This window comes from Leptolyngbya sp. PCC 6406, assembly GCF_000332095.2.
In the GTDB taxonomy this organism is placed as follows: Bacteria; Cyanobacteriota; Cyanobacteriia; order Phormidesmidales; family Phormidesmidaceae; genus PCC-6406.
Genome location: NZ_KI913949.1, coordinates 3702876 through 3760546, shown reverse-complemented (window position 1 = coordinate 3760546; position 57671 = coordinate 3702876). Strand labels below are relative to the sequence as shown.

Here is a 57671-nt window from a genome sequence, read left to right as displayed (position 1 = left end):
CAGAAATTTTCGTCCGCCCCACCGAGGGCCAGGTGGACGATCTGCTGGGGGAAATCCGCGATCGCGCTGCCCGCAATGAGCGGGTGTTGGTCACGACGTTGACTAAGCGCATGGCGGAGGATTTGACCGAATACTTTCAAGAACACGGAGTCCGGGTGCGCTATCTGCACTCGGAGATCCACTCCATTGAACGGATTGAGATCCTGCAAGACCTGCGGGACGGCAGCTTTGATGTTTTGATCGGCGTCAACCTGCTACGGGAGGGGTTGGATCTGCCAGAGGTGTCCCTGGTGGCAATTCTGGATGCGGACAAGGAGGGCTTCCTGCGGGCGGAGCGATCGCTGATTCAGACCATTGGTCGCGCTGCCCGCCACGTCCAGGGCAAGGCCATCCTCTACGGCGACAAGCTCACCGATAGCATGGCTAGGGCCATTAGTGAAACCGAACGTCGCCGCACCCTCCAGCAAGCCCATAACGAGCAGCACGGCATTACGCCCCAATTCACGATTCGCCCCCGCAGCAATGCCATTCTGTCTTTCCTAGAGGTGTCTCGCCGTCTGAATGTGCAGGAGTTGGAGACGGTTTATGACCACAAGGCGGATCTGTCCCTAGAGGATATTCCTGAGCTGATTGGGCAATTGGAAAAACAGATGAAGGCAGCGGCCAAAAACCTGGAGTTTGAAGAGGCGGGCAAATACCGCGATCGCATTAAAGTCCTCCGGGACCAACTCCTAGGCAAGCGATCGCCAGTGACGGACTAATGCCCGTTGAACTAATGCCCATTGATAGGGATAACGGTGGAGGGTGGGCATTGACGGAAGTCAGCCCCTATCCTATAGACAATGGCATCCTAGGAGATCGATCCATGGCTGGTTTTGGTGATTTGGTGCAAAAGGCATTTTATTTGGGCGTCGGTATCGCCTCCTATGCGGGAGAGAAGGCAGGGGACACCGTCAAAGATGCCCGCGTCCAGGCCCAAAAGATTTTGGACGAACTGGTGGCCCGTGGGGAAATGACGGCGGAAGAGGCCCAGAAGGTCATTAACGATATGATGCAGCGGGCTCAGGAGCAGGTTTCTCCCGCAGCGTCTACCACAACGGCCTCCGAGCCCCGGCGCATTGAGATTCTAGAAGACGAAGAGCCAACAGAGATGACGGCAGAAGAGCAACAGGCGGAAGCCCTACGCCAGCAAGTCGCGGCCCTGCGAGAACAATTAGAAGCCCTAAAGCAACAGCAATCATGAGCACCCCAGAGGATTGGGTTCGAGAGGTCAGTGAATTTCTCCAGGTGAGCACCCGCATTACGGAATCATGGCTGACCCAAACCCTGGATACCACCCTAAAGGCGGCGGATGCGATCGCAGATGAAATCGAACAGCGCGTTGGTCCGACCCTAGAGGACTGGGCGACGGACTTACACAAAGCCATAGAGCCCTTAGAGACTCAGTTGGATGCCGAGGCGGAGCGGATGGCGGCGGAGATCACCGAGGTGATGACCCCCATTGTCACCCCCCTAGTTGCCAGTCTAGAAGTCTGGTTCGAGGCGCTCTCGACCCCCATTAACAACACCGTCGATCCCTGGGTGAATGAGCATCCTGCCTGCATCGGTTGCCGCCATTACTACGGCCAAGCCCACGGGGGGCACCTGCTGATCTGCGCCATGCATCCCTATGGTCCCGAGGATGAAAAGTGCTCAGACTGGGAGTCGGTCTGGCCTCCCCAACCGTAACGTCCGACCTTCTAACTGACCCCGAGGGGAAAGAAAAGGCGGAGATAGAGATGGATCAGGGTTTCTCCCCAGAACAGGGCTACTAGGGCTGCCACTGACAGAAAGGGGCCAAAGGGAATCGGATCTCGACGACTGAGGAGACCTAGCGCGATCGCACCCCCCCCAAAAAATGCCCCCAGGGCACAGGCCAAAAATCCGCTAAGGACCATGCCTTGCCATCCCAACCACGCCCCCAGCAGTGCCGCCAGCTTGCCATCGCCGCCCCCCATAGCGGGTTGCCCCAGGAGGATGGCCCCGAAAAAAACCAAACCGTCAAAGATCCAGATCCCCAGAACGGCCCCCACAATGCCCCCCATCAGCGCCTCAGCAGTGGTTCCCCAGCCCTCGTTGAGGGGATGCAGCAGGATGACTTGCGCGATTAAACCCACCCCTAGGCCCGACTGGGTAAGACTGTTGGGCAGTGTGAAGGTGTCTAAGTCGATAAAGGCTAGGGCCAGCAGCCAACTGATCAGCAGCCATGCCGCTAGGGTCTCTAGACTGAGGCCAAACTGAAGAAAGGCAGTGAGGAATAGTCCGCCCGTGAGGGCTTCGACAAGGGGATAACGAACTGAGATCGCAGTTCGACAATACCGACAACGGCCCCGCAGCCACAACCAGCCTAGGATAGGCACATTGTCATGGGCCTGAAGGCGGTGGTGACATTTGGGACAGTGAGAGGGGGGATGGAGTAGGGATAGGCCCGCTGGAATTCGGTACACCACCACATTCAGGAAGCTGCCGACCGCCGCCCCCACCCAAAACATCAAAAATGGAAACACCCAAGCTGCCACAGCCTACTCAGTCATAGGGGATTTGCATAGAAATAAAGTCCCATCCGTAGGGGCAATCCCTTGTGGTTGCCCGGTGGATGATATTGGTCTGGTGGTGAAGTGTTATGTCATGGTACGAATTGCCCGTCCCTGAGGGAATGCCGGAAGGATTAGTGAATATCAGGCTCGATCTGGTGCAGAGGGATAAAGCACTCACTGGGAAGCAGTACCGGGCGACCACCAAAGATCAGTTTGCCGCGCCGGGTTTTACGCCCAATCGCGACCCCAATCGGGCGGTGAATGTCGTCAGGATGGACTTCGTAATAGGCTCGATAAATATGCCGCGCTGCCTTAAGCAGAGCCGGATCAAAGATGTGGGCCATGCCAATGGGGTCAGGCCGGGGGGGCAGCGGGGCAGGGGGAAGTGGCTGATGATAGCTGTGCACGACTTAAGAACCCCTATTTCAATAAATATGGCAAAACTGTAATCGATTTTTCCCATCCTAGGGGTCCATGCCCCTAACCTAATGCCTTGAGTAGCGCCTCCCCCATGGCTTTGCACCCCACTGGGGTCATGCCTTCCGCCATAATATCCCCAGTTCGGTATCCCTGATCTAATACCAATAGTACTGCTGTTTCAATGCGATCGGCAGCCTCTGGCTGATTCAAACCATAGCGCAACATCATGGCAGCGCTGAGCACCTGGGCCAGAGGATTCGCCTTATCTTGTCCCGCAATATCCGGGGCAGAGCCGTGGACGGGTTCAAAGACCCCTGGCCCATCGGCCCCCAAACTAGCGGAGGGCAACATGCCGATGCTGCCTGTGAGCATGGCGGCGGCATCGGAGAGGATATCGCCAAACAGATTTCCCGTAACGATGGTGTCAAACTGTTTGGGCCACCGCACCAACTGCATGGCGGCATTGTCTACATAGAGATGGGATAGTTCCACGTCAGGATAATCCGGGGCCAAGGCAGTAATGCGATCGCGCCATAATTGCGACACCTCCAGTACATTTGCCTTGTCCACAGAGCAGAGCCGCCCACCCCGCTTTTGGGCGGTTTCAAAGGCGACCCGGCCAATGCGATCAATTTCGCTAGTCGTGTAGGCCATGGTATTCACCCCCCGCTGCTCCCCAGTTTCAGCGGTAAAAATCCCCTTGGGCTCACCAAAGTAGATACCCCCCGTCAGTTCCCGCACCACCATAATGTCAACGCCTTCCACTACCTCCCGCTTCAGAGAAGAGGCATCAATGAGCTGAGGCAAAATCGTAGCCGGACGCAGGTTAGCAAACAGCCCCAGCCCAGCCCGCAGACCCAGTAGACCCGTCTCAGGGCGCAGATGGCGAGGTAGGGTATCCCACTTGTAGCCACCGATGGCCGCCAGCAGCACCGCATCGCTCTGGCGGCAGGCGGCTAGGGTGGCCTCCGGTAGGGGACTGCCGGTTTCATCAATAGCCACCCCCCCCATCGGGGCCGACTGAAACTCGAACTGAAGGTCCAGTTGGCTGCCCACCAGCTTCAGCACCTCTACGGCCACCGCCATGATTTCAGGGCCAATGCCGTCACCAGGCAACAGGGTAATACGAAAGGATTGGGTCATGGGTATACAGAGATCACCACCGCTAGGCGGCGCACAAGAGACAAAAGACACATCGTATTATCCTACCCAGCGACCCCACCGCCAATATAGCCGTCCCGGCTGTCCAGGGTCAGGCATCTTGCCTGACCCACAAGAATTGCACATTATAAGGATCCGGATTCCTGAGATAAGTCGGTAAGCATCAGTGGATGATGGGATGATGCGGTTTCCAATGCAAGACGCTTCCTCGGGGTTATGAAAATTGGCATTGTGGGTTTGGGGTTGATTGGCGGCTCCCTAGGGCTGGATCTGCGTCGCCAAGGACATCAGGTGTATGGTGTGGCGCGGCGGGCGGATACCTGTGCGGCGGCGGTGATGGGGGGCATGGTGGATGGAGCGACGACGGATCTAGCCAGTCTGGCGGCGGTGGAGATAGTTCTAATCTGTACTCCCATTGCCGCGATCGCACCTACGGTCCAGGCGCTTGCCCCCCACCTCGCTGCCGACACTATCATCACCGACGTGGGCTCTGTCAAAGGGGCGGTGGTGCAGGCGGTGAGTCCCCTGTGGCCCCGATTTGTCGGGGGGCATCCCATGGCGGGTAAGGCGGAGGCGGGGCTGGCGGCGGCAGAAGCCGACCTCTTTCGCCAACGACCCTACGGCATCACCCCCCTAGAGACAACGGATCCAGATGCGATCGCAACCGTTCACGCCCTAGCAGAATCCCTCGGAGCCCAGGTCTTTATCTGTACCCCAGAGGCCCACGATCGTGCTGTGGCTTGGATTTCCCACCTGCCCGTCATGGTCAGCAGTAGCCTGATCCAAGCCTGTCTCCAGGAATCCGACACCCCCGTGCGGGAGTTGGCCCAGCACCTGGCCAGCTCTGGCTTTCGCGATACTAGTCGCGTGGGGGGCGGCAACCCCGAACTGGGGCTGATGATGGCCCGCTATAACCGAGCAGAAATTCTGAGATCGCTCCGCTTCTATCAGAAGCAATTAGCCACTCTGACGGATCTCATCGAACAAGAGCAGTGGGAGACATTAACCACCCTATTGCGGGCCAGCCATGAGGCCCGACCAGGGTTTGTCGAAACAGACCCTAAAGCGTGACGGGGGACTCCACATAGACCGTGGGGTCTTGGGTGGTGAACTGGATGCCGTAGCTGTCCAGACGTTGGGCGATACTTTCGTTCGCTAGCACTAAGAGCCGCTTCCGCAAATCCATGGAATTGTCGCTGGACCCGAGAATGAAAAAGGTCACCCGCGCCCGCCGCATTCCCTGACCCCGAGCCCCATTTTCGTCCCCCGCTGGGGTGAAGACAATACTGGTGCTACCGGGATCAACGCCAAACACAGAATCGGTGCATTGGTTCACCACCTGCCGCACTAGGGCGGCATCTTCGTCTGCTAGGGCGCGGGTAAAGTCTAGATAGAGCATCACCATCACCTTCTTGGCGCGGCTGACATTCTCGATCTCCATGGTCACCAAGTTGGAGTTGGGCAGAATAATCAGAGTGCTTTTAGCGGCGGTGCGAACTTTGGTGGAGCGCAAACCGATGGATTCCACCCGGCCCAATTGGCCGTTGCTCAAGCGAATGTACTCGCCGGGAATAAAGGGTCGATCCAGATACAGCACGATGGTGCTGAGCAATTGCTCCAAAATCTTTTGGGCAGCAAATGCGATCGCAAGTCCCCCCACCCCCAGGCTAGCGAAGAGGCCAAATAGGTTGAACTGCTGACTCTGGGCGTAGATCAACACCGCAATTAAACCAATAACACTATTGGCAATAGTTTCAAACACTAGCAGCAGTTCATCCACCTCCAGACCCATCCGTTTGATCAGGTCTACCCCATAAATGCGGACCCCTTGGCGAAACAGGCGGGAGACTAACCAGGCGATGCCCACAATAACTGCCAAGTCTATCAGGGGAGTCAGGAGGTCATAGATATTAGGATGATCTTCCTCTAGCCAGCCCAGGGCGAGGGCCATCAGGAGCAAGGTGCCGACGGTGCGTAACGTACCTCGGATCGGCTCCATCATTTGGTCGTAGACCACCACCACCGGAGTGGGAAAAAACCGCCGTACCGTAAACCTGACCACATTGGGGGTCCAGCGCCCTACGATTAAGGCCAAGAGCAGCAGCACCAAAAAAATGACCAGGGTAGGAGTCTGCGCGATCGCGCCTAACCCCTCCACCTCCCACAGCCTTTTCAGTCTATCCAGCATGCCCTATCTACTCCGTTTTCCCTGACGTGCCCATACCCCGGTCCTCATCCAAAGCCAGATCTAGGGGCTGTGAACAATCAAAGCCAGATTTCTTGTTATGGGTCGGCTACAGCCCCTAGCTTGATTCCGTCGGTCGGGCGTGGTCATGCTTACCCTACAAGGGTTTCCCCGTTAATGGTCCACACGCCCTGGTTTGAATCCAAGCGGGATCAGCGCTACACCGTATCCAAAGCCTGAGCCAAACTGAATCCAAGCGGGATCAGTGTTACACCGTGATCGGCGAGTCTATATATATCGTGGGCTCCTCAATATCAAAGGAGATACCGTAGCTCTTAAGGCGTTTGGTCATCTTTTGATTCGCCACATCCAGCAACTGCCGCCGAATTTCCATGGAGCCACCACTGGCCCCCAGAATAAAGAGGGTGGTCTGCACCTGGGTTAGTCTGCCCCCGTCCAGTGCCCGAAAGGCAATAGCCGTACTGCGATCGTCGATGCCAAAAATATCGCGGGTGCTGTCTTGAATGACCTGGCGAATCAGGGCGCGCTCCTCTTCTCCCACGGTGCGGTACAGGTTGAGATGGACAATTGCCATCACCTTACTGGCCCCAGAGAAATTTTCCACCGTGGATTGAATAATCAAGCTATTGGGCACGACCGCTAGGGTTCCTTTCCCCGAAGTTCGGATCTTGGTGGATCGCAAACCAATAGCCTCCACCCGGCCAAAGGTACCATCCGGTAGCCCCACATAGTCATCCACCTTAAAGGGCTGATCTACATAGATCACTACGCCCCCCAAAAGTTGCTCCAAGACCTTTTGGGCCGAGAATGCGATCGCAATTCCCCCCACCCCCAGACTGGCCACAATGCCAAAAATATTGATGGCGTGGGTCTGACCAAACAGCACAATTAGGATTACGACAATGCCAAAGTTGGCCAAAAAACGCCCAATGAGCAACAGTTCACTATTGGTCTTGCGCCCCCCTTGGAGTGCCGCATCGATTAGATAGGTGTCGAAATAAGTATGGAAGCAGCGGACCAGAAACAGCCCCAGCACCCCCGTCAGCGTCAAGGTAACTAGAAATTCAAAGCGATTAAACCAGGGCACATACCAAATACCCTGGAGCAAAATCAGTCCGCCCAGATCCACCAGCAGCAGCGCCCCCAGCATCACCAGCAGCGATCGCTGGGGTTGAATCACCCGACCGTAGAAGCCAGAGGCATCCTCTGGACGCAGCCATTGCAACCCCCAGCGAATTAGCAAAGGGACGCCCTGACCAAAGATGAGGGCCATGCCCCCCGCTACCCCCGCCAAAATCAGCCAAAACAGGGTCGGACTTTCAACCGCCAGCCCCAAATAGGAATCCCACATACCGCCACAAGATTCTAAAAAGTGCCCACAGTGTATCGAACCCACCCAAAGCCCGCCTCCCTCAAAGGGCAAGAGTTTGAGGCCGCCATCCTATTCAAATTTGAACAAATTTGTTCAAAACCGTATGGGCGATGGTCTTTGATCGGCCTTGGGTGATCTCACCCCCATTGACAGAACAGCCCCAGTTCTAATCTGCCCCTTGCACCTGGTTGAGAGAGGCGCGAGGTTGGGCACCCTGGATTCGAGTGATCCGAATCTTTAACCTGATGTTCCCTGCCGCCTAATCCCTATGTAACAGCCTATTGCTATTGCCATGAAACGCCTACTTCGCTTGATCTATGCTCCCTTGAAGCATTCTCGCTCCCCCCTGAAGGCACTCATCCTTTTTGGCATGGCACTGGTAGCCACCATCGCTATCGCCAGTTGCACCGCTAATAATCAGCCCAAACTATTGAAGGTTGGCCTCAATACCTGGCCGGGATTTGATATCGCCCTCTACGGACAGACCTCCGAGATCTTTGCCAACCGGGGACTAGACGTGGAGTTCGTTCGCTTTGATGTAGCCCAAGACACCGTGCGGGCGCTGCTACGGGGCTCTCTCGACCTAGCCTTTGTCTCCCTGTGGGATGCGATGCAGGCCGATCCCGGCGAGGAAAACCCCGCCTACATCATGGTCACCAATGTGTCCTACGGGTCCGATGGTGTGGTGGCCCAGCCCAATATTGATACCGTGGCCGATCTCAAGGGCAAAACCGTGGCCGCCAAGTTGGGCAGCGTTAACCATCTGATTTTTCTAGAAGCCCTAGCGGCCCATCAGGTAGACCCCTTGGAGGTGAACATTGCCGACATCACTAATGAGGAGGCAGAGGCCGAAATGTTAGCGGGCAGCCTGGATGCCGCCGTCCTTTGGGAGCCCATGCTGGGGCAGACTGCCACCGCCATTGACGGCAAAGTCCTCTTCACCACGGCAGATGTGGATAGCCATGTGGTAGATGGGTTGATTGCCCGCTCCAGCTACCTAGAGACCAATGCGGCAGAAGTCGAGGCATTCATCCTGTCCTGGTTTGACATTATGCAGGCGGTAGATGAGACACCGGAAGAGGTCTTCCAGGCGGTAGGAGAGCAGTTGGGACAAGCTCCAGAGGATTTCGCCGCCGACTATGGGGGGCTAAAAAAAGGCGACATCGCTATGCATGAACGGATGTTTCTGGGCCAAGATCGGCTGGCAGCCGTCCAAGCAGAAATTGTTCGCTTCCTGGAGCAGGATCCCCGCCATGGCCGAGTGATTCGTGAAGACCTAGAGATCAACCCCAAACCCGTGGAAAACGCGATTCAAGCCTGGAAACAATGACGGATGCAAACCCGAAAAAACGTCACTGGAGCCTCTCCCAACAGCTTCTCCTAGGATTTGGCAGCTCAATCATCACTGTGGGGTTGGTCACCCTGGGAGTGAACTACCGATTGATCCGCCAAAACCTCGATACCCAGGTGCGGGTGCGGGCGATGGCCATTACTGAAACCCTGGAATTTTCAGCGGAAAGTCTGATCCAAGGCGAAAATATTACCGCCTTGAATCGGATGGTGCAGAACTATTCCACCCTGCCAGCGGTGGTTGAAATTTTCCTGCTCAACCCCCAGGGACAGACCCTGGCCCAAGGCCCCAACACCACCGCCCAGGATAGCTTTCTAGATCGCTATCCCCACCTTATCCCTCAGGTGGAAGCAGCTATGGCCAGCGGCACGACGTTGCAAGTGCCGATCACCATCAATGGCCGCCCCGCTCTTGTCACCCTGCTGCCCTTCAGCAGCACCATGTTTGGCAGCACGGGCGGTCGAGGAGCTGCGATCGCAGTCCTCGATCTGAACCAATTGCAGCAAGATGCCCAACGCACCTTCACCCATTCCACCCTCACCCTGCTGCTGGGAGCCACAGCCATCCTCATGCTGATGGGGATGCTGGTGCGACGATTAGTACTGCAACCCATTGAAGACCTGAAGAAAGCAGTGGAAGCCAGTAAGGAAACCGGCACCTTTACCATGCCCGCCGCCCTGAGCAGCCACGAAATTCACTTTTTAGGACGGTCCTTCGACAAGGTTTTTCGCCAGCTTGAAGCCTACAACCAGCTCCAAATAGAAATCGCCCACCGCCAAAAAGTTGAGGCCGGACTACGGGAAAGTGAAACTCGCGAACGCAGTAAATCTAAGGCCCTAGAGCAGGCGCTGCAAGAGATGCAGCACATGCAAATGCATATGGTGCAGAGCGAGAAAATGTCGAGCCTAGGCCAACTGGTGGCGGGGGTAGCCCACGAAATCAATAACCCGGTGAATTTCATCTACGGCAACCTCAGCCACGCCGATGAATACATCCAGGATCTCCTCACCCTGATCCGCCTGTACCAAACTCACTACCCCGACCCCGACCCCGTCATTCAAGACGAGATCGATAACATAGACCTAGAGTTTCTCCAGACAGACTTGCCCAAATTGCTGCAATCTATGCAGGTGGGAGCCAGCCGCATTCGCGACATCGTCAAGTCCCTGCGGGTGTTTTCCCGCATGGATGAGTCCGAGGTGAAAGAGGTAGATCTCCACGAGGGTATCGACAGCACCCTGATGATCTTGCAAAATCGCCTCAAGGCCCGCCCCGAACATCCCGCCATCCAAGTCGTGCGCGACTATGGCCAAATTCCCCCAGTAGAATGTTCCGCTGGACAATTAAATCAGGTGTTTATGAATCTCCTCTGCAATGCCATTGATGCCCTAGAGGAAACCATGGCCACCGCTCCCGTAGCAGCCCAAAATGGTCAGCCTTCCGCCCCACCCACCATCACTATTCGGACCGAACCCGTAGATGGCCAACGGGTCCGTATTCAAGTCCAGGATAATGGCTCTGGCATCCCGAAAAATATTCGCAATCGCTTGTTTGACCCCTTCTTTACCACCAAACCCGTCGGACGGGGTACAGGTATGGGGCTCTCCATCAGCCAAGAAATCGTTGTTGGCAAACACGGCGGCCAACTAACCTGTGACTCCATCCAGGGCCAAGGTGCCACGTTCGGAATTACAATTCCACTGCGGTTTAAGGGAAAACAGACTGGAGACTAATATTCTTTAGCGAGGAAACCTTTACAGGGTCAGCATAACTACGCCTGCCCTACGAAAGAAAGCTAGGCGCTGTAATCGGCCCATAACCAAGAATCTGGCTTTGATGGTCCACAGCCCCTAAATCTTGGCGCGAATAGTGAAAGAATAATCGCCGCCCGGTTCCAGTTGATAATCAAAGCGTTCTAAAAACCGTCCCAGAGGTTCACGAATCAGGGCGCGACCCAGAGAAGGTTCGATGCTGAGTTGGCCCTTGGGAAACTGCCATTGAAACTGCCACGCATATTCACTAGCCCGCACCTCCCCCACCAAACGCCCTTGGTGCCAGGACTGGTAAGTGATACGGACATAGGCAGTAGTCTCGGGTAGCGATCGCTTGGGTGTCACGGGGCTGGGTAGCTTATGGGCTGGCAGTCGTCCCCGCTCTAGGGCAGCGTCGCGAGAGAAGACTTCCTGTTAGCTACCATAACGGCCCAGGTTCCTGGGGTCTACCCATAGTTCAGAACTTCTAGACATCCAGCACCCACCCAGAAGTGGAGCAACCCCCAAAAACCAAGACAGCCTACCCACGCTGAAAGCAATAGAAACAGGGGTATGACTAGTACTGCTTGGCAGAAATAGGCTTACGATTCTGCCGCACCAGCCCAACATTTTCTGGTCCCTTCTCCCCGCGGGAGAGGGCTAGGGTGAGGGGCCGAGGTGTGCCACGATGGAACGGCCAGGGTATTTCCGTTGCCCAGTACTAGGCAGAAATTTCCGCCATCTCAATGACCTGACCGTCATAGTCCTTTACCAGAAAATTAAGGGGTTGCTCCCGGCGGATTTTATGGCGAATCCCCCGTGTTTGCACCCGCATTAGCAATTGTTCTAGACAATCATGATCAAAACAAACATGGCGATCGCGATTGCCGTGGCCCCGACTGGCCCCACCCACAATGTGGAGTTGGGTGTTCTTTTTAAGCTGATACCAGAGACCATCCGGACTGTTGTAGGGAGTCCCCTGCCCACCAAAATTACTTGCAGCTAGCATTGGATCTAACCCAGCAGTCCCCAGCGTTTGCTCATAGTTGTAGTAATAGTGCAGAGGCACATCCGCCGCCGGAAGCCGCAACATCCCCTCATAAAAGCGGCGGGCCAGTTCCAGATCAGACACCATCACCGTATGGACCTTAGGTGCGCTGCTCAGGAACATCCACATAGCCCCGGCATAGGCCACCAGCAGCATCACCATGATGCCCTGGGTGGAAAAGACATCCACTGGCAACCCTAGCCAGCTTAATATCGGGGACGGACTCCCCTGCCATAGGTCCACAATGGTGCTCATAGACAGATCACTTGACTCAGTCGGTTGAGAAAAATAGATTGCAAGAAGTATATAGTCAGTATCCCCGCTTCCTTAACTAGTGTATCAAGGGGAACGAGGTGCCATGAGCCTGGATCGTCTTTGCCCTCAGGGATAGCCCCAAATTGGGACAACTCCACTGGATTTTGTAAAAAAATCGGTTTTCTTCAAAAATCTGTGGTTATAGTATGAGCAACTTTGATGGCTGTTGCGTCCCATTGTCCTAGATTCCAGTGCAAATCCCCAGCTTCCCTGAATGTAGTCACGAGCTTGTGCAGCAGTTAGCGCCCCTGAGCGATCGCGAACTGCTCCAGCGCTTCAAGGCCGAGCCCACCTCTGGCCGATATTTTACGGCTATCTTCTGCCGCTACAGTCCCATTGTCTATAGTCTGATTCGCCATTCTGCCCGGTCTCCAGTGCAGGCAGACTATCTCTTTGCCCTCACTTGGCGACACATCTTGAATGAACTGGGGGGCCTTGATCTCCCCGCCGAAGATGCCACGCCCCAACGGTCTCTCTCCCTCCAGAGTTGGCTGATCAACGTCACCGCCCTCTGTATTAATCAGGCCATACTGCCAGAGGTGGAGGAAATCCACTACGCCCTAGAGGAAGCTTCTCCCCCCCTCTGGTGCTATGTAGAGCGGGCACTGGACAGCATGGAACCCGTGGAGCGCTTGATTTTGGTAATGGCCCGCACCTTCCACTGGAGCGATACCCGCATCGCGGCCTACCTGCAAGCAGAGGGAGAACGCATTTCCCCCTCTGAAGTCGCTAACCGCCTGCGGGTGGCCTGTCGTCACTTGGAACAAGCCCTCCCCGAGGACATCTACCAGATTTACATCCAAGCCTTGACCACCTTGGCCCCTCGCAATGGTCAGGGACCGGCCTCTAGGGGCCATCGCAGTCCCCTACCGGAATTGGCTTCGTCTCCCCTTGAGTAACCCCAGCCTCCCTACCCCCCGCAACCCCATGACTCCTCGTCCGACTCCAACGGCTGCACTCTTGGCCCTGTGCTTGGTGGGGGGCTTGCTATCACCCTCGGTGGCCCATGGCCTTGAGCAACTCGAACGCCAGCTTGATATTCGTCCCAACAACGCTACCCAGGGACAACCTCGGGATGTGGCAGACCAACTCCTGCGTCTCGGCAGTCAAGAGCGGCAGGCAGGCAACTATGACCGTGCGATCGCGGCTTGGTACCGGGCCATCGACATCTACCACGCCCTGGGAGACCTCACCACTGCCGGCATAGCCTACGACTACATCGGCCTCACCTATGCCCAATTGACCCAATACCGGGAAGCAGAAGACACCCTGCGGCGACGGCTGGCGGTCGCTCAGGACAACCACGACTTTTTGGGGCAGGTGCGGGGCTGGAATAATCTAGGCACAATTTTCGTGCAGCGGGGGCAGTTGATTCCCGCCCAAGAGGCGTTTCAAACCGCCCTAGCCATTGGTCTAGATGTGGGGGATAACGCCGGAATCGGCCTCTCCCTCAGCAATCTGGGGCTAGTGGCCCGCAGCCAAAGCAACCTCCATGATGCCCGCAAATACTACGAAGCGGCAGCGGAATACCGCTTCCGGGCCGGAGATCTGGCCGGAGAGGCAAACTCCAATAACACCCTAGGAGCCATCTACTACGGCCTAGGGGAATCGGGTCAGGCGCTGGGAGCTTACTTGGTGGCACGGGATGCCGCCCGACAAAGCGGAGATATTTCCAATTTACTCCGGGCATTAGACGGATTGGTGGAGGTCTACCAATCGCGCAACGACCTCACCCAGGTCCGGCGATTTATCGAAGAGCGGCTGGCCCTGACCAGTAGTAGCAGCACCTCTCCCTACCAGCAGATGCTAACCTTCACCCGCTTGGGAGAATACTACGCCCAGACCAACGAGACCATCGCCGCCATGGAAGCCTACGAACAAGCTCTCAGCTTGGCCCGACAACTGGAAATCAAGCCCCAGGAAGCGGTATTGATGAATCGGTTACAGGCGCTGCGATTCCAGGGTCGCGAGTAAACGTGTAATGGCTTCCTCCGATTCCTTGTGCTCTGAACCCTTACGCTTTGAACCCTTACGCTTTGATATCGTCACCCTATTTCCAGATTTTTTTACTTCTCCCCTGCAATCGGGGTTACTAGGCAAAGCCCTAGATCGAGGCATTGCTACAGTTCACCTCACCAATCCTCGGGACTTCGCCACCGACAAACACCATAAGGTCGATGACGAGCCCTATGGCGGTGGCGTAGGAATGCTGATGAAACCAGAACCCCTCTTTGCCGCCGTGGAATCCCTGCCCCAGAAGGCACGTCGAGAGGTAATTTTACTCACTCCCCAGGGGGAACCCATGGCCCAACCCCTGCTACACACCCTAGCCCGTGACTACGATCAACTGGTACTGGTGTGCGGCCACTATGAGGGGGTAGATGATCGAGTGCTGCACTTGATCACCCGAGAAGTATCCCTGGGGGATTTTGTCCTGACCTGTGGGGAAATTCCTGCCCTAGCCCTGCTGAATGGGGTGATCCGCCTGCGCCCCGGCACGGTGGCCAAGGCGGACTCCCTCAAGTACGAGAGCTTCGAGACCCCCCTCCTGGACTATCCCCAATACACCCGTCCGGCAATATTTCGGGGCTGGGAGGTGCCAGAGGTGCTGCGGTCGGGCAACCATGGGGCCATCGCCCAATGGCGACATGAGCAGCAACTCCATCGCACGGCCACCCGCCGCCCCGATCTCTACCAGCGCTGGCTTCAGCAGCAGGGCGAAGCAAATCCTGAGTCTATCCCTAATACGCCATCAGAATTAGACCCCCCCGCGTCAAACCAGAAATCTCCTTAGGAGCGTAGGGCTGTGTATTGACCACAATCGTCCTGCCCCGCCAAAAATCGACACTAATCCAGTGATTTTGCGGATACCGTATAAACTTATGTTGAATCTTTGCGCAAAATCACGGAAATTTGCAAGATAATACTGGTTGTTATAGCTATGACTATTCGCATCGGCAACGGTTACGATATTCATCGCCTTGGACCCGATCGTCCCCTGATTTTGGGCGGGGTGCGGCTAGAACATCCCCTTGGTTTAGTGGGCCACAGCGATGCTGATGTTTTGACCCATGCCATTATGGACGCCCTTTTGGGAGCCCTGAGTCTGGGGGATATTGGCCTGTACTTTCCCCCTGATGATCCCCAGTGGGCAGGAGCCAACAGCGTGGAATTGCTGAAGCAGGTGGATCGGTTAATTCGCGATCGCGGTTGGTTAGTAGTCAACATTGACAGCGTCGTTGTGGCAGAGCGGCCCAAACTTAAGCCTCACATTGCCACGATGCGGGCCACCCTAGCCCAGGCCCTCCAGATTGAACCAGAACAGGTGGGGGTCAAGGCCACTACCAATGAACAGCTCGGCCCCACAGGTCGAGAAGAAGGGATTGCCGCCTATGCAGTGGCATTACTGACTCAAGCCTAGAGCCTTAGGAACCCGGATCCTTTAACATGCAATTCTTGTGGGTGAGGCATCTTGCCTGACCATGGACAGCCGGGACGGCTATCCCACGTTATTTGATCTCTATATCCTTAGGTAATTTCCGAACAGCATGTTCCCAAAGGGTGGGCAGTGCCCTACAAGGCTTATTTGTCTCTCCGGGGAACTGACGATGTCTGAGGGGGTCTACTCCCTAGGTACCCCGGAAATTAAACCCTGAGCTTTCAGCCCTTTCCCTGGCTCACATTTCCGCAAAACTGGCTCATCTTACGGAAGTAAGCTCTATCCTGAAGTATCTTTCTTCTAAGTATGTCGTTGAAAATACGCAATGTTCCATCCGTAAACGCATAAAATTCATCTAGTACGCATAAATTCCATCCGGTACGTGTGAAGATTCCTTGAAGCCAATTCTGTGTTGAGGTTGCCCCTGGGTTTGCCCCCCTTGGGGTTGGGCGTAGCCCCCACGCCACTGCCTCTCCCAGGGCTCACAGCTACACCAGCAATGTTCAAGGTGCAGAATCAATGGGTGCTCTAAATCAGATCTCGTTCTTTACTCATCGTCTGAGTTCTCCCAACCCGCCGCCGGCCCCTCAAGGCCAAGCCCGGTGGTTCAAATCCATTCCCCCAGAGCGGGTAGGTCTCGGGGGGGAGTACGACCACTATGGCCTCAAAAAGCGGGTGGAATGTCATCTGCGCAATTGCCTAGGGGCGAATGCGATCGCGGACTTGACGATTCTTCAACGGGGGCGCGTAATTATTCTCCATGGCCGGGTTACCAGCCCTACCCAACTCCAGCAGATCGTCCAGATAGCCCTGATGGTGGAAGGGATTGCCCAAGTGGAGTTGTGTGGCATTGAGTATGTCCCTACGGGGCTGGTATCGATGGGGATCAACCCTGCCTTTGCCTAATCGGAGCATCTCAGCACTACAGAAGATTCCCTGCCATACCCCTAGTCATACAGAAAGAGGGCGCGATTTCGCGCCCTCTTTCTGCGTTACCCACAAATTTGAGATTGACAGACCACTAGTACCGCAGGGCGTAAATCAGCCCACTATTGTCGCGTCAGCCCCACATTTTCTGGTCCCCTCTCCCCGTGGGAGAGGGCTAGGGTGAGGGGCCGAGGTGTACCACGATAAGTTAGGGTATGTACACCGCAGACCACTAGGGGGCAGTGGTGTTGTCATCAATCAGCAGATCATCATCATCTAGAGATTCACCATTGGGAAGCCCGAGGGAGCCATTGCCCTCAATCTGAAGACCAATAATGTCCTCATCATCAGGCAGAATGCCCAGGCCCGCCTCTAGCTCATAGGTACGGGCAGTCTTGTCATCCAAAACCACATCCCGAGCCACATTGTCATCAATGAGGTCACCGTCATAGGCTGCACTGTCCACTTCAGGATGAGAGGCTTCTTCATAGGCATTGAACCCAGTCCCCGCTGGGATCAGACGTCCAATGATGACATTCTCCTTCAGTCCTCGCAGCCAGTCCGACTTGCCCTCGATCGCAGCTTCCGTAAGAACCCGCGTGGTTTCCTGGAAACTGGCGGCGGAGATAAAGCTATCGGTATTCAGGGACGCCTTGGTAATCCCCAATAGCATGGGGGTGTACTGAGCCGGGGCTCCCCCCGTGATAGACATGGCCTCATTGACCTGCTCAATTTGGTAGATCTCCATCAGCTCACCGGGGAGCATGGTGGTGTCTCCGCCATCATCAATGCGAGCCTTTGAGGTCATCTGGCGCACAATCACCTCAATGTGCTTGTCGGAAATATCCACCCCCTGGGATTGGTATACCGACTGCACCTCATTCACCAAAAAGGTTTGCACCGCCTGGAGTCCCTTCATCGCCGCCTCATGGGTACCAAGCCCTTGAGCCAAGTGATAGTTGAAAAAGATCTCCAGAATTTGGTGGGGATTCGGAGGACCATCCGTCAGCGGCTCAGCAGTATCCACTACTTGACCATCGCTGATCAGCATATTTTGCCCCGCAGTGATGATGTAGTCGGTGACCACGCCATCATTTTCCACCACCTTCACCTCGATGTTTTCATCGTCCAGGAAGTGAACCTGAGCCGTACCAGGACGCTCCGCCAAGACACAGGCTTCCTTCGGTTTACGGGCCTCTAGCAATTCCTCAATTCGGGGTAGACCCTGGATGATATCCCCAGTTTTGGCCCGCTCAAACACCAACAGCACCAGGTTATCCCCCCGCTGCACTAGGTCGCCGTCGTCAATATGCAGCACAGCTCCAGTCGAGACCCGATAGGGGCGGGCAAGGCGCAACACCAAATGGGTATCGGTGATTTGAATCACCTGCCCTGATTCGTCCAGCAAAACGCCAGGAGCAACTTCGCTGCCGGCCACCACCAGATCCCCTTCCGCTACGTGGGCCTGTTGACCTTGCAGATCGACAAGAATGCGGTCAGCGTCCCGCGTGACCAGAATCCGGCGAATCGCCTCGTCACCCTCACGGATGCCGCGCACTTCCCCGGTTTCCTTACATTGAATTTCAGTCCGAGCCACAATAGCACCGGGCTCAATTTGCTGACCATCCTCCACCAGTAGGCGGGTGCTAGTGCTGCCCTGGGTCTGGTCCGCCACCACATCGCGGCGCACCACAATGGATTCCAGAATCACCAACTGGAGGCGCATGATTTCGGGATTATCCTCATCCGGAACCTGCTCAATATCCGCCTCTAAGTGGGAGGCTTCCTCCTCAATTTCCAGCACCAATTGGGTCCGAACCAGTTCCTTCCCTTCGACAGCTTTAACCCGTTCTCCATCCTTGAAGGAGATCCGCTGGACGGCTCGGAGGCGAATGTTACTACCGTTGTCGCTGATGGAATCTTGACTGGGTACCGGGGGAGCATCGGGAACGGTGTATTCCTCCACCGGGCGGAGCAAAATGGCAGGGCCTTCCGGCGTCTCTACATATTCCATGTAGCAGAGGCGGTCGGTGCTTAGCCCCGGCATCAGCTCTTCACCAGGCGGGATAATGCTGCGATCGCGCTCCATCAACGCCTCCGGTGCATCCGCCATGTGCAGATCTCCCGGCTTGATCACAATTTCCCGCAGAATATCGTTCTTCTGGGTGACTTCCACCACCCCGCTATTCTGGCTGTAGATATCCTTCACCACCTCGGTGCCCGCTTCCACATACTGGCCATCTTCCACCAGCAACAGGGAAATATCCTTGTTAACCTCATGGGATTCCTCCGGAATCCATAGCAGCGTGCCCCCCTTCGTCACCTCATAGCCCTGCTTACCCTTGCCCTTTTTAGTGGCTTCCACGCCGGAATACTGGATGATACCCCCAGTTTGGGTGTGGTACTGGGTATCCTCCAGTTCCGCCACCACCGCATGGTTAGCCACCTTAGTACCGGGAGTCGCAATCAGGGAAAAGCGCTGGCCATTAGAGGTCTCAATGACATAATGTTCTCCCCCTTGAGCACTCTCCATTTTCACTGCTGCCTGGTTAAGCAGTACGGAAGAGGTAATCACCTCTACCTCACGCCCCCCCTTGTTATCAGTGCTGTCCGGGAGACGCACCAAGCCACCACGCTCCGTAATCTGGCGAGTTTCTGCCAAAACCCCCTGAGCATCAATATGGTCACCATTCTTCACCACGGGCTCAGCATTGGGGGGCAGGTTATACACCTCCCCAGATAGCACCCACAGCAGTCCCCCCCGTTGGGCAAGACGAGTGGTGTTACCCTGGCGATCCTTTTTCTCTTCCTGGACAAGACCAGAAAATTTCACTTCGCCCGAAAGATCGCTGGTTACGTCCTTGGTGGCTTTTTCCGTCACCTTCTGGATCCGGCTCGTCGTGGGCAATTCCGCAACAAGTTGCCCCTTGACAACGTGATCGCCATTCTGGACAAACAAAATCGTTCCCTGGGGCAGAGCCTCCTTCTGGGGCTTGCCCTCCCCAGCAATCACCAGATCCGTATTAGTCTCCAGGATCAGCGCATCCTCCCCATGGCGGGTGCGGAAACTCCGACCCCGAAACTGCTTAGCCAGTTGAATCGTCCCATCGTGTTTAGATTGAATCTGGGGTGCCATCTCCCCAGTAACGGTGCCCCCAGTGTGGAACGTCCGCATCGTGAGCTGGGTACCCGGTTCTCCAATCGACTGGGCAGCAATAATGCCCACCGCTTCCCCTAAATCCACCATCTTCGAGTGGGCCAAGCTCCAACCATAGCAATGGCGACACACAGAACGAGTAGCCTCACAAGTGAGCGCCGAACGGGCATAGACCTCCTCGACCCCTGCGGCATAGATCGCCTCTGCTACGGCTTCCGAGATCGCTTGATTGCGCTCCACCAGAACTTCCCCAGTCTCGGGATGCACGACATTCCGGGCCGCCACACGCCCCAAAAGGCGGTCAGAGATCGGGATCAAAACGCGATCGCCCGCCATCATGCTCCGCACCGGAATACCCAGCTCCGTACCGCAGTCATTTTCCCGAATGATCACATCCTGAGAGACATCCACGAGACGCCGGGTCAGATAGCCCGAGTCCGCCGTCCGTAGCGCCGTATCCACCAGACCCTTTCGCGCCCCGTAGGAAGAAATTACATACTCCGTAACCGACAAACCCTCCCGAAAATTGGTCCGGATCGGCTGATCAATAATGGTTCCCTGGGGGTTGGCCATTAGGCCCCGCATCCCGACTAACTGACGCACTTGGGAGACGTTTCCTCGGGCTCCCGAGAAGGCCATCATGTACACCGAGTTCAAAGGATCATTGCGGCGAAAGTTTTTTACCACCTCGTCCTTCAACAACTCGCTGGTACTGTTCCAGGTATCAATTACCTTTTGAAATCGCTCCACCTCCGTGATTTCGCCTCGGGTGTAGCGCTCCTCCGTAACGCGAATCTCCTCATCCGCATCCTGCAACATCGCCCGCTTACACTCGGGAACCTGCAAGTCCTCCACACTAATGGAGACCCCCGCTCGGGTTGCATAGTGAAAACCCAGATCCTTGACCTCATCCGCCATCTGGGCCGTGCGGGCCGTCCCGAAGTTTTCAAAGGACCAAGACATCAGCTTCTTAAGCTGCTTCTTGTCGATAATTCGGTTTCTAAAGATCATCGGGGATTGATTAGACCCTTGCTCTGCCATTGCGTCTCTCCGCCCTTCGTCAGGTGTTGTCTAGTGGTTTACGTACTACTAACTGCTAACTCAGCAGTTCAGTCCTTTAACATCCATTCGGTGGATTAGCTCGCCAAGGCATCCAGTACGGTTTTGTTGTAGATAATGCGACCAGCGGTGGTCTTGATGTATTGGGAAACTAGATTGCCCTCCGCGTCTTCCCGCACACGGCGATCCTCATAAACGCGGGTTGTGATGCCATCCTCACTGCGGCTTTCCTCCAGTAGTTTTGGCTCCTTCACATCCGAGTCCACCAGACCGTCATAGCGCAGCCAGACCTGCGCATGAATGCCAACCAAACCCTGTTCAAAGGCCATAATGGCGTCCTCCATACTGCGGAAATAGCGTCCAGCCCCCTTTTGTTGGGCAGGATTATCCGCTGTGAGGTAGTAACACCCCAGCACCATATCCTGGCTCGGGGTGATAATAGGCCGTCCCGTCGCTGGAGAAAGAATATTGTTCGAGGCCAGCATCAACAGTCGTGCCTCTGCCTGGGCTTCCAAAGAAAGAGGTACATGGACCGCCATCTGGTCACCATCAAAGTCAGCGTTAAAGGCAGGGCACACCAAGGGATGGAGCTGAATTGCCCGCCCCTCTACCAGAATTGGCTCAAAAGCTTGAATGCCAAGACGGTGCAGAGTAGGGGCTCGGTTGAGCATCACTGGGTGACTCTCAATCACCTCCTCCAGCACCTCCCATACCTGGGGATCATTGCGCTGAATTAGCTTCTTAGCCGCCTTAATGTTGTTCACCAAACCCTGACGAATCAGACGATGAATCACAAAGGGTTGGAACAGCTCAATGGCCATTTCCCGAGGCAGGCCACACTGGTGGATTTTCAGGTTGGGGCCGACCACAATCACAGAACGGCCTGAGTAATCGACCCGTTTGCCCAAGAGGTTTTGCCGGAAGCGTCCCTGCTTACCCTCAATAATGTCCGAAAGGGACTTGAGGGGACGGTTGTTAGCCCCCACCACGGTGCGGCCTCGACGACCATTGTCAATCAGCGCATCCACCGCCTCTTGGAGCATCCGCTTTTCGTTACGGACAATGATCTCTGGAGCCAGGATTTCCTGAAGCCTTGCCAGACGGTTGTTGCGATTGATCACCCGGCGATAAAGATCGTTCAGGTCAGAGGTGGCAAACCGACCCCCATCCAATTGCACCATGGGACGCAGATCGGGGGGGATAACGGGAATGATGTTAATCACCATCCAATCAGGCTTGGAGCCAGTGGCGATGAAGTTATCGATGACCCGGAGCCGTTTGATCAACTTGGCCCGTTTCTGGCCCTTAGAAACGGCGATATCCTCCCGAAGTTTTTCGGCAGATTCCTCCAGGTTTAGATCCTCTAGGAGCCGCTGGAGCGCCTCCGCTCCAATGCCCACCTCGACCCCCGCAAGCTGTGACTCTTCGTCATAGAGCTGATCTTCAATCTCAATCCACTGATCTTCCGTCAACAACTGCTTGTAGCTGAGGTTGTCAGCATTGCCGGGATCCAACACCACATAGGCGTTGAAGTAGACGATCTGCTCCACATCCCGTAGGGGCATGTCTAGGAGAATGGCAATGTAGCTGGGGATGCCCTTCAGATACCAAACGTGGGCCACGGGGGCGGCTAGCTTGATATAACCCATGCGATGGCGACGGACTCGGGATTCTGTCACCTCAACGCCGCAACGCTCACAGACAATACCCCGGTGCCGCACCCGCTTGTACTTGCCACAGTGGCATTCCCAGTCCTTGGCGGGACCAAAGATGCGTTCACAGAAAAGGCCATCCATCTCCGGCTTTAGGGTCCGGTAGTTGATGGTTTCGGGCTTGGTGACTTCCCCGACGATTTGGCCATTGGGCAAGGTCCGCTCTCCCCACTGGCGAATACGCTCGGGGGAGGCGATACCAATCTTGACGTAATCAAAACGCTGTTCCAGCTTAGGCATGCTCAGCTACTTCCTTCAGACGGGGGAATAAGGGTTAGGTAAAAAGGGCTCTGGGGTGATAAGGGAGCCTAGGTAGCTCCTAGGCTCTAGGGAGGAACTATTCCTCGACCTCCTCCATTTCAACGGCGTTGATGGACTCGTAGGTGGGGCGAGATGGGGTGCGTCGATTACTGACATCAGCCATCAGATCCACCTCAATATCTCGGCTGGTGCCATCCTCTCGGGTTTCCACCTTGTGTACAGCAATATCCAGCCCCAAGGATTGCAGCTCGCGCATCAGTACCTTGAAGGACTCGGGAGTGCCAGGGCGGGGAATGGCTTTACCCTTGACGATGGCGTTGAGGGCTTCGTTGCGCCCCTGCATGTCATCGGACTTCACCGTGAGCAATTCCTGGAGGGTATAGGCTGCGCCAAAGGCTTCCAAGGCCCACACTTCCATTTCTCCAAAGCGCTGCCCCCCCTGCTGGGCCTTACCGCCGAGGGGCTGCTGGGTAACGAGGGAATAGGGTCCCGTGGAGCGGGCATGGATTTTGTCATCCACGAGGTGGACTAGCTTCAGCATGTAAGCTCGACCTACGGTAACCGCCTTGTCAAAGGGCTGACCGGTACGACCATCCCGAAGCAGGATTTTGCCGGGATCTTCAGGGTTGTAGACCCAATCCTGTCCGGTGTAGTCCCGAGCCTCTTGGAGTTTGCCGTGGGTGGAGTTACGGGAGGCTTCTTCCCCGTACATCTCATCAAAGGGGGTGATTTTGAAGCGGGCATCGAGGTTGTCTGCCGCCCAGCCTAGGAGGCACTCAAACACTTGACCCACATTCATCCGGGAGGGCACCCCTAGGGGATTAAGGGCAATGTCGATGGGGGTGCCATCTGGCAGGTAGGGCATGTCTTCAATCGGCAGGATCCGGGAAATAATGCCCTTATTGCCATGGCGGCCCGCCATCTTGTCGCCCACCTGGATTTTGCGCTTGAGGGCCACGTAGACCCGTACCACCATGTTGGCTCCGGGGGGCAGCTCATCTCCCTGTTCTCGCGTAAAGACGCGCACGTCTACAACGCGACCCTTTTCGCCATTGGGAACCCGCAGGGAATTGTCCCGTACATCTCGGGCTTTTTCTCCAAAGATAGCCCGCAGTAGTTTTTCTTCTGGGGGCTGGTCTGACTCTCCTTTGGGGGTAACTTTACCGACCAGAATTTCTCCGGCTTCGACCCAAGCGCCAATGCGGATAATGCCGGTTTCATCGAGCTGACGCAGAGCATCTTCGCCGACGTTGGGGATTTCTCGGGTGATTTCTTCTGGTCCCAGCTTGGTTTGGCGGGCTTCGATCTCGAATTTTTCGATGTGAATGGAGGTGTACACATCGTCAAAGACGAGCCGCTCACTCAGGAGGATGGCATCCTCGTAGTTGTAGCCTTCCCAGGGCATATAGGCAATGAGAACGTTTTGGCCGAGGGCAATTTCGCCTCCTTCAGCGGCGGACCCATCGGCAATGACTTGCCCCTGCTGAATGCGATCGCCTTGGAAGACGATGGGACGTTGGTTGAGACAGGTGTCTTGGTTAGACCGCTGGTACTTTTGTAGAACATAGCGATGAACCGTGCCCGCATCATCGCGGATCTGCACTTGGTCGGCGTCTACATAGATCACCTCTCCAGCTTCGCGGCTGACCACGACCATGCCCGAGTCCCGAGCCGCTTGGGCCTCTAGCCCCGTACCCACCAAGGCCCGCTCAGGGCGCAGTAGGGGGACTGCCTGCCGTTGCATGTTAGAGCCCATCAGGGCGCGGTTGGCGTCGTCATGCTCCAGGAAGGGAATCAAGGAGGTGGCTACGGAGATGATTTGTACCGGGGATACCGCCACATAGTCCACCTCTGTGGGGGGAATGGAGTCAAAATCCTGGCGGTAGCGCACAGGGATGAGTTCCCCCAGGATGTAGCCCTCTTCGTTAGTGGGCAGGTCACCCGCTGCCACCCGCAGGTCGTCCTCTTCATCGGCAGTCATGTATACGGAGGGTAGATCACGCCGCACTTTGCCGTTTTCCACCCGGAAGAAGGGGGTTTCGATGAATCCAAAGGCGTTGACGCGGGCGTGGGTGGCTAGGGAACCAATCAGCCCCGCATTTGGACCTTCTGGAGTTTCAATGGGACAGATGCGTCCGTAGTGGGAGGGGTGAATATCCCGCACGGCAAAGCCGGCCCGCTCCCGAGTGAGCCCCCCAGGACCGAGGGCACTGATGCGGCGCTTGTGGGTTAACTCCGCCAAGGGGTTGGTTTGGTCCATGAACTGGGAGAGCTGGCTGGAGCCAAAGAACTCCTTGATGGCGGCGACCAAGGGTTTTGGGTTGACCAAGGAAGCGGGGGTGAGGGAGTCGGCATCGGAGACGGTCATCCGTTCCCGGATGATCCGTTCCAGGCGATTCAAGCCGACGCGCACCTGGTTTTGCAGCAGTTCACCAACGGAGCGGACGCGGCGGTTGCCGAGGTGGTCGATGTCATCGACCGTGCCCACATCAAATTCCAGGTTAATGAGGTAGTCGATGGCGGTGAGGATGTCTTGGGGGGTGAGGACGCGCACTGTATCGGGAATGCTAAGACGCAGTTTCCGGTTGAGTTTGTAGCGTCCCACCCGACCCAAGTCATAGCGCTTGGGTTCAAAGAAACGGGATTCTAGAAGTTGTTGTCCTCCAGAGACTGTCGGTGGTTCACCGGGCCGTAGTTTCCGGTATAGTTCCAACAGGGCTTCTTCTTCGCTAAATTGCCCTTCTTTTTCAATGGTCTTCTGGAAATATTCGGGGTGGCGTAGGGAGTCGAAGATCTCGCCATCCGTCAGTCCTAGGGCTTTGAGTAAGACTTGGGCGGAGAGTTTCCGGGTTTTGTCGATGCGGACCCAGGTGAGGTCGTTTTTGTCGGTCTCAAATTTGAGCCAAGCCCCCCGGTTAGGAATGAGGTTGGCGTTGTAGGTGCGTCGCCCGTTCTTGTCGGTTTCGGACTTGTAGTAGACACCAGGACTACGGACAATCTGGTTGACGATGACCCGCTCTGCACCGTTGATGATGAAGGTGCCCCGGTCAGTCATCAGGGGTAAATCCCCGATGAAGACTTCTTGCTCTTTGATTTCCCCGGTTTCCTTGTTAATCAGGCGGGTGGGGACGTACATTTGTACTGCATAGGTGGCGTCCCGCCGCTTGGCCTCGTCTACATCATATTTGGGGCTTTTGAGCTTGTAGTCTTTGCCTAGGAAATGGAGTTCGAGCTTGCCGGTGTAGTCCGTGATGGGAGAAAAACTATCCAGTTCTTCAATCAGCCCTTCTTCTAAAAACCAGCGGAAGCTGGAACGCTGAATCTCCACCAAATCAGGCAGAACAAAGTTGGATGTAGTGATAATTTGTCCGCTCATGCGTCTCCTTAGGTGGATTAGCCCCACGTGTCTACAGTTGTGAGCCGTGTCTGGGAATAAACACGGCGAAGGCTGAAGAGCGATTCCCAGCTCTTCAGCTAAAAGCAGTCTGCGTCATAGCCCTTCAGATCGATGCTGATACCGAGAGCACGACCGCCAGTTACCCTAGGGGGCGGGCTCCCTAAATACAGCTCTAAATCAGGTGGATATGCATGCATGTCTATGGTTTGACATTTGCCAGTGCCTAGGCTGACGACAGCCATTGGCGTGATCCCTTTGTCCGTCACCCGTTAGCGCCTTCTCAAATCGGCCTGTCTCGCATATGTGAATAGCTTAATAAAAAGAACTTAAAACGGAACGCTTGTCAAGCTCCTAATTCTTGAGTTGTCTTTACCCTATTGCCTCCGCGACGGGGACTAATGGCGTGGCGGTGGGTGCCACGGGTTCTTCCCTTGGTCTGACCGCCTCGGGGTCAAGGGGCAGTCGAAATAGCCCGATGGCGTTGCGCGTGGTTTGATCCGCGATCGCAGTTGGGGTGGTCTGGCGAAGTTGGGCCAGATAATCGGCTACATGACGCACATGGGCGGGCTGATTGCGCCGCTCTTGCCGTCGAGGTTCAGGGGTCAGAAAGGGGCAGTCGGTTTCAATCAACAGCCGATGGTTGGGAACCATGCGGGCGGCATCCTTCACCTGATGGGCGTTTTTAAAGGTGACAATACCGCTGAAGCTAATGAAAAATCCCAGGTCTAGAAACCATTGGGTTTCTTCGGGACTTCCCGCCCAACAATGCATCACCCCCCGTACTGGACCTTGGGTGTCGATGAATCGAGAGATTAAGGCTGCTGCATCCGCTGCCGCATCACGGCAGTGGACAATGACAGGGAGCTCCAGACGGTGTGCGATCGCAAGTTGTGCCCAGAAGGCAGCTTGCTGCACCGCTTGGTTCGACGCCTTAAAGAAGTCCAGCCCGGTTTCTCCGATGGCCACCACCCGCTGATCACATCGGGCTAGTGCCTCAATTCGATCGGCCATGGTGTCATCCCACTGATCCATATCCAAGGGGTGGAGTCCCACTGCAAAGGACACCTCGGGGTATCGATCTGCGATCGCCTGGGTTTTGGGAAATTCCCCCGGCTCCACGCAGGAATGCACTAAATGCACCACTCCCGCTGCCCGCCAAGCCGCCGCCACTTGGTCCAAATCGGACTGGTAACTGTCAAAGTTGATATGGACGTGGGTGTCAATTAATCGCATAGACCGATCGAAAATTCCTAAGCAATGGCGTGACTCCGAGCAAACCCCGAAGGTTGAGTTAAACCCAACCTAGGAGCTAGGACACGCTTTGCTCAGCTTGCTCAGCGGGAGAGACCTCCCCTAGAGCACCCTTGAGAACTCGACTGAGTCGAGCCTTACGACGGGAACCTGTGTTGCGGTGATAGACTCCCCGTTGGGTGGCCTTGTCAATTTTGCTAAAGGCTGCCGACATCCGTTGCTGAACAACGGCCAGTGCTTCCGGACTAGGATTAGCCTTATACGCTTCTAGTTCCGTCAGGTATCGCTTCGTCAGGGTTTTAACCGCTGACTTATAGGACTTGTTGCGGAGACGGTTCCGCTCCGCAATATCAATACGCTTGATTGCAGACTTAATGTTTGCCACAGTTCGCCCTAGCTTAATCGGAAAATTTACCAGAATAGCTATGATAACACTAAGTTGTCCAAAGGCTAGGGGTTGCGTCAGGACAGAAGACAAAAAAGCACGTTAAGCTATTCACACAGAGTACGCAGCGCCCCTGTCCAGCCTATCTTGTGGGCATCCTTAGAGATATTCGCGGGGCTCAGCTACCGGGACTACCGGGGCTGGACTGCGTTGGTTATTCATTCAGGTCAATGCCGAATGCTGCGCATCATTAACCAGTTGAATGAGGCTCAGGCAGAGCTGCAACGCATTTGTGCTCGCACCCACGATGACCAAGTTTTCCACAAGGAAGCCACGGTCCGGGAAGTTTTGCAGGCGGTGAAGCGCAAGGGAGATGCGGCGGTTCTCCAGTACACCGCTGACTTCGACAAGTTGGTGCTCACGGCCCCAGACCTCAAGGTGCGGGGTTCGGAGTTGGACGCTGCTTACCAGCAGGTTTCTAAGGAGCTAATCGATGCGGTGCGTCTAGCGCAGAAAAATATTGAAGCCTTTCACCGTCAGCGCGTTCCTCGCAGTTGGGTAACCTTTGAGGGGGAAGGGGTGCTGGGTAAGCGCTACACTCCTGTAGATCGGGCGGGCATCTATGTGCCAGGTGGTAGGGCAGCCTACCCCAGTACGGTGTTGATGAATGCGATTCCGGCCAAGGTTGCAGGGGTACCTCGGATCGCCATGGTGACGCCTCCGGGACCGGGGGGGACAATCAATCCGGCGGTGTTGGTGGCAGCCCAAGAGGCAGGGATTACAGAAATTTATCGGGTAGGGGGAGCCCAGGCTATTGCAGCCCTAGCCTACGGGACAGAAACTATCCCTGCTGTAGATGTGATTACGGGACCGGGCAATATCTACGTCACCCTGGCCAAAAAGCAGGTTTTTGGCACTGTGGGCATTGATTCTTTGGCGGGGCCGTCGGAAGTCTTGGTGATTGCTGACAGTACAGCTAACCCGGTGTACGTCGCGGCGGATCTGTTGGCCCAGGCGGAGCACGATCCTCTAGCTGCCGCCATTCTCATCACTCCTGATGCTGCCCTAGCTCAGCGGGTCACGGAGGAGGTGGATCGCCAGTTGCAGGACCACCCCCGACAAACCCTGACGGAAAAGGCGATCGCCCATTACGGGGTTGCCATTGTAGTGGATAGCCTTGCGACTGCCGTAGCACTATCCAATGAGTTCGCCCCGGAGCACTTGGAGTTGGAAGTGGCAGAACCCTGGGAATTGTTGGACCAAATTCGCCATGCCGGGGCTATCTTCTTGGGCCATTCCACTCCGGAAGCGGTGGGGGATTATCTGGCGGGACCCAACCACACTCTGCCTACTTCGGGGGCGGCTCGCTATGCCTCCGCCCTGAGTACGGAAACCTTTATGAAGCACTCCAGCCTGATTCAATATTCCCCAGCTCTATTGGGACAGGTAGCAGATGCGATCGCAGTTCTGACCAAGGCAGAGGGACTGGCCTCCCACGGGGCCTCTGTCGAATTACGGACCCAGTTCTCTTCTCGCCCCCTCTCCCCTCCGGCTCTGGAAAACCCCTAGTGCAGTCCCCCTACAATGGCCCTATAGGATTTGGCTAAAGATGCGGCGTGTTTGAAAAGATTTTAGTAGCCTTGGACGATTCCACCCCCGCTGATGCGATAGTGGCGGTTTTTCAGCAAATTCAATTGTCTGCGGCCCATCAGGTGGTGCTAACCCACGTGATTGCTCCGCCCCCCCAGGATGCCGATGCCACCCACTCCCGTTCTGGAATGGATATTGATTCCCAACAGGCGGAGGAGCGTCTTCAACACTACCAAGCCCTATTGCCCTGCCCCAGCCAAACGGAGGTCGTCCAGGGAGAACCCGTCACCGAAATCATTCGCCTTGCCCAGATTTATCAAGTGGATTTGATCATCCTGGGGAGTCGGGGACTGACGGGGCTGAAGCGGATTCTTCAAGGATCCGTCAGTAGCCAGGTGCTAGAGGCAGCTCCTTGCTCGGTGTTGGTGATCAAGGTGCCGTAGGGGGAGTGATGGGGTGATGGGGTGGGTGACAGGTGACAGAATCGTAGGGTGGGCATTGCCCACCAATTCAGAATCGTAGGGTGGGCATTGCCCACCAATCCAGTGAGGGTACCTCTGCCGGAGGCTCTGCCTCCCCTGTTTTCTGTAGGGGCAATCCCTTGCCTGTCCTGTTCGCGTAGCGGCTCCGGAGGAGCAACGAAGCCGAAGGGCTTGCCCTATGCCCTCCGGGCAGGCTCTGCCCTAGCGTTAGCCTTAGCGTAGCCATGCCGGAGGCTATTGCCCGAAGGGCTATACGACCCGCTCAGGACAGGCAAGGAATTGCCCCTACGGTATTAACCTCAATCTTGGATTTCCCGGCACTGGGTAGGGCGGGTTTTGAGCCTACCATCCTGGATCTCCCAGTCAATACGAGCTAAACCCGCCCCTACGGGATTTACCCCATCACCCATCCACCTTCATACCCCCACACCCTCCTACCCTCATCGAGCTAGGGGCACTGAGGCGGCATGAGATGATTGCTGAGAATTGCTGTGCTGTAGGGATGCCGTGCTGGCTACTGTCATTGCTGTTATTGTTGCTGTTGCTCAGGTGGGTGGGGGGCTCTTGGTGTGGGTGGGGCTGTGGTTGCCCTTTGCCATTCCCCTGGGTATCAAGCTGGGGTGGCAGCCTTTTCGGCCCGCCTCTCCGGGGCAAAAGCTACCCCTGTTGATCATTCTGTATGGGCTGGCTCCGGTGATGCTGTGGGGCTGGAGTCGCTGGCGGGGGACGGGATGGGCAGAACTGGGGTTGGGGAATGGGGGCGATCTGGGCCGAGGGATCGGGCTAGGCTGGGGAATCGCGATCGCAGGGCTCCTGCTGATAACAGCCCTACGCCTAGGGCAGGGCTGGCTTGCCCCCATTCCAGAGGAAACGTCGAGGTTGGGACTGCTTCATCGGCTGGGGATTGCCCTGGCCTTGATACCGCTGGCGGGCTTCCTCGGCGGCATTGAGGAACTGGTGTTTCGGGGATGGATGCAAACCCAATTGCAAACCGCCCTAGCCCCCTGGATCGCCGCCGCGATCGCAAGTTCCCTATTCGCCCTGGCCCATTTGCTCTGGGATGGACGGGCGGGGCTGGTGCAGCAGCCCGGACTGTGGCTATTGGGGCTGGTGCTAGTGCTGGCCCGTTGGCTGGATCAGGGCCAGATTGGGCTGGCCTGGGGACTGACGGGGGTTGGGTGTGGGGATTGGCCTGCTTGGATGCGGTGGTGCCCCTTGGCGTTACAGGGAAGGGGCCGTCTTGGTTAATGGGGCGACCGCAGCAGCCCTTAACGGGGGTGTTGGATGGCCTGTTGCTGCTGGGCACAGCCCTCACCATCTGGGGGTTATCCCGATTGTCAACTTAGGCGCGGGTGAGGGTGGTGAGGGTGACGGGGTTGAGGGGGCTCCAGCGGGTGAGGGGGCCAACGGTGGCGGAGCGGGAAATCTGCACTTGCAGGGCTTGGGCACGCCATTGGGGATGGTGGGCAATCCATTGAGTCAGGGTGGCGCTATGCTCCAAAGTTGCGATCGCGGTGACGATCCGGCCCTGGGGCCGCAGTCGGGCGGCACAGGCATCCAGAATTGCCGCTAAATTGCCCCCGCTGCCACCAATAAAGACCCGATCGGGCTCCGGTAGGGGGGATAGGGCTATCGGAGCTGTGCCCGTAATCACCTGGACCTGAGGGGTGTGGAAGCGCTCGGCATTTTGCCGCACGAGCTCTCCTCCGACAGCGGTCTGCTCAATGGCAAATATCTGGCTCTGGGGTGTCAGCCGTGCCACCTCAATGCTGACACTGCCCGTTCCCGCCCCAATATCCCAAATCACCTGCTGGTGCTGGAGGGCCAGTTCTGCCAGGACCAGCAACCGTACCTCCCGCTTGGTGATCAATCCAGGCCGATCGGCAAAGCTCAGAAAGGCACCGTCGGCCAGACCCACAAGGGGCAGTTCTGGCCTCACCGGAGACGGAATGCCCTGCAAAATCACCACATTCAGAGGGGCAAAGAGTTCCCCTTGGGCCGCATCTAGATCCCAGGACTGCACCCGTTCCTCAGAGCCCCCCAGATTTTCACACACCCACAGGCGATAGGTCAGGGGTAGGGCCAAATCCTGCACTAGGTGGGCGATGGCCCCCGGCGTATAGAGGCCATCCGTCAGCACTGCAATGGGGTCAGCCCCCTGCTTCAATGCCTGGATCAGGCGCTCCGGGCTGCGCCCGTGGAGACTGACCACCGTGGCCTCCTGCCAGGGTAGCTTGACTCGGCTAAAGGCCAACTGCACTGAACTGGGGTGGGGATGAAAGGTAATCGCCTCCGGCGGACAAACCGCTAATAACCACCGCCCTAGGCCAAACCAAAGGGGATCCCCCGACACCAGTACCACCAGGTAGTTCCCTGGTTTCGCCCTGCCCAACCAGGATTGGAGGTTTGTCGCCAACTGATCCAGGGCCACCCAGGGCCAGCGATCGCAGTTTAGATCAGGGAAATAACTCAGGTGGCGATCGCTGCCCACTAGGACCGTCGCCCCCTGCACTTTCTGCACCACAGCCGGGGTTAGTCCCGCTGCACCGTCTAAGCCGATGCCGACGACTTGAATGGGAGTGGGGGTGGGTGCGGCAGCAGCTATACCCTTGCTGGGGGTCTCTCTGGGGGTCTCTCTGGGGGCTATCATGGCTGCCCCTCCCAGGCCAACACCAGCAATGCGTTTACAATCGCTGCCGCCACCGGGGAGCCCCCCTTGCGCCCCTCCACACGAATCTGGGCCACCGGAGTCGCTGCTAGGGTGGCCTTGGCTGCCTCCACGCCCACAAACCCCACCGGAGCACCAATAATTAGGGCTGGAATTAGGGCTGGGGCAGGAATTGAAGTTGGCGTTGGCGTTGGAACAGTTGGCGTTGGCGTTGGAACAGAAACAGTCGGCTTTGCCTGAATGAGATCGCAGAGGGCCTGAAGAGCCGTGGGGGCATTGCCAATCACAAAGATTCCGCCGGGAAACTGTTCCCAGGCCCGCAGTATTCCCGTCTCCGTGCGGGTGCGCCCCAGCTCGGCGGTCTCCGCTAAATCCACCGCCGCCACCAGCCGATTGCCAAAGGTGCGACGGACCATACTCTGACAGCCCTGTCGCACCATGCCTACATCAGTGATGATGGGCACCCCCCGTTGCAACGCCGCGATCGCAACAGGAATCGCCCCCGGCCCTATCCGCAACCAGTGACGGAACTCAAAATCCGCTGTGCTGTGGATAATCCGCCGTAGAATGGCGTACTCCTCCAGCGGCAGATCATGTGCTCCCATTTCTCGATCAATAATGGCAAAGCTCTTCTGGAGGATGGGATGCTGGGGAAGGGGGGGCATGGGAGGGTGTGGGAGTATGAGGGTTGGGGTATTGGGGTAGGGGCGCGGAAACCGCGCCCAATGCAGGGTGTGACAGGTGTGAACGGTAGGGGCGGGTTGCCTGGGGCATCCAGGACAAAAGGCTCAAAACCCGCCCTACCCAGCGCCGGGTGACCGATATTGTTCAGAATCCGTAGGGGCAATCCCTTGCCTTGGCTGTGCTCAAGGAACCTCCTCCTAACATCCCCTCTTGGAAGGGGTGCCCGAAGGGCAGGGTGGGTTACGGGTGTGGCTGTGGGGGCGTGGAGGGGGGGCGTGGAGGGGGGGGAATGTTTGAGTTTTGATTTTTTTGCATCTCACCATGCCGCTTTATTTCTACTGGGGTGAAGACGACTTTCGATTAAGCCAAGCGGTGGTGGCCCTGCGCGATCGCGCCTTGGATGCGGCGTGGGTTAGTTTCAACTACGACAAAATTCCACCGGAGATAGCAGAGGCACCACTGGTGGCGTTGAACCAAGCCATGACGCCCCCCTTTGGGTCGGGGCAACGGGTAGTGTGGCTGGTGAACACTACCCTGGGGCAAAAATGTCCCGAACCCATTCTGAAGGAATTTGAGCGCACCTTACCCCAACTCCCTGACAGTACTCTGCTACTGCTCACCAGTGGCCAAAAACCGGACGGGCGGGCCAAGTTTACCAAATTAGTGCAGCGCCATGGGCAGATCAAAGCCTTTGACACCATACCCCCTTGGCAGACGGATCAACTGGCGGCTCAAGTGAAGCAAGCTGCCCGCGATCGCGCTTTGACCCTCACAGAAGAAGCCGCAGACCTGTTGGTAATCGCGGTGGGTAACCAGATGCGGCAGCTCAATCTGGAACTGGAGAAACTGGCCCTATATTGGGGCGATCGTCCCGGCCCCATCGATGCCGTAGCGGTGGAAGCCTTAGTAACCATCAGCGCCCAGAGCAGCCTGCAACTGGCCATCGCCCTGCGGGAGGGCAAGGTGGAAACAGCCTTGGGACTCGTGGCGGATCTGCTCCAACGCAATGAGCCTGCCCTACGGATTGTGGCAACCCTAGTAGGGCAATTTCGCACTTGGCTCTGGGTCAAAATGATGATGACCTCAGGAGAACGGGATGCCTCAGCCATTGCCAAGGCGGCGGAAATTGGCAATCCTAAACGGGTATATATCCTCCAGAAGGAGGTGTCTGCCCTTTCTCTGACCGGCTTACAGCAGGCTCTGGGCCATCTGTTAACCCTAGAAGCAGCCCTCAAACGGGGCCGGGATGAAACCGCCACCCTCCAGACCAAAATGATCGAAATTTGCCAACTCTTTACAACAGGAATGTCTCGTCGAGGACGGTAAAGCAGTTCATCTGGCTAGAATAAAAAATCACCCTCGTCACAGATTGGGATGATCTACAGGTTTTGAGCGCAAGATTTTTGAGAGAAAGGTTTTAAAACGATGACTGCTCCTGAGTTAACGGCATCAACTTTTCGTTTATACCTGACCCCCCGATTGCGGTCTTGGACACGGACCTTGGCCACCGTGGGGCTGATGGCGGGGATCATGGGCTGGGGGTCGGAAATCGCGCCCCAGATCGGGGGACAGCAGCTACCGGAACTGGGCATCACTATCGCCCAGGCCCAAACCACCGTCACCAATCAAGAGGTGACTCAGTATGCCCAAGCGGTCTTGCAAATGGACGGGTACCGCAACGAAGCCTATACCGAGATCAAGAATCTCCTGCTAGAGGTAAATGTTGAACTGAGTGCCGTCACCCTGGGCTGCTCCGAGAGCAATCTACCGGGGGTCACCCGTCGCGTCCGGCGACAGGTGGAAAATATCATGATTACCTACTGCAATCGGGCTCGGGACATCGTGGATCAAAATGGCCTCACTGCCCAGCGCTTCAACGAGATTACCGCTGCCCACCGGGAAAATGAGGCCCTAGCGGAGCGCATTCGTCAAGAACTCAGCCGTCTTCAGGCACAATAGATAGTCCAGAGATATTCCAGATATTTCCCCCCAGGCATTCTCCCCCCCCAGGCTCCCCCCACCATGAAATTTATTGACCTTGCGGAAGTAGACGTGATTGCTGGGGACGGCGGTGATGGTCTAGTCGCCTTTCGCCGTGAAAAATATGTCCCCGCTGGCGGGCCTTCTGGGGGCAATGGCGGACCGGGGGGCTCAGTCTATCTGGTGGCGGAAACTAATCTGCAAACCCTGTTGGATTTTCGCTACGCCCACCAATTCAAGGCGGGCCACGGTCAACGGGGCGGTCCCAACAACTGCACCGGAGCATCGGGGGAGGATCGCTATGTGGCGGTCCCCTGCGGCACGATGATCTATGAGGCGGAAACGGAGGTTCCCCTAGGGGATTTGGTCACCGCAGGTCAAACCCTCTGCGTGGCCAAGGGGGGCAATGGAGGGCTAGGAAACCGCCATTTTCTCAGCAATCGTAATCGTGCCCCGGAGCGGGCCTTGCCCGGTTTGCCGGGGGAAGCTCGCCGCATTCGCCTAGAACTGAAGCTGCTGGCGGAGGTGGGCATCATTGGCCTCCCCAATGCTGGTAAATCGACGCTGATCTCGGCCCTCTCCGCTGCCCGTCCGAAGGTGGCCGACTATCCCTTCACTACCCTGGTGCCCAATTTGGGGGTGGTGCGGAAGCCCACGGGGGACGGTACGGTGTTTGCCGATATTCCGGGGCTGATTGAGGGGGCGCACCAAGGACAGGGGTTGGGACATGAATTTCTGCGCCACATTGAACGCACCCGGTTGCTGCTCCATGTGGTGGATGGGACTGCCCCAGACCCGGTTGCCGACTATGGGACGATCCAGCAGGAGTTGATGGCCTACGGTCGGGGCCTTCGCGATCGCCCCCAAATCTTGGTGCTGAATAAGGTGGATGCGATGCCGGAGGATGCGATCGCAGATCTGGTCCAGAATCTAGCGGCAATAGCCCTGGTTCCAGTGCTCCCCATTTCCGCCGCCACCCACCACAATTTGGAGCAGCTCAAGCGGCAGGTGTGGACCGCCCTGGATGCTCTGACACCGCCTGAGGTGCCCTCGGCTCCTACGCTGAATATGGTGTCCGGTTGATTAGACACAGCTCTGCAAAAGGCACAAAAGAACGGTTAGGGTATTTACACCGCAAAGTGCTAGGGGCTGTAACCGCCCCATAACCAGAAATCTGGCGCTTGTCTGCAGCCTCTAGAGGATCGCTTCTAGGGCTTCTAGGGCGGCGTAGGCAGAGCTCCAACGGTATTCCAAACCGGGAGACAGGAGCTGCTTGAGCCAGTCAGCAAAAGCGGCACTAACTTCCGCGTGGCTTTCAAAGTCAATGCGAAGCCCCCGAGTTTGCAGTTGAGTGGGGGATATACCCGTCATCACTTCTACTAGGGTCGCCCCCAAGGCATAGAGATCGGACACTGCTAGAACGCGACCACTGGCCTGCTCTGGGGGAATATAGCCGTCGGTGCCCACCATCGTAAAGGAGGTGGTGCCCGGATTTAAAGATTTAACGGAACCGAAGTCCACTAGGGCGATATCAGCGGTGTTGCTGATGGGCTCAGATCGCAGCAGAATGTTGCTGGGGCGAATATCTCGATGAATTAAGGGGGGCTGGTAGGCATGGAGTTCCACTAACACCGCCAAGACTCGATGTGCGATCGCAGTTGCCTCTGCCTGGGTCAAAGTTCGCCCTTCTGTCAGATAGGTGGCCAGGGACTTACCCGTCATAAAAGTTTGCGCCAAGGCCAAGGCACGGCCATCTTGGGGCAGGCCGATTTCAAAATAATCCAAATACCGAGGCGTATCGGGGTGTTGAAGCAGCTTTAGGGCTTCAATCTCCCGCTTAAACAGCTTTAGATCCGTCGCATCCAGGGTGTCATCCAGAAACAACACCTTCAGAACGACAGCAGTCTGGGTTTGCAAGTCCCGCGCCTTCAAGGTCCATCGCCCGGATTTTTTGCCCAGTTGACGCTCTACCTCGTAGCGATCGCCCAAAATTTGACCGCCCATAGCCTACCCTCACTCAACCGATGCTGCTGATGGTGCCTATCCTAGCCCTGGTTTGCCTTGGTTTTAACACAGACCGCTCCCCTAAGAGCCGTTAGCTCGAAAAGGTTATGCCAGAAACTGTAATGGCAAAGTCTGATCACAGACCATCACACCTACGCCAGTGAAGTTTCTAGCCCTCCTGGGATTTGGACTACAGTTTCGATTACAGACTGTTGCAGCACAGGTGATATAGCGGATGGTTCTCCCCAGTTTTCTTCAACAGGCCCAGCAATGGCTGCTGAAAACCCCCGAACGAGCCCTGGATCAAGCCTATGAAGCCGCCCGCATGATTGCGGCCATTGAAAATGAGCACTTTGGGGGTAACCCCATCTCCCCCACCTCCAGCAACTTTGGTCAGAGCGCCCAGCGATACTTTCAAGGAGAACTAAAAAAGTATCTCAACCTGATCGATATACGAATGACGGAATTTCGCGCCAGTAGTTCCATTCTACGGGCCTCAGATCCCCGGATTCTCGAAATTCAGGTAGACACCCCCACCGACGACCGCTACACCCTGAACCTAATCGACAAACCTGCCCTGTTTTTCCGCAAGCTGCGATTTGTCGATGAAGTCCTTGCTCGCTATCGCTCCCCCGCCCCCACCCCCGCCACCGTGGTTATGGTCAAGGAGCCCACCACGGCCCTCCAGAACACTAACAGCACCCTAGCGGCAAATCTTACCAACGGTACCCCGAACCCGAGGGAGCGCCGAGGCGCTCTAGTTAACGGTGATAATGGTGCTCAGTCCGGCATCCGGGCCGATGCCCTATCAGATCGCGCTAACGTCCTCCCCCGATCCATCCTCCGCACCGTAGATCGCATCCGTCAGGATCTAGATCCCCAGGCAGAAGAACAGGTGATGCGAAACTTTCGGGCCTCACGGGGCAAAACCACCACCGCTGTCAAGTTCATTCTGCTACTCCTGATCATCCCCTTGTTAACCCAGCAGTTCACTAAAAACTTCATCATCGGCCCCATGGTGGACTACGTGCGTGGGGAAACTGAGGCCGCAGTTTTCTTGAACCTGGAAATGGAGGAGGAAGCCCTCCATGAGTTGCAGCAGTTTGAGGAGCGGCTGCGGTTTGAGGTACTGATCGGTAAGGTCGAACCCATGCCAGAGCTAGCCATCGAGCAGACCGTGCGAGAGAAGGCAACGGATATTGAGGAGGAATATCGCTCTCGCAGCGCCGACGCTGTCAAAAACGTCTTTTCAGATATTCTGGCCGCCATTGCCTTTGCGGGACTGCTGGTTGCGCGAAAACGGGAGGTGGCGGCTCTAAAGGGTTTCATGGATGAAGTTGTCTATGGTCTCAGTGACAGCGCCAAAGCATTCATCATTATTCTGTTTACCGATGTCTTTGTGGGATTCCACTCTCCCCATGGCTGGGAGATTCTGCTGGAAGGATTGTCCCGCCACCTCGGTTTTGCCGCCAATCGAGATTTTATCTTCCTCTTTATCGCTACGTTTCCAGTGATCCTGGATACGGTCTTCAAATACTGGATTTTCCGGTACTTAAACCGTATTTCCCCCTCGGCAGTCGCGACCTACAAGAACATGAATGAGTAGGGCGGACTTAGGACGTGTGGACAATTAACGGGGAGCCCTTGCGGGGTAGGTACGACACACCCGTCCTACTGAATCACGCTCGTTAAGGGCTAGTCCATTTTCTCTGGTGGATAGAGGGTGGTGCCGGAGCCTAGATCAAATAGGAATAGGTGATTGGGATCGATACGAATCCGCAGGGACTCGCCGGGGATAGGGCGGCTGTGGGGCAACATTAGCACCGCTAGGGACTGGGGAGACTGGCTATCGTTCTGGGCTGGAATGATCCCCCGTATCAAGGTTTCCCGCCCCAGGGGCTCCACCACTTGCACGGTCACCGTCAGGGCCATCTCATCACCAAAGGCCAGGGACACCTGCTCGGGGCGGATGCCAAGGGAAACCACTTGATTGGAACTGAGGGAGACCGCCTGGGGGAGATGGGCTGGCATCGCCAAAGGTTGACCATTGATCCAAAAGCCGGTGCCGTCAAAGATGGCGGTGAGTACATTCATGGGCGGGCTACCCAGAAAGGCGGCGACCCGGCGATTGGCAGGGCGGCTGTAGAGATCCTGGGGGGTGCCGATCTGCTGCACCTGTCCCTGATCTAGCATGACAACGCGATCGCTCAAGGTCATGGCCTCTACTTGGTCATGGGTGACATAGAGGGTGGTGATGCCAAATTTCTGATGGAGTTGTTTGAGTTCTGCCCGCGTTCCATCCCGTAGTTGGGCATCCAAATTCGACAGCGGTTCATCTAACAAAAAGACCTGGGGCCGACGGGCAATTGCGCGACCGAGGGCCACCCGTTGCTGCTGTCCGCCGGACAGTTGTCCTGGCTTGCGGTTGAGTAAGTGGTCAATATCTAGGGACCGAGCTACCTGAAGGACTTGGGATTCCCGCTCAGTCGCGGGTACCTGGCGCATCCGCAGACCAAAGGCAAGATTCTGGGCCACCGTCATGTGGGGATAGAGGGCATAGTTCTGAAAGACCATGGCTACATCCCGCTGGCGGGCAGGCAGGTCATTGACGCGGCGATCGCCAATATATAGGTCGCCCTCGGTTACGGACTCTAAACCTGCGATCGCACGGAGTAGGGTTGATTTTCCACAGCCCGAAGGCCCCACCAGAACCCAAAACTCACCATCTGGCACCGCAAAGGTCACCCCCTGCACCGCCACGGTTGTGCCAAATCGCTGGGTAATCTGCTCCAGTCGTACGCCAGCCACCGCGTTCCTACTCCCCTAGTCGGCTTCCCTATGCTACTGGGAATAGCCCCCATGAACTGGATATGGGCAATTCAACGGGGATGGGTGCTTATGCCTCATCGGCCAAAATATCCCGTACCGCCTTAGCAATGCGATCCAGATCCTCATCTAGCAGAGGAGGCCACTCGATCCCTGATTTTTGCCCCTGGAGGTAGAGCTGGCGACTTTCGTAGGTGAGGACAAAGAAGGCATGGGTGAGGGTGCGATCCAGGCTGGGTTCTTGTCGGAGCCCTTCCCCCAAAACTCGCAGAGCCAGCAACAGCGAAGTGACTTGGCCGGGAATGGGCGGAACTCCCTGCCGTAGGCAGTGGATAAAGGGGCGCTGCGCTGGGTTGAGGGCCACAGTCTGGGTCAGAATCGACTGGCGGGCGGTGTGAAAGTCCATAGAGTCGTCTCGGTGATGAGGAGATCGCAGCAATTCCGCTCAGAAACCTCTCAGAAACCTCGGGTTTCTTTTAGGGCTTTCCTAGGGTAAAGCACCTGGTTAGTCTTGGGGCAGCATAGGGCACCATGCACATTAGGGTCACCCTTCGTCCAAATCCAGAAAATAACTGGGAGGAACGATTTGGGGGGCTTGCTTGTAGGGGACATCACGGAAGCTTCATGGAGATTTCATCAAAATGTGCCCCGATTCATTCTAGAAATCGAGACACTGGTGAAAGAGTGGGGATCACCCCAAGTCCGTACCCCCAAGTCTGTATTTGTTGCTCCAGAATGTGCCATGTCCTATCCTGTTTCCTCCAGTGTTCCCTTTGTTGATCTCTCTTCGCAGCATGGGCCGCTCCAGGCTGACATCCTAGCGGCAGTGGCAGCGGTCTTGGAAAAAGGGGATTTTATTCTGGGGCAAGCGCTCCAAGAGTTTGAAGTTGCTTTTGCAGCCGCCTCTGGTGCGGCCCATGGTGTTGGCATGGCCTCTGGCACCGACGCGATCGCGCTGGGCCTCCAAGCCTGTGGCATCGGAGCGGGGGATGAAGTTATTTTGCCTGCCAATACCTTTGTAGCGACCTTGATCGGTGTAGTGCGGGCGGGGGCGACCCCAGTATTTGTGGACTGCGACCCGGACACTGCGCTAATGGATTTAGGGGCAGTGGCGGCGGCAATTACGCCACGCACCCGCGCCATTTTGCCCGTTCACCTCTATGGACAGATGGTGTCCCCCTCAGCCCTTTTGAGCCTTGCGGCCCAACACAAGCTGCTGATTTTTGAAGATGCGGCCCAGGCCCATTTGGCGGAGCGGGAGGGCTATCGGGCCGGATCCGTAGGTATTGCTGCGGCCTTTAGCTTCTACCCCGCCAAAAACCTGGGCTGCATCGGGGATGGGGGTATGTTGCTGACCCAGCAGGAGTTGATTGCCCAGACAGGGCGATCACTGCGAAATTACGGCGCGGTGCGGAAGTATTTCCATACCGAGGCTGGGGGCACCAATAGTCGCCTAGACACCCTACAAGCGGCGATTTTGAACCTCAAGCTGCCCCACTTGCCAGAGTGGAATCAAGCGCGCAATCAGATTGCCCGTCACTATGATCAGCGCCTCGCCTCTCTGGAAGAGATGGGAATTCTGCCCATCCGAAATCTCAGCGGCTCCGGCCATATCTATCACCTCTATGTAATTCGTATTACGCCCACGAGTCCCCTGGATCGCACCAGTTTTCAATTGGCCTTGGAGGCACAGGGCATCCAGACGGGGATTCATTACCCGGTACCCTGCCACCTTCAGCCCGCTTTCCAATCCCTGGGCTATCAAGCAGGCAGCTTTCCCCAATCGGAAGCTCTGAGCCAAGAAATCCTATCCTTACCGATGTATTCCGGTATGACCCTAGCCCAGGCCGATCAGGTGGTGGATGCGATCGCGCAGATTCTCCACCAGGCTGTGCGTCAACCCGTGGATGCGGTGCAATAACGGTGTACAGCGGTTCCCTAATGTATGAGGTACATCTCAACTTAATGACACTTTGGCGAACAAGGGGCTTAAGCCCCTTGCCTGTACTTAACCCGAGTGAGAACCGCTATATGCGTTGAGATGTATGCGTTGAGATGTATGGGTTGAGATGTATGCGTTGAAAATACAGCCGTGGCCTGAAACCCCGTGCATCTTCCGGAAAATGTCTTGATAAATCCCTAATGCCTAGTACCTAATGTCTAGTAACAGTCTTTCTCTGCGATCGCGGATTCCTACCCCCCTCTCCCTGGCCCTGCTGGGGCTGTTGATTCTGCTCTATGGCCCTCTCCTGTGGCACTGGGTCGATGGCTGGCTAAACAAATCTATCAGCATCCAGCACGAGTACTTTAGCCATGGCATTTTGGGTCTGCCCTTTGCCGCCTATCTGGCCTGGGAACAGCGATCGCGCTGGCAAGAGCTAAGGGACCAGACCCATCCGGCGGGGTTAACGCTGATTGCGATCGCGGCGGTGCTCTACCTCAGCGGCCTTACGGATTGGATGAACTTCTCTCTACCGTTGATGCTGGCGGGCCTCTGTATCAGCTTGAAAGGACTGCCCGGTCTGAGACAAATGGCCTTCCCGTTAGCCCTAGTGGTGCTAGCCACCCCTAGCCAGTTGCCCTACCTGATCGAACCTTACATCCTGCCGTTACAGCATTTCATCGCTACGGTGGCAGGTTTCTTACTGCTTCAGGGTGGCATTGATGTCACCGTGGATCAGATCTACCTCAGGGTCAATGACCAAATGGTGGAGGTCGCGCCCCACTGTGCGGGGCTCAAGATGTTGTTCACCAGCCTCTATGTGGCCCTAATGCTGAGTTATTGGACGGGGCTATGGCGATCTCGACTACGGATAGGGGTTTTGGGCATCAGTACTGTCATTCTGAGTGTGGCGGGGAATATTATTCGGAATACCCTCCTGAGCTATTTCCATGGCACGGGCAATGATGCCGCCTTTGAATGGCTCCATGAAAGCTGGGGCGGTGATGTGTACTCCGCGATAACACTCCTCCTACTGGTGGGGTTAGTCCGGCTCATTCAGCAATACATCCCTGCTCGCCTCGCCCTCAGCGTCAATCCCGACTCGACCGTATAGCAGTCCCTAGTTTAGTTAGGACAAGACAAGGGATCCGGTGTCCCCAGCACATTGGCCCCAGCGATATAAAACGAGCGATGTTTTTGGACCCATTCTCAAAAAGAAAGCCCATGACCGATTCCGTCCCCGTAGCCCTGACCACCCCTCGACCTCGCCGCCGTCTTTGGCAAGGGATTCTAGTCGGTTGTCTTGCGGTGCTAGTTGCGATCGCGGCCCTGCCCAACTACGTCAGCGGCACTTGGCCCTGGAGTGCCCCTTTAGAGGTGCCTCGCATCAATCAGATCCAGCGGCTCATGGACAATCCCCTGTCTTTGCCGGGGTGGACCCTGATGAATGATGAGAAGGTCAACATTGGCCGTAGTCGCTGGCACCTAGCCGAGTACCAGCCCGCCCAGCCTACAACTCCTGAAATTCCTGGCATTGTGTTGCTGATGCGCCCCCAGCCCTGGCATACCAACCAACCCGAGGTGGAATGGGTGGATCTTCGCGGCTCCCAAAAATGGCGGGTAGACAACTCGCGAACCTTCAGTTTTCAAGTGCCTAAACCCGGCCATGGAGGCTCCACCGAAAATCGTGCCACCGTCACCGTCAATTATTTTCGGGGTATCAGCGACCAAAGAACCTTCGCCGTCATGCAGTGGTATAGCTGGCCCCAGGGCGGTCACCCAGCTCCGGGGCGATGGTTTTGGCTCGATCAAATACGCCAGTGGCAGCACAATCAACGCCAACCCTGGATCGCCGTCAGCCTACTGCTGCCCATTGAGCCCGTAGGGGATGCGCGTCTCTATGAAGACCTTGCCCGCGAAATTGGGACTACAGTACAGACAGCGCTGATGGCAGGGCCATTTGAGGGCATGGAGGAGTCGTGAAGAGACCTATCCCTCTTCTAGCCCAATGCGGGATATTGCTTTTTCCCGCTGTAACTTTATCCCTCCCATAAAATATTGAACTAGATATTGAACTAGACTGCTACGGTCTACGTCGGGGTATGTATGTATGACTGATTCCCTTGTGCTGAATTCCCTACTGCTTGCGCCATGGCTTTGCTGAGTTCACAATCTAGCTCCAGACCCAGATTCAATCTCCTAACCTGGCGTCAATCAGGAGCCGCGCTCGCCTGTGCTACTGGACTATGGCTGGGGGGGGGAGGGATCCCCGCCCTGGGACAAAGCCCGACCACGACTTCTACAAACGCGGAACCTCCGGTTACCGAGCCCCTGGTTGAAGCCACCCCAACCCCAGAGTCCAGCCCCGAGTCTCCGGCTTCAGCCCCCTTACCGGAGGTGGCCCCCAGCAGTCCGCCGCCCCCAGAGACAGCACCTCTCCCAGCGGCTACCCCCCAACCCAGCCCTCGATTGCCCGGTGCAACCACCACCCCAACTCCGACACCTTCCCCCTTCAGTCCCCTTCCCGGTACTGCCCAAACGCGGGACTTTGACACCTATCGCCTAGGACCGGGGGATAGCTTCTTCGTCAGCGTACCGCGCTTCCCTGAACTGAGTTTCCAAGCCACCCTCGATATCCAGGGCAATATAATTGTCCCCCTTGAGGGAGCCGTGACCTTCAATGGCCTCACCCTAGCCCAAGCCGAAGCCCGCATCGCCCAGATCTATGACCAATACGTCGTCAACCCTAGGGTGAACATCACCCTAGTGGCCCAACGGGGGGTGCAGGTAACGATCCTCGGAGAAGTGGTGCGTCCTGGGTTCTATCCCCTCGGTGCTCCCCAAATCTCCACTGCCCTGCTGACGGCAGGGGGCACGACGGGACGGGCAGATTTGCGGGCAGTGAGGATCCAGCGGCAGCTCTTCAATGGTGAATATATCGAGAACACCATTGATCTCTTTACCCCCCTCAAAGAAGGCTTTAGTTTACCGGATGTAGCCCTTCAGGACGGGGATGTCATTGTTGTGGAGCGCCTTGATCCGGGGCAGCTAGATGAATATGATCAGGCACTCGTGTCACGTTCGACCCTAGCCCAGGCCCAGATTGTGATTCGGGTGCTGAACTATGGCGCAGGGGGTGGGCGGGGCTCGGCTCTCACCACCGTGGCGTTGCCCAATGGCAGTCGGTTTATTGATGCGATCGCAAATGGCGGTGTCAGCCCCGACTCCACCAACATCGGGCAAATTGCCCTGATCCGCTTTGATGAAGAGGCTGGACAAGCGGTGACGACAATCCTGGATGGAGGAGCTGCCTTTCGGGGCGATCCGGTGCAGAATCCTCCCTTACAGCACAATGACGTGATCATCATGAACCGCACCTTCCTGGCCCGTCTCACCTATGGGCTAAATACCTTTACCCAGCCCTTCCGAGATGTTTTAGGATTCCTGCTGTTCTTCGATTCCCTCAGCAACTCCGCCGAAAACCTATTCCGACCCTAAAAAAGGATAATTCGTGAAGAAGCCCGCCCAAGAACCGCAGAATTACCAGGAATCTTAAGCCGAGATGTTAGCCTAAAAACATTTCAGGCTGATGTAGGAGACCCCCGTTCACGACGGAGTCCAATCAGAGGTTAGACAAGATGGCAGCAGCATTCATAAAGCGTTACTCAATGGCCCTGAACCGCTATAAGTGGGTTGGGCTCGTCGGGTTTCTAGGGGTTTTCGGAGCCTCTGGCTTTGTTGCAGTGCAGCCTACCCCCCCAGACACCTTTCGATCTGAGGGGATTTTGGTGCAAAACACGCCGGTTGTGTCCTTTACCGCCACCGGGGTCCAACTCCAACAGGAAGGCCAAGGCATTATTACCGAGGATTTCTTGTTAGCCGATGTGCTGCTAGGGGAAGTCGTCAATCAGCTTAGTACTCAGGGCGTCACCGTTTCCCCCGATGACATTCGCAAAAATACCACGATCAAAATCGATGCCCGTGATGGAGGTCGGAATCGCGGCAACCAGCTTGATCGGGTCACGATTGGTTTCAATTGGGACAATCGCGAAGAGGCGGAGGCAATTCTCTCGGTGCTGTTTCAGGGCATGGTGGAGTTTAGTCGCATCACCAACCGCTCGCGCCTGAGCAATATTGTCAATGCTCTAGATGAACGTCTGCCCGACGCGGAGGGAGAGTTGCGGGCAGCGGAGCAGGCGCTGGAAGCCTACGATCGCATTGAAGGGCCTGCGATTCAAGCTGCCCTAGATGGTAGTTTGCTGGGGTCGATTTCCGGGAGCCAAAATCAACGCCGTCAAAACCAAGTTACTTTGGCGGGCATGGATTCCGAGATGGAGAGCCTCCAGGCCCAGCTTGGACTGACCCCAGAGCAAGCCTATGCCTCTTCGGCCTTGAGCGCCGACCCCATTATTGCCCAACTGCGGAGCCAGATTTACCAGGCAGAGAGCCAGCTTCAGGTTCTGACCCAAAACCTGCGAGAAGCTCACCCCACCATTATTGATCTACGGCAAAGCCTAGCCGCCTACGATCGCTTACTGCGAGAGCGGGCACGGGAGGTGATTGGCGGTGGTGAGCTAGCGCCCCTGCCTAGTGGCGACGTTGTTCGGCAAGACAGCAGTTTGGACCCCGCCCGCGCCGAGTTGGCAAATTATCTGGTTGCTCTGAAAACGCAGCGAGATGCCCTGATCCGCCAGCAGGCTTTGCTGGCGCAGTCGGAGGCGCAACTGCGGGAGGAATATTCCAGCCTGCCCAACAAGCAGCTAGAGCGCGATCGCTTAGCCCAGCAGGTAGGGCTGAAGCGGGCCTTGTATGACCAGATTCAGGCGAAGCGGATTGACGCCCAGGCGGCGGAGGCGGAAACTGTCAGCAGTATTACCATCGCCAGCCCCCCTGCCACCCGAAGAATTGTAGCGGAGAGCCAAAATCCCGTCGTGGTGCTGTTGCTGGGAGGCATGGTGGGCCTAGTGGTGGGGGGTGGCCTTGTGCTGCTGCTGGATATGCTCGACGGCACTATGCGGACCCATGAGGATCTGGAGAAGCTTCTGGGGGATGCGGAGGCTCCCCTGCTGGGTATAATTCCCCTCATTCAAACCCATTCCAGCCATATCCCGCCTCTAATTTTGGCTCCCGACTCGGCCTATGGGGATCTCTACGAGCGTCTACGGAGCAACCTATATCTGGCGGGAGCACAGCTTCAGGCGGGTAAGCCCCCTCAGATGATAATGGTGACGAGTACACGGGATCAGGAAGGGAAGACCATCACCGCCTTCAATCTGGCTATTGCGGCTGCTCGGGCGGGTCGGCGCACACTGATTTTAGAGGCCGATCTGCGATCTCACTCCCAAGCTCGACTCCTGGGCATTACCCCCGATGAACAAGCCATTCTGGAACCCCTGCGATATTACGGAGGATACCTGTCCGACCCGGTGCAGATGGTTCCTGGTGTTGAGAACCTGTACATCGCCCCTAGTGCTGGCCCCCAACGTAACGCCCCCATGGTGATCGACTCCAGTGAAATGATCCGGTTCTTGGCCGATGCCCAGGCCCGTTTTGACCTCGTGATTCTAGATGCGCCCCACCTCACTGGCAGTAACGACACGATGCTGCTCCAGGGCCGCACTGACGGTATCGTGCTAGTTACCCGCCCGCAGCTCACCGAGAAGCCAGTACTGCAAACCGTCCTAGAGCAGTTTGAAGAGTCAGAGGATATCCGGGTCTTGGGTACGGTAATCAATGGCGCGGATATTCCCATCCAGACGGTAGATCCCACGGATCCCCCCGTTGGTTATCCCCCCTCTAGCGGTCATCCTGAGGTTGAAGAGAGCTATCCTCCCGAGCAGCAGCGAGTCCCGGTGATGGGACCAGTGGACTTTTAGGAGGCTGACGTCGCAGGTTAGACTAGGGAATGCACGTTTGAGGCTGTGGAGGCCGTGAACCCTTGCCTACCCTAGGGGTCAATATTGATCACATTGCCACGATTCGCCAAGCTCGTCGTACCGTTGAGCCCGACCCTGTAGCGGCGGCGGTGCTGGCGGAACTAGGGGGGGCCGATGGCATTACCGTCCACCTGCGGGAAGATCGCCGACACATTCAAGATCGCGATGTGCGGATCCTGCGGCAAACGGTACGCACCCATCTGAATCTAGAGATGGCTGCCACGGATGAGATGGTTGCGATCGCACTGGATACTCACCCTGACTACGTCACCCTAGTTCCAGAAAAGCGGCAAGAGGTTACCACAGAGGGGGGCTTAGATGTGGCGGGACAGTGCGATCGCCTCACTGAAGTAGTCAAAACCTTACAAGGGGCAGACATTCCCGTAAGTTTGTTCATTGACGCTGAGGCCGCCCAAATTGAGGCTGCTGCCCACACGACAGCTCAGTTCATTGAGCTGCACACCGGGCGCTATGCGGAGGCAGCAGCAGAAACCCAGCAGACTCAGGAACTCGCTACCTTGAGGGCGAGAACCCAGCAGGCGCGGCGGTTGGGGCTACGGGTGAATGCGGGCCACGGCCTCACCTACTGGAATACCGCCCCAATTGCCCGGATTGACGGCATGGAGGAGTTAAATATCGGCCATACCATCATCAGTCGGGCGGCCCTCGTGGGTCTAGAGCGGGCAGTGCGGGAAATGAAACAGTTGATTTGTGGTCAATCCTAGAGTCATGCTGATTTTGAATAAGCTATTCGGAATACGCTGTTGTTGAATATCTGAATTTTGAGAACGTCCTATGTCTACCCAAACCTACTACTACCTCGCCGCTAGCCAGAAGTTTCTTCTAGAGGAAGAACCTCTGGATGAAGTGCTGCGGGAGCGCACTCGTTACTACCAAGAGCAGGAAAAAGCCTTGGATTTTTGGCTGGTGAAATCCCCCGCTTTTCTAGATGCGCCTGAACTGGCGGCGGTCAAAGCCCGCTGTCCCCAACCGGCGGCAGCGGTCATCTCCACCGAAAAGACTCTGATCACCTGGCTGAAACTGCGGATAGAATTCGTGATCACAGGGGAATTTACGGCTCCGTCGGACTCCATTCCTGAGCCTTTGGCTTCCCTGGAGACTGTAGCATCCTAATGTGATGGGGTGGTGGGGTGTATAGCCTAACGGCATTCAAGAAAGGCGAAGCCTGCCCGTTGGCGATGAGCCTGCCTTTGGCATAGGGCTTAGAGGTGATGGGGTAGGGGCGCGGTTTCCGCGCCCAATGCACGGGTTGGCAGGTGACAGGTGACAGAAATGTAGGGTGGGCATTGCCCACCAATCCAGGGATTGTGCTATTCCGGATAACAGCTACTCATCCCTCACACCCTCATTGGGGTAGGGGCGCGGTTTCTGCAATTAATTATGTTCTGTAGTGGTCTTGCGTGTGATGGCTGGGATCAATGAACTCTATGGGGACCGACGCTGGCAATGGGGGATACTGATGGCGGTCGTGGGCGCAATCGCACCCACGGCGGCGGTGGCCCAAACCTTTCCCCCTTGCCCTCCTCCGGCCCCAACGGAATATTTACTTCTGATCCAGGGCAACACGGAGGTGGAGCGCAATCGAATCCAGTCCCTACTGCCCACCAGCACAAACGTCATGGTGTGCCAGTATCTGTCCGAGCCTGTGGTGCGGGCGGGGGGCTTCAGCAGCCTCGAAAACGCTAATGCCTGGGCACAGTACCTGACGGAGGTGGAGGGGGCTCAAGCCTTTGTTGCTCGTCCTGCCAGTGATGGGACCGCCGCCCCTCTGCCCTCTGACCTGGATGCGGACTCCGGATCCTCCTCCCCCAGTACTGCCGGTGGGGGCTATGCGCCCCAGCTTTTGGGGGAGGGATACGCGGTGCTGGTGGACTATGGCACTGATCCCGCGATCGCATCCGCCATCCAATCCACCCTAGGTAAACCCGTGGGATTAGCCGTCTATCGCCAGCGGCCCTATCTGCTGGCGATCTATAGTGGTGATGTCCAGACCGCCGCAGCGACCCTGCAACAGCTCAGCGGCAGGGTTACGGCCTTTATGGTAGATAGCAGCGAAGTGGTGCTCCTGGCTCCGACGGTAGCCGTTAGCAATGAATAGGGTCCAGAGCTGCCGATCTGCCCCTTTTACCCCACTCAGGGGATGATTTTTTAGAAGGAATACTGGGTATCAACTCAAAGCGGGACAAATCTCGTGGGGAGGAGTTAGGAGCTAGGAGCCAGAATCTAGGAGGGTACTGGATTCTGGCTCCTGACTACTGAATTCCTCGGAACCAATATTGTCTCGGCTTACGTTGATACCCGTCATTGCGACAGATCTTGCCCTGGGCGTGCAGCCGCACGCCCCTACGGGATGCCTATTTGTAGCCAATACCCAGAGAGCTGGTATAACCGCCCCCCAACACCCCATCACCTCTAAGCCCTATGCCAAAGGCAGGCTCATCGCCAACGGGCAGGCTTCGCCAACACCCCATCACCCCATCACCCCATTCTGGGGATTAGCGGGATGGGTGAGTCATCTGATCGGGACGGACCTGCTGGTCAAAGTCGGTTCCGGTGAGGAAGCCAAGGGCAATGCAGGCATCCCGCAGCGTGGTGTTTTCGGTATAGGCTTTCTTCGCCACTTGGGCCGCTTTGTCGTAGCCGATGATAGGGTTCAAAGCTGTCACCAGCATCAGGGAGTTTTCCACAAAGGTTTGAATCTGAGCCCGGTTGGGTTCGATGCCTAGGACAAGGTGATCGGTGAAGCTGCGGCAGGCGTCGGTGAGCAGGCGGATGGAATGGAGCAGGTTATGGATGATCACGGGTTTGAACACGTTCAGTTCAAGATTGCCCTGACTGCCCGCGATCGCGATCGCGGCATCATTGCCCATCACCTGCACACACACCATCGTCATCGCCTCACACTGGGTCGGGTTCACCTTTCCCGGCATGATCGATGATCCCGGTTCATTGGCGGGCAGATGCAGTTCCCCCAGGCCGCAGCGGGGGCCAGACCCTAGCCAACGGAGGTCATTGGCAATTTTCATCAGGGCCACCGCCAGGGTTTTGAGGGTGCCGCTGGTGGCCACTAGGGCGTCGTGGGCAGCCAGGGCGGCGAAGGGATTGGGAGCGGCGCGGAAGGGAAGTTGGGTATAGGCTGCGATCTCGGCGGCTACCCGCTTGGCAAACTCAGGATGGGTGTTGAGCCCCGTACCCACCGCCGTCCCGCCAATGGCCAGATCCCCCAGTTCCGGCAGCATCGCCTCAATGCGCCGCAACCCCTGGCTCACCTGGGCCACGTACCCAGAGAATTCCTGCCCTAGGGTGAGGGGCACCGCATCCATGAGGTGAGTGCGGCCAATTTTGACAATCGCCTCGAAATCCTCCGCCTTCTTCGCTAGGGCATCCCGCAGATGGGTCACCGCAGGGATCAGGGCATGGTGTATCTGCTCTACCGTGGCAATATGCATCGCCGTGGGAAAGGTGTCATTCGAGGACTGGCCATGATTCACATGGTCATTGGGATGAATCGGGGTCTTGCTGCCCACCTCGCCCCCCAGGATCTCAATGGCCCGGTTGGCTATGACTTCATTGGCATTCATATTCGTCTGGGTACCGCTGCCGGTCTGCCACACCCGCAGCGGAAAATGATCATCCAGTTCCCCTTCAATCACTTCGTCCGCCGCTTGCACCATGGCTTGGACCTGGTATTCCGTCAGCGTGCCCAGATCCCCATTTACCACCGCCGCTGACCGCTTCAAGATGCCAAAGGCTCGAATCATTTCCCGAGGCATGGTGTCTTCACCAATGGCGAAGTAATGGAGCGATCGCTGGGTCTGGGCACCCCAATAGCGATCGCAGGCCACCGGAATCGGCCCCATACTGTCGGTTTCAGTACGAGTCTTGACCACAGCAATTACTCCCTGGGAATTAAAGGTAAAGGGCAAAAGGTAAAGGGTAGAGGGTAAAAGGTGAAGGGTAGAGGGTAAAAGGTGAAGGGTAGAGGGTAAAAGGTGAAGGGTAGAGGGTAAAAGGTGAAGGGTAAAAGGTGAAGGGTACAAGGGTAAAAGGTGAAGGGTACAAGGGTAAAAGTCAATCCCTGTAATACCGTCCTAGCCAGTCCAAGTCCAACTCGTTCAAATAATCCACCGCTACATCCGCCCGCCGCTGCATCATCCGATAGGGGTACTGATGGGCCACCCCCACGACGGGTACCCCTGCGGCTTGGGCCGCTGCAATCCCGGCGAAGGAAGATTCTACCGCTAGACAGGTCTCTGGGGAAATGAACCGATCGGGGTACTGGTCCTGAAGGCGAGCAATAGCAACTTCATACCCCTCCCCAGCGGGCTTGTCCCCCCCTGGGGATAGGTCTTCTGCCGTCACAAGGATACTGAAGGCTGTTGCTAACTTGGCCCGCTGCAATACCCAGTCCACATCTCCCCGCTGCGCCCCGCTGACAATGCCTAACGGTGTCTGGGCCACCTTGAGCTGGTACAAGAAGTCCTCTAGCCCTGGATACAGCGGCAACCGATCCAAGCTGGCTAGCCCTTCCTGGTAGCGCTGCGATCGCAGCTCCAGAAGTTTTTTCAGACCTTCAGCACCCATTACCCGCCCCCGCCGCGACAATAGCATTTGCAGACAGGTGCGATCCCCTCGCCCTCGACAGACTTGGTCAAATTCTCCCGGATCCGGGCGCAAATTTTCTCCGATCAGCAACTCATCCAGAAGGCGCTGACGCAGGGCTCCATCATTGATAATGACACCGCTCAGTTCAAAAAAAACCGCGTTAAGAGCCATGGCATCGGACACAGAGGACAGATAGGACCAGCTCCAGGCCAAAAGCTGAGCAAAATGGGAGCCTCTAAACACTTACCACGACAACCCCACCCAACGGTCAACCCGGTCAACTCATCCAATCCATTCAGCAAAAAACGGTAGGCTGCTAAAGCACTCACGAATGCCCAGTCCGAAGCCACGCCTACATTGGGCGCACAAACTGCATCCACCCCACCCACCCCCTGCATTGGGCGCGGAAACCGCGCCCCTACGGGAAATTAAATTCAAAATTCAAAACTCAAAACTCCCCCCATCCCCGATCCCCTACCCCGATCGCCCCAGCCCTGGCGCTTAGGCATCCTCGCCAGCGGCAATGGCACCAATATGGCCGCGATCGCGGCGGCTATTGCCACCGGCCAACTCCACGCTGAGATTGCCGTCGTAATTTACAACAACCCAGGGGCGGGGATCGTGGCACAGGCGGAGAAATATGGTCTCCCTACGGTGCTGCACAACCATCGCGACCACCCCACACGGGAAGATCTAGATGGGGCACTCGTCGCCACCCTGAAACAGCATTGGGTGGACTGGGTGGTGATGGCGGGCTGGATGCGGCGGGTTACGGCGGTGTTACTCGACGCCTTCCCCCGCCGCATGGTGAATATCCACCCCAGTTTATTGCCCAGTTTCCCTGGGGTGCGGGCGGTGGAGCAGGCGCTCCAGGCGGGGGTGACGGTGACGGGTTGCACGGTGCATTTTGTGGAATTGGTGGTGGATAGCGGCCCGATTATTATGCAGGCGGCGGTTCCCATATTCCCCACCGATACCCCTGCCACCCTTCAGGCTCGGATCCAGGTTCAGGAGCACCGCATTTATCCCGCCGCGATCGCGCTGGCCGCGAGTGGGTTCTCAGCAATAGATTGAGGCAATACGTTGCGAGGGTTAATCCACCCCCGCATTTACCTCCAGCACCGCCTCATCCGCAGGCAGAGGAATGAACTCAGTTTCCGTCGGGACGGGGTCAAACCGTCCCGAGCGCCAATCGACTTTAGCCTGGGAAATGCGATCGCGGCGACTAGAGACAAAATTCCACCACTTGATGCGGGGACCGACGGGATCTCCCCCAATCACAATGCAGCGACTTCCCGACTCTGCCATCACCGTCACCGGCTGCTCTGCCGCCAAAACCGCTAGCCGATGTTGCGACAGAGGGTTATCCCCCAGCGTTAGCCCCGGCGTAACACTGTAGACCCCCCGCTCCGCCACCTCAGGGGGAATCGTGAACTGTCCTCCTTCGGGAAACTGCACATCCAAGTAGAGCGTGGGAGAGAAGGTCTGCACGGGGGAGTGATGGCCATAGACGCTCCCCGCGATCACCTTCACCTGAGCACCCTGATCCTCCCACGTAGGCAAACTGGCACTGGGATGGTGGCAAAACCCAGGAGCCGTTTCCTCATGCTCTGGGGGCAGTGCCAACCAAGTTTGAATGCCGTGGAGGCGGGCGGCGCTCTGTCGCTCGGCCTCTGGCGATCGCTCTGAGTGGACGATGCCTCGCCCCGCCGTCATCCAGTTCACCGCCCCAGGCCGGATCTCCTGCACCGTACCCAGACTGTCGCGATGGAGGATTGCCCCCTCAAACAGGTAGGTCACTGTGGCCAGATTGATGTGGGGATGGGGTCGCACATCAATGCCTTGACCGGGGGGAAAGACCGCAGGCCCTAGGTGGTCAAAGAAAATGAAGGGTCCCACCATGGGCAATGCGTCACTGGGCAACAACCGCCGCGCTGTGAAGCCCCCTAGATCTTTGGTCTCTGGAACCAACAGGTGTTGAACAATGGCAGAGTCAAAGGATTTCATTCCCGTTACCGTAGCAAATTGGCCAAAGCCACACATCCTAGCCGCAATAATTCACATCCCCCCGGCTAAACCGCTACAACCCTTGATCCCTGGTTCGAAGGTAGGGGGGATGTGAACGGTTATTCCTAGCCAGCTTTGATGGTTCTGGTATTTTTACGGTTTTCATAAATCCAATTGGGGCAGCTCCTCGTACTTGCACTGAGCACCTATTGCTCACAGTTGAATGTTGTTTAGAATCCAAAGTTACCCCATGTCAATGCTTAAAACACTCTCTATGGCAGGATTTGCGAGTGCGATCGCAGTTCTCGCACCTGTCGCTGTTGAAGCAGCTTCCTTTAGCTACTTCTCTGAACTCAACGGCATGAATGAAGTCCCCGCTAACGATAGTACCGCCACCGGATTGGTTACAGGCTCCCTAGTTGGCGATCCAGATAGCTGGGAATTTACCTACGATGTTAGCTTTTCAGGATTAGCCGCAGAGCTGATTTTGGCCCACATCCACTTGTCTGCAATGCCCGATGGCGTGCCCTTCACCCAGCAAACAGGGCCTGTGGTGCATGACCTGAACAATGCACCAGTCAATACAGGCGTTACCAGCGGTAGTTTCGCCGGTAGCTGGACGGCTGCGGATGTGACTGCCGCTGGGGTCAATCCCAGCGTCGTATACAATCGCTTTTTGGCAGGGCAGTACTATTTCAATTTGCACTCAAATACCCCTGAGTTTGCCGCTCCTGGAGAAATTCGCGGGCAAATTGAGTTTGACGAAGATGCTGCAACTGTGCCCGAACCAGCTACAGGTCTAGCTCTAATGAGTGCTGCTGCTCTGGGTTTGACGGTATCTCGTCGACGCAAAGAGAGCTTAGTTGCAGGCTAAAGGCTACAACTGTTGACGCCAACATTGGCTAACCGAAAAATATTCGCCTTCGGAGAATCTCCGAAGGCTTTTTTAATGGAAGATCCGGGTTCCTTAGCCGGAATATTGCCAGGGGTGTTGCCAGTCGTGGCCACCGACTTCCAGCCCTGCCAGGGTGCTTTCCGCTTGGAGGATCAGGCTCTCCTGAAAAGGGCAGTCCCGCCCCGCAGGAGATCTCGCCCAGAGGCTGACCGTCAGATGGCCGTGGGTGGTGTCCCAGCAGCGAAATTGGAGTCCTTCGCGAGTGGGGACGCGCACTTGGGCCGGGGTCGCGTCACAAGTCCCCCGCAGTTCCAAGCGATAGCGATGGGTAAGGGCGCTGACCCACCAGTCGCCCCAGGGGGTGACCTGCCACTGTATTTGCCCCCTGAGAGAACTCAACTCAAAAAACTGCCCCCGGTAGTGCAGTCCCACAAGTCCTACCGTTTCTTGATGGGTGAGCACCTGTCGCCGCGCCCCCGCCATCGTCAGACTCAGATCCGGCTCGTCAGCAAAAGCATTGCACTGGATCCAAAACCACTTTTCTGGAAATGCGTGGCCCCAGTTCTTTTCGCAGTAAACCGGGGCTTGGTGAAAGTCATAGCGATCGCGCCCCCACTCGATCCAGCCCGTCCCCCAGCCATGGGCCATGAGCACCTGCCAACCGGGCTCAAAAATGGGCAAATAGGACAGCCACCCCGCTGTGGGTCGGGGCGGTTCGTGATCCCCGCCCCAACCATATCGGGGAACTACGGTGTAGTCCCAGCGGGCCTGGAGCCCCGTCTGCGGATCCTGCACCTGTCCCTGGTGGTGGGTAGCAGTCAATTGGTAGCCCTGACTTACTCCCGCCCGAAAGCGGTCGGCCTCTAAGTACCGGGGAGGATATACCACTGTTCCAGAACCTGCCACCTGACCCCAGTGTCCTAGTCCCAAATGGCCACGCCACGCCCAAAATCCCGCCACGTTGGGAAAGGGGCAGTACAGATAGGTCTCATCGGGGCCGAGAATTTGAGCCGCGCCGCCGCTGAGATCGGGGGTGCTGGAAGAATCAAGAATGCTAGCCCCCGCCGGATCGTCAATGGAATACATGAAGGCAAAACTCTGGGCCACCGCTGGCAGCGTGAGGCGGCAGTACCAGCCCTCAAAAAAACGCCCTGGGGCACCATCCCAGTGGTAGCCGCTGTGGGGCGTCCAGAATAACTGGTCCATGGGGGTCGAGGAGGAACTAGGCATCAACCCAGTGAGGCACGTACTGCCATGCTTTTTTCAGGTCAGCCCTGATGCGATCGCACTCAGGGCAATAGCGCCGTACCAGATTCCAAAAGGCGGGGGAATGATTCATATGGACCGTATGGCACAGTTCATGGATGAGCACATAGTCCACCATCGGTGGTGGTAAAAACAGGAGTTTGTAATTCAAGCTAATCGCCTGTCGAGAAGAGCAACTACCCCAGCGGCTAGTCTGCCCCCGTACTGAACAGCGGCTATAGGCCAGATCACAGCGCTGACTCAGGGTTTGCAACCACGGTCCCAACTCCGCCCGTGCCTGTCGCTGAAGCCAGTTACGCAGCAGATCGCGACACGCGATCGCATCCTGCACCGGGCCAGCCAGAATGAGGTCGAAATCCCCACTCTGGGTCAGGGTCAAGGCACTATCAGAACGAACCTCGTAGGTAACCTGCCAAGTTTGCTGGCGCGATCGCAGTTCCAGACTGTCAGGCTTTTCCGCCTGATGGTCAGCGGGGAGTGACTGCCGCTGGTGTTCAATGCGCTGGATAGTACGGGCAATCCAATCCCGCCGCCGATCCAAAATCTTGGGAATCTCCCCCCGATCAAATCCCGGTGGCACCACCACCTCCAGCGTCCCCTGGAACGAAACCCGGAGAGAGACATGGCGGGCACGGGAACTCTCCCGCACATCGTAGTCAGGTAGTGGCATCTGGTAATCACTCACAGAAAACAGCAGCAGTTGGTGGGTGTCCTCAGGCATAGCAGGCCATGAAGGGAAGTGAGTTCAGAGTTAGTTCAAATGAATTATATAGCCTGGGTCAATTTGCCTACGACACTGTTATTCGGAATAGCACAATCCCTGGATAGGTGGGCATTGCCCACCCTACGTTTCTGTCACCTGTCACCTGTCACCTGCCAACCCCTGCATTGGGCGCGGAAACCGCGCCCCTACGGGTAATTCAATTCAAAATTCAAAACTTAAAACTTAAAACTTAAAATTCCTAACACCTGTCACC

The 57671-nt window shown here is 56.6% G+C and carries 50 protein-coding genes (1 of these 50 only partly in view); 28 read left to right on the top strand and 22 right to left on the bottom strand.

The window, feature by feature from the left end:
• The 3 genes from uvrB to LEP6406_RS28530 form a co-directional block, all read left to right on the top strand.
• Positions 1–761, top strand: the 3' portion of a protein-coding gene (gene uvrB / locus LEP6406_RS0216580) for an excinuclease ABC subunit UvrB (protein WP_008319354.1). It extends 1255 nt beyond the left edge of the window; 761 of the gene's 2016 nt are visible here — the last part of the coding sequence; its start codon lies beyond the left edge, outside the window; the stop codon is at positions 759–761.
• Between the two features lie 104 nt (positions 762–865).
• A complete protein-coding gene (locus LEP6406_RS0216575; RefSeq protein ID WP_008319353.1) occupies positions 866–1243 on the top strand; it encodes a phasin family protein in 378 nt (125 codons plus the stop codon).
• Entirely contained in the window at positions 1240–1728 is a 489-nt protein-coding gene (locus LEP6406_RS28530) for a hypothetical protein (RefSeq protein ID WP_008319352.1), read from the top strand. The genes LEP6406_RS0216575 and LEP6406_RS28530 overlap by 4 nt, the downstream gene beginning before the upstream one ends.
• Before the next feature lie 11 nt (positions 1729–1739).
• On the opposite strand, the gene LEP6406_RS0216565 is transcribed toward LEP6406_RS28530, so the two are convergent.
• The 3 genes from LEP6406_RS0216565 to leuB all read right to left on the bottom strand — a co-directional run bounded on the left by LEP6406_RS0216565 (position 1740) and on the right by leuB (position 4139).
• Complete coding sequence (locus LEP6406_RS0216565) at positions 1740–2558, bottom strand: prepilin peptidase (protein WP_008319350.1); 819 nt, start codon at positions 2556–2558, stop codon at positions 1740–1742.
• A 149-nt stretch (positions 2559–2707) separates the two neighbouring features.
• Complete coding sequence (locus LEP6406_RS31350) at positions 2708–2983, bottom strand: hypothetical protein (RefSeq protein WP_008319347.1); 276 nt, start codon at positions 2981–2983, stop codon at positions 2708–2710.
• 73 nt (positions 2984–3056) lie between these two features.
• Positions 3057–4139: a 3-isopropylmalate dehydrogenase gene (gene leuB / locus LEP6406_RS0216555; protein ID WP_008319346.1), complete on the bottom strand. Its 1083-nt coding sequence runs from the start codon at positions 4137–4139 to the stop codon at positions 3057–3059.
• 234 nt (positions 4140–4373) lie between these two features.
• Between leuB and LEP6406_RS0216550 the strand changes: the two genes are divergently transcribed.
• Positions 4374–5228, top strand: a complete 855-nt coding sequence (locus LEP6406_RS0216550) for a prephenate/arogenate dehydrogenase (protein WP_008319344.1) — start codon at positions 4374–4376, stop codon at positions 5226–5228.
• Here LEP6406_RS0216550 and LEP6406_RS0216545 read toward each other — a convergent pair.
• Positions 5218–6345 carry a mechanosensitive ion channel family protein gene (locus LEP6406_RS0216545; RefSeq protein WP_008319342.1) on the bottom strand — a complete coding sequence of 376 codons (1128 nt, stop codon included), beginning with the start codon at positions 6343–6345 and terminating at the stop codon, positions 5218–5220. The two genes, LEP6406_RS0216550 and LEP6406_RS0216545, sit on opposite strands and share 11 nt — an antisense overlap.
• Before the next feature lie 265 nt (positions 6346–6610).
• A complete protein-coding gene (locus LEP6406_RS0216540) occupies positions 6611–7714 on the bottom strand; it encodes a mechanosensitive ion channel family protein (protein WP_008319340.1) in 1104 nt (367 codons plus the stop codon).
• Between the two features lie 313 nt (positions 7715–8027).
• Here LEP6406_RS0216540 and LEP6406_RS0216535 point away from each other — a divergent pair, with 313 nt between their 5' ends.
• Positions 8028–9065, top strand: a complete 1038-nt coding sequence (locus LEP6406_RS0216535; protein ID WP_008319338.1) for an ABC transporter substrate-binding protein — start codon at positions 8028–8030, stop codon at positions 9063–9065.
• On the top strand, positions 9062–10819 hold the full coding sequence (locus tag LEP6406_RS0216530) for a sensor histidine kinase (protein WP_008319337.1): 1758 nt from the start codon (positions 9062–9064) through the stop codon (positions 10817–10819). The genes LEP6406_RS0216535 and LEP6406_RS0216530 overlap by 4 nt, the downstream gene beginning before the upstream one ends.
• 117 nt (positions 10820–10936) lie before the next feature.
• Here LEP6406_RS0216530 and LEP6406_RS0216525 read toward each other — a convergent pair whose 3' ends face one another.
• On the bottom strand, positions 10937–11203 hold the full coding sequence (locus LEP6406_RS0216525; protein ID WP_008319335.1) for a DUF3146 family protein: 267 nt from the start codon (positions 11201–11203) through the stop codon (positions 10937–10939).
• Between the two features lie 355 nt (positions 11204–11558).
• Positions 11559–12140: a VOC family protein gene (locus LEP6406_RS0216520; protein WP_008319334.1), complete on the bottom strand. Its 582-nt coding sequence runs from the start codon at positions 12138–12140 to the stop codon at positions 11559–11561.
• Between the two features lie 290 nt (positions 12141–12430).
• Between LEP6406_RS0216520 and LEP6406_RS0216515 the strand changes: the two genes are divergently transcribed.
• The 5 genes from LEP6406_RS0216515 (at position 12431) to LEP6406_RS28520 (ending at position 16545) form a co-directional block, all read left to right on the top strand.
• Entirely contained in the window at positions 12431–13099 is a 669-nt protein-coding gene (locus tag LEP6406_RS0216515) for an RNA polymerase sigma factor (RefSeq protein WP_071992247.1), read from the top strand.
• Positions 13092–14174 (top strand): tetratricopeptide repeat protein, encoded by a 1083-nt coding sequence (locus tag LEP6406_RS28525; RefSeq protein WP_225886563.1) that lies wholly within the window; start codon positions 13092–13094, stop codon positions 14172–14174. Before LEP6406_RS0216515 ends, LEP6406_RS28525 begins: the two co-directional genes overlap by 8 nt.
• Positions 14175–14181: 7 nt before the next feature.
• A complete protein-coding gene (trmD, locus tag LEP6406_RS0216505; RefSeq protein ID WP_008319327.1) occupies positions 14182–14994 on the top strand; it encodes a tRNA (guanosine(37)-N1)-methyltransferase TrmD in 813 nt (270 codons plus the stop codon).
• 147 nt (positions 14995–15141) lie between these two features.
• Positions 15142–15621, top strand: a complete 480-nt coding sequence (ispF, locus tag LEP6406_RS0216500; protein WP_008319326.1) for a 2-C-methyl-D-erythritol 2,4-cyclodiphosphate synthase — start codon at positions 15142–15144, stop codon at positions 15619–15621.
• 537 nt (positions 15622–16158) lie between these two features.
• Complete coding sequence (locus tag LEP6406_RS28520; protein ID WP_008319322.1) at positions 16159–16545, top strand: BON domain-containing protein; 387 nt, start codon at positions 16159–16161, stop codon at positions 16543–16545.
• 253 nt (positions 16546–16798) lie between these two features.
• On the opposite strand, the gene LEP6406_RS0216490 is transcribed toward LEP6406_RS28520, so the two are convergent.
• The 5 genes from LEP6406_RS0216490 to rpsT all read right to left on the bottom strand — a co-directional run bounded on the left by LEP6406_RS0216490 (position 16799) and on the right by rpsT (position 27788).
• Positions 16799–20764, bottom strand: coding sequence for a DNA-directed RNA polymerase subunit beta' (locus LEP6406_RS0216490; RefSeq protein ID WP_008319320.1), 3966 nt, complete (start codon positions 20762–20764; stop codon positions 16799–16801).
• Between the two features lie 95 nt (positions 20765–20859).
• Positions 20860–22734 carry a DNA-directed RNA polymerase subunit gamma gene (locus LEP6406_RS0216485; RefSeq protein ID WP_008319318.1) on the bottom strand — a complete coding sequence of 625 codons (1875 nt, stop codon included), beginning with the start codon at positions 22732–22734 and terminating at the stop codon, positions 20860–20862.
• A 97-nt stretch (positions 22735–22831) separates the two neighbouring features.
• Entirely contained in the window at positions 22832–26131 is a 3300-nt protein-coding gene (rpoB, locus tag LEP6406_RS0216480) for a DNA-directed RNA polymerase subunit beta (protein WP_008319316.1), read from the bottom strand.
• A 390-nt stretch (positions 26132–26521) separates the two neighbouring features.
• Entirely contained in the window at positions 26522–27385 is an 864-nt protein-coding gene (locus LEP6406_RS28515) for a TatD family hydrolase (protein WP_008319315.1), read from the bottom strand.
• Positions 27386–27461: 76 nt separating this feature from the next.
• Positions 27462–27788, bottom strand: a complete 327-nt coding sequence (gene rpsT / locus LEP6406_RS0216470) for a 30S ribosomal protein S20 (protein WP_027269200.1) — start codon at positions 27786–27788, stop codon at positions 27462–27464.
• 237 nt (positions 27789–28025) lie between these two features.
• On the opposite strand from rpsT, the gene hisD reads away from it, so the two are divergent.
• From hisD to LEP6406_RS28510, 3 genes are all read left to right on the top strand, one after another.
• Positions 28026–29357, top strand: coding sequence for a histidinol dehydrogenase (gene hisD, locus LEP6406_RS0216465; protein ID WP_008319311.1), 1332 nt, complete (start codon positions 28026–28028; stop codon positions 29355–29357).
• Between the two features lie 47 nt (positions 29358–29404).
• The gene (locus LEP6406_RS0216460; protein WP_008319309.1) at positions 29405–29821 is read left to right on the top strand and encodes a universal stress protein; all 417 of its coding nucleotides are present in this window, start codon (positions 29405–29407) and stop codon (positions 29819–29821) included.
• Between the two features lie 546 nt (positions 29822–30367).
• Positions 30368–31108, top strand: a complete 741-nt coding sequence (locus LEP6406_RS28510) for a type II CAAX endopeptidase family protein (protein WP_051463734.1) — start codon at positions 30368–30370, stop codon at positions 31106–31108.
• Positions 31109–31202: 94 nt separating this feature from the next.
• Here the strand turns inward: LEP6406_RS28510 and LEP6406_RS0216445 are convergent, their stop codons facing one another.
• The gene (locus tag LEP6406_RS0216445) at positions 31203–32510 is read right to left on the bottom strand and encodes a bifunctional cobalt-precorrin-7 (C(5))-methyltransferase/cobalt-precorrin-6B (C(15))-methyltransferase (protein ID WP_008319305.1); all 1308 of its coding nucleotides are present in this window, start codon (positions 32508–32510) and stop codon (positions 31203–31205) included.
• Positions 32507–33193, bottom strand: a complete 687-nt coding sequence (locus LEP6406_RS0216440) for a precorrin-8X methylmutase (RefSeq protein ID WP_008319303.1) — start codon at positions 33191–33193, stop codon at positions 32507–32509. Before LEP6406_RS0216440 ends, LEP6406_RS0216445 begins: the two co-directional genes overlap by 4 nt.
• Before the next feature lie 340 nt (positions 33194–33533).
• Here LEP6406_RS0216440 and holA point away from each other — a divergent pair, with 340 nt between their 5' ends.
• The 3 genes from holA (at position 33534) to obgE (ending at position 36275) form a co-directional block, all read left to right on the top strand.
• Positions 33534–34538 carry a DNA polymerase III subunit delta gene (gene holA / locus LEP6406_RS0216435; protein WP_008319301.1) on the top strand — a complete coding sequence of 335 codons (1005 nt, stop codon included), beginning with the start codon at positions 33534–33536 and terminating at the stop codon, positions 34536–34538.
• Positions 34539–34637: 99 nt separating this feature from the next.
• Positions 34638–35171 carry a DUF4168 domain-containing protein gene (locus LEP6406_RS0216430; protein WP_008319299.1) on the top strand — a complete coding sequence of 178 codons (534 nt, stop codon included), beginning with the start codon at positions 34638–34640 and terminating at the stop codon, positions 35169–35171.
• A gap of 63 nt (positions 35172–35234) precedes the next feature.
• Entirely contained in the window at positions 35235–36275 is a 1041-nt protein-coding gene (gene obgE / locus LEP6406_RS0216425) for a GTPase ObgE (RefSeq protein WP_008319298.1), read from the top strand.
• 111 nt (positions 36276–36386) lie between these two features.
• Here the strand turns inward: obgE and LEP6406_RS28505 are convergent, their stop codons facing one another.
• Positions 36387–37196 carry a serine/threonine protein kinase gene (locus tag LEP6406_RS28505; protein WP_008319296.1) on the bottom strand — a complete coding sequence of 270 codons (810 nt, stop codon included), beginning with the start codon at positions 37194–37196 and terminating at the stop codon, positions 36387–36389.
• 235 nt (positions 37197–37431) lie between these two features.
• On the opposite strand from LEP6406_RS28505, the gene LEP6406_RS0216415 reads away from it, so the two are divergent.
• Positions 37432–38802 carry a proton extrusion protein PcxA gene (locus LEP6406_RS0216415; protein WP_008319295.1) on the top strand — a complete coding sequence of 457 codons (1371 nt, stop codon included), beginning with the start codon at positions 37432–37434 and terminating at the stop codon, positions 38800–38802.
• An 89-nt stretch (positions 38803–38891) separates the two neighbouring features.
• Here the strand turns inward: LEP6406_RS0216415 and LEP6406_RS0216410 are convergent, their stop codons facing one another.
• Both LEP6406_RS0216410 and LEP6406_RS0216405 read right to left on the bottom strand, forming a co-directional pair.
• Entirely contained in the window at positions 38892–40004 is a 1113-nt protein-coding gene (locus LEP6406_RS0216410) for an ABC transporter ATP-binding protein (RefSeq protein WP_008319292.1), read from the bottom strand.
• A gap of 88 nt (positions 40005–40092) precedes the next feature.
• Positions 40093–40428: a hypothetical protein gene (locus LEP6406_RS0216405; RefSeq protein ID WP_008319290.1), complete on the bottom strand. Its 336-nt coding sequence runs from the start codon at positions 40426–40428 to the stop codon at positions 40093–40095.
• 237 nt (positions 40429–40665) lie between these two features.
• Between LEP6406_RS0216405 and LEP6406_RS0216400 the strand changes: the two genes are divergently transcribed.
• The 8 genes from LEP6406_RS0216400 (at position 40666) to LEP6406_RS28490 (ending at position 50019) form a co-directional block, all read left to right on the top strand.
• Positions 40666–41943, top strand: coding sequence for a DegT/DnrJ/EryC1/StrS family aminotransferase (locus LEP6406_RS0216400; RefSeq protein WP_263971190.1), 1278 nt, complete (start codon positions 40666–40668; stop codon positions 41941–41943).
• Positions 41944–42178: 235 nt separating this feature from the next.
• Complete coding sequence (gene crtB, locus LEP6406_RS0216395) at positions 42179–43078, top strand: cyanoexosortase B (protein WP_008319287.1); 900 nt, start codon at positions 42179–42181, stop codon at positions 43076–43078.
• A gap of 110 nt (positions 43079–43188) precedes the next feature.
• Positions 43189–43947, top strand: coding sequence for a cyanoexosortase B system-associated protein (locus LEP6406_RS28500; protein ID WP_008319285.1), 759 nt, complete (start codon positions 43189–43191; stop codon positions 43945–43947).
• Positions 43948–44361: 414 nt separating this feature from the next.
• A complete protein-coding gene (locus LEP6406_RS28495; RefSeq protein WP_162160893.1) occupies positions 44362–45462 on the top strand; it encodes a polysaccharide biosynthesis/export family protein in 1101 nt (366 codons plus the stop codon).
• 140 nt (positions 45463–45602) lie between these two features.
• Positions 45603–47840, top strand: a complete 2238-nt coding sequence (locus tag LEP6406_RS0216380; RefSeq protein WP_008319281.1) for a polysaccharide biosynthesis tyrosine autokinase — start codon at positions 45603–45605, stop codon at positions 47838–47840.
• Between the two features lie 62 nt (positions 47841–47902).
• Positions 47903–48625 carry a pyridoxine 5'-phosphate synthase gene (locus LEP6406_RS0216375; protein WP_008319280.1) on the top strand — a complete coding sequence of 241 codons (723 nt, stop codon included), beginning with the start codon at positions 47903–47905 and terminating at the stop codon, positions 48623–48625.
• A 70-nt stretch (positions 48626–48695) separates the two neighbouring features.
• Positions 48696–49034 carry an MgPME-cyclase complex family protein gene (locus tag LEP6406_RS0216370; RefSeq protein WP_008319277.1) on the top strand — a complete coding sequence of 113 codons (339 nt, stop codon included), beginning with the start codon at positions 48696–48698 and terminating at the stop codon, positions 49032–49034.
• Between the two features lie 292 nt (positions 49035–49326).
• Entirely contained in the window at positions 49327–50019 is a 693-nt protein-coding gene (locus tag LEP6406_RS28490; protein ID WP_008319274.1) for a hypothetical protein, read from the top strand.
• Between the two features lie 397 nt (positions 50020–50416).
• On the opposite strand, the gene fumC is transcribed toward LEP6406_RS28490, so the two are convergent.
• Both fumC and LEP6406_RS0216355 read right to left on the bottom strand, forming a co-directional pair.
• Positions 50417–51811 carry a class II fumarate hydratase gene (gene fumC, locus LEP6406_RS0216360; RefSeq protein WP_008319272.1) on the bottom strand — a complete coding sequence of 465 codons (1395 nt, stop codon included), beginning with the start codon at positions 51809–51811 and terminating at the stop codon, positions 50417–50419.
• Between the two features lie 181 nt (positions 51812–51992).
• Complete coding sequence (locus tag LEP6406_RS0216355) at positions 51993–52697, bottom strand: HAD family hydrolase (protein ID WP_008315150.1); 705 nt, start codon at positions 52695–52697, stop codon at positions 51993–51995.
• Positions 52698–52958: 261 nt separating this feature from the next.
• Between LEP6406_RS0216355 and purN the strand changes: the two genes are divergently transcribed.
• Complete coding sequence (gene purN, locus LEP6406_RS28485) at positions 52959–53600, top strand: phosphoribosylglycinamide formyltransferase (RefSeq protein WP_036028521.1); 642 nt, start codon at positions 52959–52961, stop codon at positions 53598–53600.
• 18 nt (positions 53601–53618) lie between these two features.
• Here the strand turns inward: purN and LEP6406_RS0216345 are convergent, their stop codons facing one another.
• A complete protein-coding gene (locus LEP6406_RS0216345; RefSeq protein WP_027269196.1) occupies positions 53619–54533 on the bottom strand; it encodes a pirin family protein in 915 nt (304 codons plus the stop codon).
• 274 nt (positions 54534–54807) lie between these two features.
• On the opposite strand from LEP6406_RS0216345, the gene LEP6406_RS0216340 reads away from it, so the two are divergent.
• A complete protein-coding gene (locus tag LEP6406_RS0216340) occupies positions 54808–55407 on the top strand; it encodes a CHRD domain-containing protein (protein WP_008316233.1) in 600 nt (199 codons plus the stop codon).
• Positions 55408–55500: 93 nt separating this feature from the next.
• Here the strand turns inward: LEP6406_RS0216340 and LEP6406_RS0216335 are convergent, their stop codons facing one another.
• Complete coding sequence (locus LEP6406_RS0216335) at positions 55501–56658, bottom strand: tocopherol cyclase family protein (RefSeq protein WP_225886561.1); 1158 nt, start codon at positions 56656–56658, stop codon at positions 55501–55503.
• A complete protein-coding gene (locus LEP6406_RS0216330) occupies positions 56651–57415 on the bottom strand; it encodes a M48 family metallopeptidase (RefSeq protein WP_008316237.1) in 765 nt (254 codons plus the stop codon). Before LEP6406_RS0216330 ends, LEP6406_RS0216335 begins: the two co-directional genes overlap by 8 nt.
• Positions 57416–57671 lie beyond the last annotated feature (256 nt).

Coding starts and splice junctions, on each gene's coding strand:
- LEP6406_RS0216575 (WP_008319353.1), top strand. CDS start 866: ATGGCTGGTTTTGGTGATTTGGTGCAAAAGGCATTTTATTTGGGCGTC.
- LEP6406_RS28530 (WP_008319352.1), top strand. CDS start 1,240: ATGAGCACCCCAGAGGATTGGGTTCGAGAGGTCAGTGAATTTCTCCAG.
- leuB (WP_008319346.1), bottom strand. CDS start 4,139: ATGACCCAATCCTTTCGTATTACCCTGTTGCCTGGTGACGGCATTGGC.
- LEP6406_RS0216550 (WP_008319344.1), top strand. CDS start 4,374: ATGAAAATTGGCATTGTGGGTTTGGGGTTGATTGGCGGCTCCCTAGGG.
- LEP6406_RS0216545 (WP_008319342.1), bottom strand. CDS start 6,345: ATGCTGGATAGACTGAAAAGGCTGTGGGAGGTGGAGGGGTTAGGCGCG.
- LEP6406_RS0216540 (WP_008319340.1), bottom strand. CDS start 7,714: ATGTGGGATTCCTATTTGGGGCTGGCGGTTGAAAGTCCGACCCTGTTT.
- LEP6406_RS0216535 (WP_008319338.1), top strand. CDS start 8,028: ATGAAACGCCTACTTCGCTTGATCTATGCTCCCTTGAAGCATTCTCGC.
- LEP6406_RS0216530 (WP_008319337.1), top strand. CDS start 9,062: ATGACGGATGCAAACCCGAAAAAACGTCACTGGAGCCTCTCCCAACAG.
- LEP6406_RS0216520 (WP_008319334.1), bottom strand. CDS start 12,140: ATGAGCACCATTGTGGACCTATGGCAGGGGAGTCCGTCCCCGATATTA.
- trmD (WP_008319327.1), top strand. CDS start 14,182: ATGGCTTCCTCCGATTCCTTGTGCTCTGAACCCTTACGCTTTGAACCC.
- ispF (WP_008319326.1), top strand. CDS start 15,142: ATGACTATTCGCATCGGCAACGGTTACGATATTCATCGCCTTGGACCC.
- LEP6406_RS28520 (WP_008319322.1), top strand. CDS start 16,159: ATGGGTGCTCTAAATCAGATCTCGTTCTTTACTCATCGTCTGAGTTCT.
- LEP6406_RS0216490 (WP_008319320.1), bottom strand. CDS start 20,764: ATGGCAGAGCAAGGGTCTAATCAATCCCCGATGATCTTTAGAAACCGA.
- LEP6406_RS0216485 (WP_008319318.1), bottom strand. CDS start 22,734: ATGCCTAAGCTGGAACAGCGTTTTGATTACGTCAAGATTGGTATCGCC.
- rpoB (WP_008319316.1), bottom strand. CDS start 26,131: ATGAGCGGACAAATTATCACTACATCCAACTTTGTTCTGCCTGATTTG.
- LEP6406_RS28515 (WP_008319315.1), bottom strand. CDS start 27,385: ATGCGATTAATTGACACCCACGTCCATATCAACTTTGACAGTTACCAG.
- hisD (WP_008319311.1), top strand. CDS start 28,026: ATGCTGCGCATCATTAACCAGTTGAATGAGGCTCAGGCAGAGCTGCAA.
- LEP6406_RS0216445 (WP_008319305.1), bottom strand. CDS start 32,510: ATGATAGCCCCCAGAGAGACCCCCAGAGAGACCCCCAGCAAGGGTATA.
- LEP6406_RS0216440 (WP_008319303.1), bottom strand. CDS start 33,193: ATGCCCCCCCTTCCCCAGCATCCCATCCTCCAGAAGAGCTTTGCCATT.
- holA (WP_008319301.1), top strand. CDS start 33,534: ATGCCGCTTTATTTCTACTGGGGTGAAGACGACTTTCGATTAAGCCAA.
- LEP6406_RS0216430 (WP_008319299.1), top strand. CDS start 34,638: ATGACTGCTCCTGAGTTAACGGCATCAACTTTTCGTTTATACCTGACC.
- obgE (WP_008319298.1), top strand. CDS start 35,235: ATGAAATTTATTGACCTTGCGGAAGTAGACGTGATTGCTGGGGACGGC.
- LEP6406_RS28505 (WP_008319296.1), bottom strand. CDS start 37,196: ATGGGCGGTCAAATTTTGGGCGATCGCTACGAGGTAGAGCGTCAACTG.
- LEP6406_RS0216415 (WP_008319295.1), top strand. CDS start 37,432: ATGGTTCTCCCCAGTTTTCTTCAACAGGCCCAGCAATGGCTGCTGAAA.
- LEP6406_RS0216405 (WP_008319290.1), bottom strand. CDS start 40,428: ATGGACTTTCACACCGCCCGCCAGTCGATTCTGACCCAGACTGTGGCC.
- crtB (WP_008319287.1), top strand. CDS start 42,179: ATGTCTAGTAACAGTCTTTCTCTGCGATCGCGGATTCCTACCCCCCTC.
- LEP6406_RS28500 (WP_008319285.1), top strand. CDS start 43,189: ATGACCGATTCCGTCCCCGTAGCCCTGACCACCCCTCGACCTCGCCGC.
- LEP6406_RS0216380 (WP_008319281.1), top strand. CDS start 45,603: ATGGCAGCAGCATTCATAAAGCGTTACTCAATGGCCCTGAACCGCTAT.
- LEP6406_RS0216370 (WP_008319277.1), top strand. CDS start 48,696: ATGTCTACCCAAACCTACTACTACCTCGCCGCTAGCCAGAAGTTTCTT.
- LEP6406_RS28490 (WP_008319274.1), top strand. CDS start 49,327: ATGGCTGGGATCAATGAACTCTATGGGGACCGACGCTGGCAATGGGGG.
- LEP6406_RS0216355 (WP_008315150.1), bottom strand. CDS start 52,697: ATGGCTCTTAACGCGGTTTTTTTTGAACTGAGCGGTGTCATTATCAAT.
- LEP6406_RS0216345 (WP_027269196.1), bottom strand. CDS start 54,533: ATGAAATCCTTTGACTCTGCCATTGTTCAACACCTGTTGGTTCCAGAG.
- LEP6406_RS0216340 (WP_008316233.1), top strand. CDS start 54,808: ATGGCAGGATTTGCGAGTGCGATCGCAGTTCTCGCACCTGTCGCTGTT.
- LEP6406_RS0216335 (WP_225886561.1), bottom strand. CDS start 56,658: ATGCCTAGTTCCTCCTCGACCCCCATGGACCAGTTATTCTGGACGCCC.
- LEP6406_RS0216330 (WP_008316237.1), bottom strand. CDS start 57,415: ATGCCTGAGGACACCCACCAACTGCTGCTGTTTTCTGTGAGTGATTAC.